The organism is Amphritea balenae, assembly GCF_003858655.1.
Lineage (GTDB): Bacteria > Pseudomonadota > Gammaproteobacteria > Pseudomonadales > Balneatricaceae > Amphritea > Amphritea balenae.
Genome location: NZ_RQXV01000013.1, coordinates 56,652 through 114,322 on the forward strand (window position 1 = coordinate 56,652; position 57,671 = coordinate 114,322).

Sequence of the window (57,671 nt, forward strand, 5' to 3'; positions counted from 1 at the left end):
TCATCCTGTTCTCGGTGACCGGAGTCGTGCGCTGGAATGAATCCGATGATCTGCTGACCGACGGCATGAAGATGATGGCAATGATCGGCTTTATTATGATCGCGGCGGGAGGTTTTGCTCAGGTGCTGCGTGAGACTGGAGAGATCGCAACGCTAGTCAGCAGCTCGGTAGAGATTATCGGTCAGAACAAAGCGCTGGCGGCGTTCCTTATGCTATTAGTAGGTTTGTTGATAACTATGGGCATCGGCTCATCGTTTTCGACTATCCCTATTATCGCTTCTATCTATGTGCCGTTGGCGATGGAGCTGGGCTTTACGCCGCTGGCTATCGTTGCCTTGGTGGGTACCGCTGCAGCGTTGGGTGATGCCGGTTCCCCTGCATCTGATTCAACCCTGGGGCCAACTTCGGGCCTCAATGTTGATGGTCAGCATAACCATATCTGGGATACCGTGGTACCGACTTTTGTTCATTACAATCTGCCGTTACTGGCGGCGGGTTGGGTCGCTGCGGTGATTCTCTAAGCTGTTATTTTGATAGGAAAAAATGCACTGAACACTCCCGCTAATTCGGGGTGTTCAGGCTAAGAAATGGAACAACAGCAGGCGTTGTTCCACAGGCTGATCGAAGCGGCGTTTAAAGCCTCTTAATGCTTAATCTTCAGCTTTGACTGTTAAATATCAATCAAAAATTTCGGGCTGTATCGGCTCCATTTCTAATATCAGATCCCGGTACCGCTGTGGTACAGCGGCTTTGCAATTCTTCTCATAGTCGACGCAGACCACTACCGCATCCCCTTCCGCTGCAACGGCATTATGTTCCGGGCTCCAGACCAGGTGTTCCATGGTAAAACGATCTTCTTCCAGACGCGTAATCCGGGTGGCTGAGATGACGTTGCCGGGAAAGGTTAGCGGGATACGGTAGCGGATCCGGCTGTCTCTTAAAATCGGGCCAATACTGCTTTCTTTCATCACGTCCAGATATTCACAGTTGCCGAAATAAGCCATTCGGGCACTTTCAAACCAGCGCAGATAAACCAGATTGTTTACGTGCTGAAAGGCATCCATTTCACCCCATGCAATGGGTATCTCCAGTTGTACCGGAAATCGTTCCAGAATCTCACTACCCATAATGGCCTCTTACCGTTTTTAAGTTCTACCCGGTCTATTAAGGATTAATATTAAGAATAAGTGAAATTTTTAATTATTATTCTTTCTATAAATCTAATTTATAGTTGTAATGAAAAGATATGATTTCTCAATCGGTATCGCTGATCTTAAGCTGTTATCTATCCAGTCGAAGTGGGATGTATAAGCAGCAGAATATGCGTAGCTCTTTTGACAATACCCAGGAGACAAGTTGATGGAAATTAGACAGATACGTTACTTTCTGGCGGTACAGGAAACCGGCAGCTTCACTAAAGCCGCTGAGAAAATGTTCGTCACTCAACCAGCACTGTCAGCCGCGGTTAAAAATCTGGAACAGGAGCTGGGGGTAGAGCTGCTCAGGCGTAGCCATAAACAGGTGACTCTGACGCCTGCCGGCCGTCGTTTCAGGGATCGTGCCTTTGCCATCCTGGCTGAATGTAATGCCGCTAAGAGTGAGCTGATGGCTGAGCAACATCCAAGACAGTTGCGTATCGGTGTGCTGGATACCCTGAATACGCCGCCGGTTAATCAGTTACTGCATGAATTTCATACCAGCTATCCGGAGATAGAATTGCACCTGCATTCGGGTAATAAGCTGGCGCTGGCGAATAAGATGGGGCAGAACAAAGTCGATCTGTTGTTAACTTCATTATCCGGGGAAGACAGCTCAGATACTAAACTGCCGTTATATCAGGAGCGCTTTCAGTTGATGGTGTCGCGTCAGCATGAGCTGGCTAACCGGACCTGTGTCAGGTTATCGGATCTGCATGGTCTGCCCTTCGTATTACGTAAAAATTGCGAAGTATTAAATGAAGGCAAGCGGGTTTTTTTGGCGGAGCAGGCACAGCCGCATATTACCTGTCGCACCGATAATGATTCATGGGCACTGACGATGGTGCGGAATAACCTGGCCGCCGCCATATTGGCCGAAACGGTAACCGAAGAAGGTACGGTGAGTATCCCCATTGTTGACTTTGGCTTAGTGCGAACAGTGGCCTGTGTCTGGCGTCAGCATTCGGATCAGGAGACGGTGCAAACCTTTACCGCCTTTGCTGCACAGGATAGCTGGCGTGGACTGGCAAAGGCCGTTTGAACGACTGTCTGAAAGGGAGCGTGATCGCTTGCCTGAGATGCTCAGGATATAGCAACCTGCTTATTGCAGCTTATCTACTGGGAGGCATGGACTCGATACGATCAAGCCGGAGTCTGCGTTGCTGCCCTTCACGATTATCTGCGATGAGAAATTCTTCGCCGCGGTGGATCTCAATATCCAGATAGCGTAGTTTCTCCCGATGTATATGACCGCTATCATCACGCCAGATCACCTCAGCTATCAGCTTACGCATGCAGGCAAGTTCGTATCCATCATGGAGTTCACACTGTATCGGCTTGTACTCGCTCATAGCACCACACTTGTTTTCCGTTTGCCTTACACCATAGCAGATAGCCACAGAGACGTGTTTTTGCGGTAGATCAGCCTGTGGGTCAGGTTACTAGCCGAGCATGAGTCGGGCTGTGGATCTGCGTTTTATCTTCAGTGGCCGTTTCACTGCTTTTTGGGTGTACTCATTCTGGTTATCCCTTCAGCCCGAAGCATGGCTACAATAGCAAAAGCTGTGCTGACAAAACGGTAACTAAAAAAGTGTTATCCGCTTATAGGAAACGTCTGGCGGTCAGGCTTTCTATGTGAAACAGGCTGCAAGAGACAAAGGATCAGGTATGGAATCTGAAACAATCGTTGTGTTATTGGCCGGGCTGGAGGCTGATACCGAAGCGAGCCTGCAAACCGCTTTGGCGGATCACCCGGTCACTATTCTGACGGCAGCAGGAATCGAGCAGGCCGTCGCTATTATCGGTGCTCAGGATGTGCATATTGTCGTGCTGGATCAGCGTCAGAGTGAGTCTGTTACGCTGGATCATTTGCAGCAGCTCAAGCAGATCAACCCGGAACTGGAAGGATTTCTGTTAACCACCGACTGCCAGTATGAGCCTGAAGGTCAGGTCGCGGCTGGTGGGCTGGTACATCACTATATTCAGTTCCCTTCAGATAACCAGATATTGGGTTACCGGATGCGTCAGGCGCTCAGGGTTGCCCGACTGAAGCAGGAGCTATCTGATCTGCGTTGCGATCTGCATCATGACCTGGATACCCAGCGCAGTACTTTTGCCCGTCAACAAAAGCGCCTTGTCAGCCGGGTGCAGATGAGTGAAGCGCAGGCGAAACAATCCCGCAAACAACTACAGCAGGCTAACGAGCAGCTATCCGGCGGCTATCGTCAGATGGTGCGCATGTTATCCAACCTGTCGCTGCGCCGGATGGGTCAGAAAGCCAGCGGTCAGAACCAGCACTTGAATCAGCTGGTGGCGTTGATGGCTGAAAACTGTGCTTTGGATGAGGCGGACCATAAGCACCTGACCATGGCCTGGATGCTACGTAATGTGGGTAAACTGAGCTTTAACGATTATCTTCTGGCGACACCTTATGTGCAACTGACTGCTGAAGAACAGCGTGAGTATCAGGGGCACCCTGACAATGCCTATGCCGCGATGGCGATTGTCCGGCCGATGGACAGGGCAGCAACTATCGTGCGCCAACATAAAGAGTATCTGGATGGCAGTGGCTACCCGCTGGGTCTCAAAGCGCTGCAGATTGAGCTGGCGGCGCAGATCCTGGCGGTGCTGAATGATTACACCGAGCTGACTGGTGGACGCTATCTGGAACGCCAGACAAGTACCGCCGAAGCGCTGGACTACCTGCGTAATAAAGCCGGAGAACGTTATAACCAGCAAGCCGTTGATGCGTTAGAGAAGGCGCTGACAGAGCTGGCACCTGTTACCGAACTGTATCAGGATCGCATAGTGACCAGTGTCGATCTGCAACCGGGTATGGTACTGACCCGCGACCTGATCAGTCAGGATGGTGTGCTGTTATTGGGGCACGGAGAAGAGCTGGATCAGGAAACCATTGACCGGATTCGTGACCTGGAATTTAATTTCGCTGAATTCTTCCAGCTGTTTATCGAGCAGCGTTAAGTACAGTTAATGACCGATACCGATTGGATTGAACGGGCGTACCAGGTATTTAATGGGGCCAGGCCCGATCATTTCACTGACTTCAGACATTGTGATGAGTGTGCTGAGCACGATCAGACGTTGATCGGCCATGATCGCGATAGTATTGGTCTGGATCAGCTTGGGCATCCGAGCTGGGATCCGCTCTGCTTCTGTTCCGCCGAAGGTAAACGTTATTACATGCCGGCGTTGATCCGTCTGACATTAAACAGCCTCTATGATGAGCCTTATCTTGATCAGTTTCTGTTTCATCTGGCGGACTTTGGTAATGATAATGCGCTGTTAGTTCTTTGTAATAGGCAGCAACGACAATTCATTACCGGTTTTCTCAGTTATCTGATTGATCAACATTCCGAGCAATTAGACAGGATAAATCTGGCCGATGAGCTTTTGACGGTTTATCAGATCTGGTCTGGCGATTAAACTAGCGGCATGAATGATTCCTCTTTTCGTCACCGGCTGAATCAGCTGGACCAACTGCTTTGTGATAGCGCTCATTTATGGCGCCCCCAGCCCTTCAAACAGCGTCGCCCCCAATGGTGTGAGGATTATCCACAGCTGACCGACTGGTTGCTGGGGCTAACTGAATCTGAACTGCAACGCTTGAATGATGATCCGGATAGGGCGTTGCAGCAGCTTTCAGGATACCTGCCGGCGCTGAAGGATTTAGCGGAGCTAATTGCGCTACCTGAACTGCCCGCACAGCAGTACGCAGCACCTGAAAACCGGTTTTTTAATGGTATGCCGGGTCGTAAACGCAGTCAGATAGAAGCGTTTGTCAGCCGTATTGGCGAAGTGAAATCACCTTTACTGGAGTGGTGCGGTGGTAAAGGCTATCTGGGTCGTTTGCTGGGTCGGAACTGGCGTAAACCCGTATTAACCCTGGAGTGGAATCCAACCCTTTGTCAGGCGGGGCAACAGCAGGCAGACAGACAATCTATAGCGCAACAGTTTCAGGTAACCGACGTATTAGCGCCGCACTTCTCCCCGTCTATTACCGGGCATCATGCGGTTGCCCTGCATGCCTGTGGTGAGCTGCACCGTCGCCTGCACCAACAGGTTATCGCGCAGCGCTCGCCGGCACTGGATATTGTGCCTTGCTGCTATGCCCTCGGGGTTGAGCAGCAATACCAGCCCCGCACTGAAGGGCTAAAGTTACAGTTATACCGGGATGATCTGCGCCTGGCGGTAACCGAAACAGTGACCGCCGGGCAGCGGGAGATTAAGCAGCGTGACCGGGAGATGGCCTGGAAGCTGGGCTACAGTGAATGGCGTTATACACAGCCGGGTGAAGCTGAGTACCGCACCTTTAAGCCGGTTAATAAGCGTTGGCTACAATCGGGTTTTAGCGGATTTTGTCATGAACTGGCCGAGCGTGACGGACTAACCCTGGGGGATTTTGATGCAAGCGGTTTTGAAGCGTTGGGCTGGCAGCGTCAGCGTGACATGATGCGGCTGCAGGTGCTGCGTCATGGCTTTCGTCGGGCGCTGGAACTTTGGCTGGTGCTGGACCTGAGCTGTGAACTGGAACGACAGGGCTATCAGGTGAGTCTGGGCACTTTCTGCTCACGTGACATGACCCCCAGGAATATAATGATCTCTGCCCGGTTAATGGAGCCCGCTAATGGAGTCAGATAAGCAGTTAATTGCCCGGGTTAAAGCCTGCACTATCTGTGCTGCGCATCTGACCGATGGTGTGCGGCCGGTACTGCAGTTCAGTTCAACGGCGCGTATTCTGATCGCAGGACAGGCTCCTGGACGTAAAGTCCATGATACCGGTATCCCTTTTAACGATCCCAGTGGTGATCGTTTAAGGCAGTGGATGGGGATCGATCGGCAGACGTTTTATGATGCGCAGCAGATAGCGATACTACCGATGGGGTTTTGTTTTCCGGGTACCGGTAAGTCCGGTGATCTGCCCCCGCGTAAAGAGTGTGCGCCCCAGTGGCGTCAGCTGCTGCTGGATCGTTTGCCTGAGCTAGAGTTGGTGTTAGTGATTGGTCAGTATGCACAGGCCTGGCATCTGTCTGAGAAAGGTTCTGTAACCGAGATAGTTTCTAACTGGCGGGATTATTGTCAGGGGGATCAGGTGTTGAAGCAGTTTCCTATGCCGCATCCTAGTCCGCGGAATAATATCTGGTTGAAGAGGAATCCCTGGTTTGAGGAGGAGCTGGTGCCGGTGTTGCAGGGGGAGGTTAAGCGGGTTTTATCCCTTTAGTTTTGGCCTTTTTACAGTTGTCGTAGTGATCCATTACTTTTTGTTCCGCTCTCGCTGAGCGCTTCTCGTAAACAGAGAGTGACTTTTGCGCGGCCAAAAGTCTTAACAATCTAAAGGCCGCCCCACTGCTGGGTCGGCTTCGCCGACTTCCCTGCGCGTTTCAGTTTCAAATGGGGTCTGCCCTCTCTTAGGCAAAGAAGCAGCCGCTTCGCGTCTTCAAACAGTCCTCGCCCTTTATCCATTTAAAACTTCCAATACCCAAAGGGCACGATGTGCTCGGCTGAACAGAAGGGGGATCTTTAGTCCGTGCCATTCTGCTGGATTCTGATTAATTGTCTGATTCTGTTCTTTGAGGCAGTATCAGGGATTGAGTTTGCTTGATTCAGTCTGGTTTGATTAGGAGAGTGTTATGTTGGAATTAAGACCAAACTGCGAGTGTTGTGATAAAGATCTGCCGCCGGAATCGACAGAAGCGGTTATCTGTACTTTTGAGTGTACCTTTTGTTCAGATTGTTCTGAGAATCTGTTGAGGCATGTTTGTCCTAATTGTTCGGGGAATCTTGTGCAGCGGCCTATTCGGCCGGAGGCTGCTTTGGTTAATAATCCGCCTTCTACTGAGAGGGTTCTTAAGGAAGGGGGCTGCTGAAGGCGCATCCTGCGCCGATTCATTGCTGTTTGCCGTAGTGACCCAATACTCCGTGTTTCGCCCTTTGGCGAGTCAAGACTTTTGCGCGGCCAAAAGTCTTAACAATCTAAAGGCCGCCCATGCTGCTGGGTCGGCTACGCCGACTTCCCTGCGCGTTTCATAAATCAATGGGTGCTGCGGAACTCGGCCAAAGTTCGGCCTCAAACAGTCCTCGCTTTATCCGTTTCTAAGCTGCAATGCTCGGCTGCACAGAAGGGGAAAGTTAGTCCGCGCCATTCTGCTGGTTCAGATCAATTGTCTGGAACTGATCTTTCAGGCACACTCAAGTAAATGGATACGTATAGCTATGCTATATAAATTGATCAATGAGCCTTCTCATTTTTAGTGGACGAGAATGTATTAGCTGTCTTTAGCTTTTCTCTTTTTACCGATGATACCTTGCAAGGTCCTGAAGCTTACAAGCTTGTCTACCTTGCATGGGCTCAATATTAAAGTTGTTAGACGGCACTAGGAGGGCCGGGAGATATGTCCGATCTAATTCAAGTTGTCGAGATTGTCTCGACCTTCATTTGGCCTGTGCTCGTTTTCGTTGTGATTCTCATGCTTCGCCGTTCACTAGAGCGTTTCATTAGGGCGTCCAAGAAGCGCACCGTTGGTGATCTTGAGATTAAATTCGACGAGCGACTAAGTGCGCTGAGTGAAGCGGTAGCTGATATCAGGGGGCCCGATCGGCATAAGCGACTTCTCGCAGAGAAGAGGGATCGACTTTTAAAAATTCCGAATGTGTCGTTCCACTTCGCAGATCGCGACCGGATCTCTAGTTTCTACAACGACTACTTTCGCGAGCCAACGGTTGACAGCTTGGTCCGTGAAATCGCCAGCGAAGTGTCAGGCGATGTCAGCGGTAAACTGCCGCAAGTGATTGAGGCAAAGGCCGGTGGGAAGGATCTGACAAAGTGGATCAGCACGATTCGGTTGCCAGAAACGTCACTTAATGGAATGTTTCTTCGATACCAGAGAGAAACGATCAAGAGTGATCAAGTCGAGCTAGGTATGGAGTTAAGCGAGGTTGAGCTCTCTGAACTGGAGGAGTTCGATAATTTGGTGGATAAGTTGAGTCAGCAGTTCTCGCTATCCGTGCTGCCTGAAGAGAGGGAAAAGACTGAGGTGGCACTTAAGGAAAGAGCTGCCGAACAAGCTTTGAGTACACTTGAGCGGGCGACCGGATGGGTACTAGTAGAGGGCTCGTTTCTGATCTCAGACGAAGGTAACGACTTCTACAAATGCATGTACACCCACCCTGTCAGTTCCTACACTGAGCAGTCCGGTCATGCTGTGCACGTTTCTTTTCTTTTGCCGAAGTCTAAGATTGAACCTTCCGTCGCCGGCAATTATCTCCAGTCTATTGGAGGCGAAGTTCCGCTCCATATTTACGGAGAAATTTGGCAGCCTCTGAACCGCAACCAGGGTCGTTGGGAGGTTCAAATCACTCCCCTTGCTGTGTATTAGGAATGCCATACCGTCTAACAATTACATCCAGCCGGCCCAAAAAGCTATCCTCGCTTTTAGGGCAGCTGATGTGAAGCGTTAGCTGTTCACCTTATGACACCCAAACTGATCAACAGACTGATAAAGCCGATAAATAGATATCGTTTTATTATTTTGGCCTCAACCATATTAGGTTGGGGAGTGCTCTGGTTCATATTTCTTGAACCATCAGGCATGAATACCAGTGTTTCTTTTGATGGTAAGCCTATAGGCTTTAAGTCCTCCATATTATTAATGTTCTGGATGACTGGAGTTTCGTTTGTTGTTTTTAGTTACCGAAACTTGAAAGAGCATCCTGGAAGAGAATCGAGCATCCTTAAAAAAACTGACTATTTACTAGCTAAAGGCTTTGAGTGGCATGGTTCAGTTTTTTTCACAATCTGGTTCATTGGGCTTATGCTAGGAACTTTAATTGTGACATTCAAATGGATCATAGAATAAGCGTCTAACAAGGCGCACAAGCAAGGACACGCTAACGCGTGCCTCTGCTTGAGGCGTTAAAGCCTACAAAGCAAACAACTACTCACCCATGGGCAAAGCCCATGAGAGGCAAGCGTAGCGATGCCAACATCTGAATAGGCCGCACTTAGGTGAGGTAGAAAACCATAACTGGAGCCTATTCAGATATAAACGAATAACGAACAACAAAAAAGAGAGCCATCAGGCTCTCTTTTCTTTTTTGCACTTCAGCTATTTCTAGCCGCGGTTGTTAGTGTAGCTCTTCGTATTTCTTTTGAATGGCTACCAGTGCCGGTTGTGCTTCGAGTGGTGCGTAGGCGATAGCCTGATCGAACAGGTCTTTATTCTCTTCGGAAAGACGCTCCTCTTCATCCATTGCAGATAGCTTCTGCATCGCTTCGATAAACTTTGGGTGCTGTTTTTTTGCAGGTTTCATAGGAACTACCTCCTCAGTGTGCAGTGTTAACTGCATCGTTTTCAGCAACTAGGTGCGATAGATGGTTTGAATAAGGTGAAAACCAAATTTAGTTTTCACCGGCCCGTGGATCTCTAATACTTTCTTTTTGAAGACGACATTGTCGAATGCTTTTACCATGGCGCCGGGGCGGATCTCGCCCAGTTCGCCGCCGCGTTTGGCTGAGTTACAGAGGGAATGCTTTTTTGCCAGCTTAGCAAAATCTTCCCCTTTGGCCAGTCGCTGCTTTAGTTTTTCAGCTTCTTCTTTTGTTTTTACCAGAATATGCCGTGCAGATGCTACAGCCATGTTACCCACTCCAGATATGCGCAGTATAACCTGTTTACAGAATTCTTACTTTAAAACGGCGACCTTTGATCTTGCCGTTAATTAAACGACCATGGGCTTTACGGGCCTGATCACGTTGTACTGCTACATAAGCAACAAAATCATAGATATCTATTTTACCGACTACGCTACCCTCAATTCCGGCTTCACCGGTCATGGCTCCAAGGATATCACCAGGGCGGATCTTATCTTTTCGACCACCGGCTATGCATAGAGTTCGCATGGCTGGCTTAGTCGGCTCTTCGGAGCTGATCTTCTTCAGGCTGCTAAGTGATTCTGTGTGCAGGCTGAGGCTCTGGTATTCGCTGATTGCTTCCAGTTTATAGTCTTCAGAGTCCCGGTAGATACTCAGGGCCAGACCTTCTTTGCCCGCCCGGCCAGTACGGCCAATACGGTGGATGTAGATCTCAGGGTCACGTGGCAGGTCGTAGTTGATAACCACTTCCAGATCATCAATATCAAGGCCCCGGGCCGCAACGTCGGTCGCGATCAGGATTGTGTTACTACGGTTGGAAAACTGTACTAATACCTGATCACGCTCACGCTGATCCAAGTCGCCATGCAGGGCGGCGGCAAAGTAGCCTTCATTACGCAGGTGGTCAGATACTTCACGACACTGGTCTTTAGTGTTGCAGAAGATAACCGCAGATTCCGGCTGATGGTGGCTTAGCAGGCGGGATAGTGCTTCGGGCTTCTTGGTCCGTTCTAACGGATAGAAGATCTGCTCAATCTGACTGGTGTTGTGTAGTGATTCAACCGTGACTTCGATCGGATCTGTTTGCAGGTCGGCACTCAGCTTTTGAATCCCTTCCGGGTAAGTCGCAGAGAACAGCAGCGTCTGACGTTTTTTTGGGGTGTAGTCGATGATGCCTTCGATCTGCTCATAGAAACCCATATCCAGCATGCGGTCGGCTTCATCCAGTACCACGGTAGTACAACGTTCCAGATGCAGTTTACCTTTACGAATCAGGTCCTGAATCCGTCCCGGCGTACCAACAATGATATGTGCGCCATGTTCTAGAGAACCGATTTGAGGACCGACAGGCTGCCCGCCGGACAGAGTGACGACCTTGATGTTGTTCTTAAAACGCGCCAGACGGCGAATCTCTTTTGCTACCTGAGTACTGAGCTCCCGGGTAGGACAAAGCACCAGTGCCTGAGTACCGAAGTCTCGCTGGTTGAGGTTCAGCAGCAGGCCAATAGCAAAAGCGGCGGTTTTACCGCTACCGGTTTTGGCTTTGGCGATCAGGTCTTTGCCTTCTAGCGCGAAGGGCAGGCTTTGAGCCTGAATCGGCGTCATCTCGTTATAGCCCAGATCAGACAGATTGCTGAGCATAGAAGTAGGCAGATTTAACGAGGAAAAAGAGGTATCGGTCACGGTGTACTCGGAGGTAAGAGTTGAATTGCCGCGATTATACCTGAAATGAGTAATGAACACCGGGGTAGCGGTTAAGTTTCTTTAAAGCTGAAGGGATAATAGCCGAAGTGTATTATCTGACTCGAATGGAAACAGGGTCTTTATTAGATACGGATCATCTATAAGTGACGTGTTGATTGATACCGCTTTGGGCTTCTAAGGATGCTGAGAGTGTTGCTAGTAACACGTGTAGTCATGGCTAGCTGATGACTCATCCTTTCGGGGATGATCTCTGCTAATTCGGATGAGTCGGCTTTGTTTCTATTACTGTTTTTACGAACACTACTGTTGCGACTTTGTTTGTCGCGATTGTCTTTTTTGCCAGCAACGATAGGGCAAAAACCTCTGCGGTTATTAGTGCTGTTCGGTATTTTTTGCTGCCAGCCTGTCTTTGCTTTCGCTCTGTTTTCGCCGGCTCCCGATGATCATCTCTACCAGCGTTGGCAGGCTCTGCTGGAAACCCCGGCGGGGCAATTAAATACAGCTGAAAAACTTCGTCTAGTGGATGAGTTTGTAAATCAGGTGACATATAGCCCGGATCGAATTGAACAGGGAATGACCGACTACTGGCTGTCACCGGATGAGTTTTTCCGGTTGGGACGAGGGGATTGTGAGGATTTCGCCATCGCTAAGTTCTTCGGTTTGCTGGCGTTGGGTGTACCGGAAGCTTCATTGAAGCTGGTTTATGGTCGTCTACCTGAAACAGGGCTGTATCATGTGTTATTGCAGTATCAACCGGACTCTGGTGCTGAACCTCTGTTACTGGATAACCTGACACTGACTCCCACAGTTGCCTCTAAACGCACGGATTTTAAGCCGTTGTATAGTTTCGATCGGAATTCTGTTTGGTTTATGGATGGCTGGCAGAGCAAGGTTCGTTCTTCTACTCCGTTGAATACAGGGCAGTGGCAGCGGGTTTTAAGTCAGCAATCAGCTGGCAGAGAGTGGCTGGCGTTACGCTAAGCCTATAACGTCAGTATTGCTGTTTTGGCAGTAATTCTACGGTTGGCAGCAAAATATCACTGATCTCACCATCCAGCTTAAGGCTGGATATATCATCGGCCCGGGTTTTACCCCGGGTAAGAGTGACAATGGGTTTGCCCATCTGTTGAGCCTGTTTGCAAAACCTGAAGCCGGAATAAACCATCAGTGATGAACCGATCACCAGTATGCCATCGGCTTGCTGTAGCTGATCTATGGCATCAAAGACCCGCTGTTTTGGTACGTTATCGCCGAAGAACACAACATTGGGTTTCAGTATGCCGCCACACAATTCGCAATCGGTGACCTGAAAACGATTAAAGTCGACACCCTCCAGGTCGGCATCGCCATCCGGTGCTGCGGCAGCAGTTAAACCTGCAAAGGCTGGATTCAGATCGGCCATCTGCTGGTGGATATGATTACGATCATAGTGTTGATCGCATTCCATGCAACGGACCTGATCAGAACGGCCATGCAGATCTATCACCTGCTGTTGGCCTGCTTGCTGATGTAAGCGATCAACATTCTGTGTGACCAGCTGCTGGCAGTAACCTTTCTGCTCCAGCTGCTGCAGACTATTATGAACCGCGTTGGGGCGGGCTTTAGCCATGAGTGGCCAGCCGATCAGGCTGCGGGCCCAGAAGCGTTGGCGGGCCAGAAGGCTGGTCATGAAGTCCCGGTGTTGTACCGGAGGGGAACGCTTCCACTGCCCATGCTTATCCCGATAATCGGGAATGCCTGAACTGGTACTGCAGCCTGCGCCGGTCAGTATAAACAGCTGTGGATGGTTGTGGATAAAGTCAATCAGGGGTTGCGACATTGCTTCAGTTTACTGCTTCTCTTTCTGAGGGACAAAGTCTGTTGGAAAAATAAAATGAACTGAGCTAACGTTTATGCTGGCTGAGTAGTTTGACCATGCTCAGGTAATAGCTTTCATGGATGAAAGTGATGGAACCTAAGACAAGGAATGTCTGTATGTTCACAAATGCTCCGATTTTTCTTCTTCTTATTAGTTTTTCTGTGTTTGTTCAGAGTGTTGAAAAAACCACAACTAAGTCTCCTGAAGACGCTTATCTGACATCTGATTCAGCTAGTCTAAGGCTGTCGCAGTGGCGTAATTTAATCCGCATGAAGCACCGTTTCCGTGCGGAAACAGATATCGTTGCTGTTGTTGATGATTTTATAAACAAGGCCAAATATCAGCCAGATGAACAGCGTCTCAATGGCCAGGACTATTGGGCAGCGCCAAAGGAGTTTGTCGCTGCAGGGCGGGGAGATTGTGAAGATTTTGCTATTGCTAAACTGTTTACCCTGCAAGCGATGGGAGTGCCCGTAAAACGGTTACGACTGGTTTTTACCCTGTTAAAGGGAGAGAAAACGCGTCATCTTGTCTTGTTGTATTCCCCTGAGGATGGATCAGAGCCCTGGGTATTGGATAACCTGACAACTAACATCAGGGTGGTAAGTCAGCGTACTGATCTGCAACCGGTCTTTAGTTTTACACCAAAGAAAATCTGGATGATGAAAGGCTGGCAGCAAACAGTGGAATTATCCAGGCCGTTAAATTTACCAAAATGGACGCGTATAACCCGTAACTGGCAGGCAAGGCTGGATGAATTTACCGGATAATTAGTACAAAAAACCGCGCAGTGCGCGGTTTTTTTATGCCCGGTATTATTAAATACCTGACTTATCCACCAAATTTGGCTTTGACTTCCAAGCGACGACGGTGCAGAACCGGCTCGGTGTAGCCGTTAGGCTGAACCCGGCCTTCAACACACAACTCTACAGCTGCCTGGAAGGCGATACTGTCGCTGAAGTTTGGCGCCATCGGACGGTACAGAGGATCATCAGCGTTCTGACGATCAACCACTGCGGCCATACGCTGCATCGTTTCCATTACCTGGGCTTCAGAGCAGATACCGTGGTGCAACCAGTTACAGATGTGCTGGCTGGAGATCCGCAGGGTTGCGCGGTCTTCCATCAGGCCTACATCATTAATATCCGGTACTTTAGAGCAACCTACGCCCTGATCAACCCAGCGTACAACGTAACCCAGGATACCCTGAGCATTGTTATCCAGCTCTTGCTGAATCTCTTCAGCGGACCAGTTAGTATCGGTGGCAACCGGTACGGTCAGAATGTCATCCAGATTAGCCCGGTCACGCAGCTTCAGCTCTTCCTGACGGGCGAATACATCAACCTTGTGGTAATGCAGTGCGTGCAGGGTCGCCGCTGTTGGTGATGGTACCCAGGCGGTGTTAGCACCGGACATCGGGTGGCCGATCTTAACGTCCAGCATGTTGGCCATCTGATCCGGAATTGGCCACATACCTTTACCGATCTGCGCGCGACCTTGCAGGCCACAGTTCAGACCGTTATCAACGTTCCAGTTTTCGTAAGCGCCGATCCAGGCGGCTGCTTTCATTTCGCCTTTGCGGATCATCGGGCCCGCTTCCATCGAGGTGTGGATCTCGTCGCCGGTACGGTCCAGGAAGCCGGTGTTGATAAATACAACACGGTCGCTGGCAGCACGGATACACTCTTTCAGGTTAACGGTAGTGCGGCGCTCTTCATCCATGATGCCCATTTTCAGGGTAAAGCGATCCAGACCCAGAGCATCTTCGATACGGCCGAACAGCTCGTTAGCAAATGCCACTTCTTCAGGACCATGCATCTTAGGCTTAACGATGTACATCGAGCCGGTTGTGGTATTGCTGAACTGACCGGTGCCTTTGATATCGTGAATAGAGATCAGGCTGGTAACCATACCATCGAGAATACCTTCAGGAATCTCGTTGCCATCTCTGTCCAGAATCGCATTATTGGTCATCAGATGGCCAACGTTACGAACGAACAGCAGGCTACGGCCTTTTACCGCAACTTCAGTACCGTCAACACCGGTATAGGTACGATCCGGGTTCATGCTACGGGTGAAGGTTTTGCCGGCTTTGGTCACTTGCTCAGTCAGGTCGCCTTTCATCAGGCCCAGCCAGTTACTGTAAGCAACCACTTTATCATCGCCATCAACGGCGGCGACTGAATCTTCACAGTCCATAATCGCGGTGAGTGCTGATTCCATGATCAGATCACTTACGCCGGCGGCATCGCTTGCGCCTGTAGGACTGCTACGGTCGACCTTAATTTCAAAGTGCAGGCCGTTGTGTATCAGCAGGATCTCAGATGGAGCGCTGGCTTCACCGTTAAATCCGACCAGTTGAGCTTCATTCTGCAGACCCGTCTCGGTGCCGTTTTTCAGGCTCACGATCAACTTGCCGTCGCGGATGCTGTAACCATCGGAGTCTTTGTGGCAGCCAGATGCCAGTGGAGCAGATTCATTCAGTACGTTACGGGCAAACTCAATAACTTTAGCGCCGCGTACCGGGTTATAACCAGCGGTCAGTTCGGCGCCGCCGTCCTGAGCGATTGCATCGGTACCATAGAGGGCGTCGTACAGACTACCCCAACGCGCATTGGCAGCGTTCAGGGCAAAGCGGGCATTCATAACAGGTACAACCAGCTGAGGGCCAGCCATGGTTGCCATTTCAGGATCTACATTGCTGGTAGTCGCGGCAAAGTCTTCGCCTTCCGGCAGCAGGTAACCTATCTCTTGCAGAAATGATTTATAAGCCGCGAAGTCGAATCCCTGATCGCGGTTAGCGCGATGCCAGGTATCGATCTGTTCTTGAATGGTGTCGCGTTTAGCCAGTAATTCCCGGTTTTTTGGCGCAAGGTCGTGGACGATGCCGTCCAGGCCTGCCCAGAATTGTTCCTGGCTAACGCCAGTACCTGGGATGACTTTATCGTTAACAAAGTTGTAAAGAACTTCTGCGACCTGCAAGCCGCCTGTCTGTACCCGTTGACTCATAATTTTACTGCCTCATTTAAACGTGTCCGGGTCTGATGCGAGGCTATCAGCCCAGTAATTTTTTGTATGCCGCATTACGGAAGCTCCTAACAGCAGTCGTAAGTGGCTTTTTCGTTCTTGTGCGTCGCAACAATATCTTAAATAGCGGGGGCTGTCGCCCCCGACCACGCCTAAAGTATGATGCTAGTCACCCGATCGGGGCAGCTATCGATTTCACATACTAAAAAATCCAGCTGTCAGGCTGAGTCAGCGGCTGTTGTTTGTCTAAAGCACTGAGACCTTTAACACAACGCACAATAAACCAGATCAGATTGAACAGCAGAATCAGGTAGCCAATCAGAATGAACATAGTTAACACGCCGATGAAAGCGTATAGCAGGCCCAGCCAGAAGGTTCGAATCTGCCATTGGTAATGGGTTTTCAACCAGTCGGGAGCATCTCCTTTATTCACATAGGCCATAATCAGGCCAACAATGCCTGTGACACCAATGACCAGACTCACCAGATAAAGGATGTAAACAATTTTGGCATTTCCTGTTTTGCCCTGCTGCGCTTCTGCGACTTGATTCATTAGCGTAAATCTCCATTTTGCTATGGCTTAGATTAAATCGGTGGTTATGAAATATTGGCCCGGATATTTTCCGGTAGCGGTACTGAGCGGCCGGAACTATGATCCATCCAGACGACTTTTGAATAACCTTCGCTGCAGAGCTGATCCGGTTGGTCGGTGGTACTCAGTTCATACCAGACCATAAAGCTGCTGCGGCCAATCTCACCAACATAGCTTTTGATGATGACCGTGGCCGGGTAAGTCACCGCACGCAGGAATGTACAGCCGACATTGATCACCACCGGATCGATACCATTGCCATCCATTGATGCGCCGATCTGCGCCAGAAACTGAACCCGCGCTTCTTCCAGGTAACGCATGTAGAGTGCGTTGTTAACATGGCCGTAGGCGTCCATATCGCCCCAGCGAACGGCTATTTCACACTGATGAAGCAGGCGGCGCGGCGCTGATTCCGGAGTGTCAGTCATTATTTGATTTCCTTATTGTTCTATTTAGAGCAACACAGATATTACTCTATTCAGCGGCCGGTTTGTCACCCTTCAGGTTCAGATCCAGTTGGGGGAACGCGATCTCTATCTGATTAGTGCGGAACAGGTTATCGATGGCGGTATGCAATTCATCGATAGTCTGGCTCCGGTTATCCATTGAATTAACATGGGCGCGCAGTTCAAAGTCCAGGGTGCTGGCACCGAACGCGAGGAACAGCGCGGTAGGGCTGGGGTCTTTCAGTACGTTACTGCTGCTTTCGGCGGCTTGTAACAGTAACTGCCGGACCTGATCGGTATCGCTGCCATAGGCGACGCCAACGTTGATAATGACCCGGGTAATAGCATCGGTCAGGGACCAGTTAACCAGTTGATCCGTAATAAAGGTTTTATTCGGAATAATGACCTCTTTACGATCCCAGTCGGTGATGGTTGTTGCCCGTATCTGAATCCGGCTAACGGTGCCGGTGACGCCACCGATAGTGACGGTATCCCCGATGCGGACCGGTTTCTCAAACAGAATGATAAGTCCTGAGACAAAGTTAGCGACGATCTCCTGTAACCCGAAACCAAGACCAACACCTAGGGCTGCGATCAGCCACTGTAGCTTGCCCCATTCGAGTCCGAGAAAGTTAAGAAAGCTGATCAGACCGGTGATGATCAGGCAGTATTTCAGCAGTGTGGATATGGCGAAACTGGTGCCTTGTGCCAGGGGCAGGTAGTTGAGGATCAGCAGCTCCAGTAAACCGGGCAGGTTACGGGCGGCGATCAGCGTAATAATCAGTGCAGTAAACGCAAACAGCATCTGTTTCAGGGAGATGCTGTCGATCACTTCACCTTCTGAACCCTGGCTGGTGGTAGACCAGAGGGTCACAGTATCGAGGATCTCCAGCGTGGGTAACGTCCAGCCCAGAGTGAGCCAGAGCAGGCTGATAAAGATCACTGCGATAGCCGTTTTTAGTAGCATAGTGCCCTGAGCTGAGATGGTTTTCAGGTCGACAAAATCTTCTTTTAAAAGCGGTTCATCTTTCTGTTCTTCGCGCGCTGAGACTATTTCAGCGCGGCGCGCTTTGACCCGGGCAAAATGAAGTTTACGTTCTTCGATTAACAACCAGCGCTGGCCTAGTTGGAAGAGCAGATAAACCAGAATGCCGATACAGACCAGAATAAAAAGCAGACCAATCAGAATGCTGGCAGAGAGCATGTAGCCCCATAGAATGAGTCCGATCATACAAAGATTGAACACTGTGATCAGACCGATCCAGCCACGAATATTGCTCCATATGCGTGGCTGATTACTGCTTTGCAATAACATCGGTCCGCTACGCCACAGGCTGAGCCAGAACAAGGTAAAGCCGATTGTCAGCAGGATCAGTACTAAGCGTCCCGGTCCGGCCCTGACCTGTTCCGAATCGACGGCGTCGAATATGAACAGCAGCATGATCAACGGCATGTTGGTCCAGAACAGTACCCGAATCCGGTGATATAACGTACTTATCAGCTGTTCGGGCATTTCAAACTGGCCCAGCAACAGACCATAGGGGGTTTGCATCCAGGCCCGCAGGCTGAGGTAAAGCCAGCTAAGGAAAGCGGTGATATAGAACAGGTTGCGTAGTTCCGGGTAAGGATCGCTGGTGGCAAATGCCAGGCCGGTCAGGTAAAGCAGCAGGGGCAACGGGATTACGCAGATGGGAACATAAAGTAAAGGTTTGAGGCTGTGCTTTATATTATCGCTGGAGACATTACCCAGCTGTTGGCACCAGTGTGGCTGCCGGGCAATAAGATAGCTTCGCAAGAGTATCGCAGGTAGCAGGACCAGCAGACAGAGTATCAGTGGCCAGGCCATCCGGGGCATTAATACCTGCCACTGGCGGTGCACTATTTCGGGTAACTGCTGATAGAGTTCTGCGGTGCCGGCTATCAGGTCGCTGAACCAAGAGCTACTGACCGGTAGCGAGCTGGGTAGCCAGAGCAGATGTTTATTGAACAGTGCCCGCGAACTTTCGATCTGGTCATTGGCTTGCTCCTGTACAGAGAGTAGCAGTGATAACTCATTGATCTGTTGCTGTTGCGCCGTGCGCAGTTCGGTAGTCAGGTTGAGCAGGTCCTGTTCTAACTGTTGTAGTTGTTGTTGCTGGTCAGCAGAGAGTGGTGCTTTGCTATCGCTGCTAGGTTCGCTGTCACGCTGATTCAGGTTTAGCTGACTCAGACGCAGCCTGTTCAGCTGGTTTCGGGTTGTTTCGGTATTCAGGGGTTTTGACAGTTGCTGAATATGGTGACGGATTTCAGAACCGAGGTAACCGATACTGAGCTCCAGCTGTAACTGAATAGCCCGGTAGCTTTGCTTAATAAGCAGGAGTTGTTGCTCCAGCGCTTTACGCTGCTGCAGGGTTTGTTCACGGTTAGTCAGGGTGCTGCGCAGTTGTTCAGAGACAGCCTGATTCCGAATGATAGCCTGCTGTAGTAACGGATGATCGGTGGCACTGGAAATTGCCGGTTGAAGCTCGCTGAGTGTCTTTTCTAATGCAGCCCGGTTCTGCTGCTGCAGTTGCTGTTCGCTACTGTTAATCCATTGCTGATACTGATCGATACTCAGCCTGGTGAGTCTTTGTTCAAGCTCGGCAAGTTCGCGGCTACCGGGTAAAGCCAGGATTTCCAGTTCGACCACTTCCAGCTGTGTTTGTTGCTCCCTGAACCGGCTTTGCTCCAACAGTATGCGGGCCTGCTGACGTCCGTTATCCGGGGAGAAGTCCGTGGTTGGCGGACCTGAGCTTAGCTTTTGTTGCAGATCGGCTTGTTGTTCCCTCATATCCAGGAGTTTCTGGTCGCTGCTTTGTAACTGTTGTTGCAGTTCGTCCTGCTGCTTTTGTAGGTTAATGAGCTCGGCTTTATTTTGTACTAGTACCTGTTCCAGCTCGGTGGCTGGTAAGCGGGAAATGTCGGGCAGGGGTTTCAGTGGTTGTTTGGCGATTGTTTTGGTCTTTTTGAGCAGGCCTGGCTGTTGTTCAATCTGTTGGCGTAGTTTATCCGCCTGACGCTTATGCTGTTGTGCCTGTTGCAGGTGCTGCAGTGCCTGTTGATAAGTCTCTTTAACCGGGTTGCTGATGTCCGGATCGAACTGATCGATCTGGCTCTGGACTCTTTGTAATTCTGTCTCCAGATCGGCCCTGAGTATCGGACTGAGCAGAAGCAGTAATAACAGGGGTAACAGTAAACGCATTGAGTATCGATCCCGCAGGCTGTCGTTAACTATTTGAATTTTAATATAGCTACATAAGATACCCTGACAAGGAATATGTTCCCGATCTGACCTAAATTATATAGAGACAGGTTACTGTGTTAGCCGCTCAGGTGTTGTACAGTCATCTGATCAGAGGATGAAAGGAGCCGATTATGCAGATGCTGAATGCTGAATTATTACGCAGTGGTCTGCCGGCTTTTGAACAGGCCAGGCTTAGTGGATCTGATGAGCTGTTAAGAGAATATCTGGCGTGTTATGGCTTGCGCCTTATTCTGGATGCAGGACATCGACTGGAAGCTTGCCAACAGAATGTACTGGGGCAGGCGCTATTTGTGCAGCATTATAGAACCCGGCTGACAGCGAGAGGTACGGTTGTTGTCCTGCATGGTTATTTTGATCACAGCGGCTTATACAAGCATCTGATCTCATACTTGCTGGAAACCGGTTGGGATGTGCTGATCTATGATCTGCCCGGTCACGGCTTGTCTGAAGGCAGAGCTCTGTCTATCGATGCGTTTACCTCCTACGCACGGCAATTAACGGAACTGATACAAAGTCGGGCTGAACAATTGACCGGGCCCTGGGTAATGTTAGGCCAGAGTACCGGCGCAGCTATCGTTATAGAGCAGCAGCTCAGGTTTGGATATCGTGAATGGCCGGTGAAAGCGCAGGTGTTGCTGGCGCCTTTGGTTCGTCCTTGTGGCTGGCAGGATATAGTGAAGAAATACCGTTGGTTACGTTTTCTTATCCGCTCTGTGCCACGTACTTATGGCGCCAGTTCCGGTGATCAGAAGTTTCTCGACTTTATTCGCTATAAAGATCCGCTACAGCATCACCGGATTCCCGTTAAATGGATCGGAGCGATGTTGCGTTGGGTCGAGTCTGTGGAGCAGATGTCTGGCTTGCCGACCCGGCCGCTTTGTATTCAGGGAGTAGAAGATGAAACGGTAGAGTGGCGCCATAATCTGGGAGTGCTGGGGCGATTATATCCGGGGCTGGATATTCATCTGTTGCAGAAGGCGCGACATCATCTGGTCTGTGAAGAGGCCGGGATAAGGTTGCAGGTATTCCAGATGATAGATGAGCATCTGAACAGAGAGCTCAGACAATAAAAAAGGCAGCCTGGGCTGCCTTTTTTTATTTTCGACTAATAATCAGAACAGACGACGAGCACGGATAGTGCCGTTAACCTGCTTCAGCTTACCCAGTGCAACTTCAGAGCTGCCAGCATCAACATCGATAACTACGTAGCCAACTTTTTCGTTAGTTTGCAGGTACTGACCAACAATGTTTATATTGTTCTCAGAGAACAGGTTGTTGATCGCACTCAGTACGCCCGGTACGTTCTCGTGAACGTGCAGCAGACGGTGAACATTAGCGTGTTCTGGCAGTGCTACTTCAGGGAAGTTCACAGACGTAATGGAAGAGCCGTTGTCACTGTACTTGATCAGTTTTTCAGCCACTTCATAACCGATGTTTTCCTGTGCTTCCATAGTGGAGCCACCTACGTGCGGTGTCAGGATAACGTTATCGAATTCACGCAACGGAGAGAAAAACTCATCGTTGTTAGTACGTGGTTCAACCGGGAATACATCGATCGCCGCGCCTAGTAAGCGTTGCTCAGCCAGTGCGCTACATAGAGCATCAATATCAACAACAGTACCGCGGGCAGCGTTAAGGAAAATAGAACCCTGTTTCATCTCTGCAAACTGAGCCGGGCCCATCATATCTTTAGTAGCGGCTGTTTCCGGAACATGCAGGGAAACAATATCACAAGTGTTTAACAGCTCTTTTAGTGAGCCCATCTGAGTTGCGTTACCCAGTGGCAGTTTAGTGACTACATCGTAAAAGTAGACGTGCATGCCCAGGGATTCAGCGATAACGCTCAGCTGAGTACCGATGCTGCCGTAACCGACAATACCGAGCTTCTTGCCACGGATCTCGTAAGAGTCTTTGGCTGATTTCTGCCACTCACCACGGTGTGCCTTAGCATTCTTTTCAGCCACGCCACGCAGCAACAGAATAGCTTCAGCAATAACCAGTTCAGCTACTGAACGGGTATTAGAATAAGGTGCGTTAAATACGGCTACGCCGCGCATGGTTGCTGCTTCAAGGTTAACCTGATTGGTACCGATGCAGAAACAACCGACAGCAACCAGTTTCTTAGCTGCGTCGAATACAGCCGGAGTAAGCTGAGTACGGGAGCGAAGACCGATAAAGTGAACATCTTTCACTCGCTCAATCAGCTCTTCTTCCGGTAGTGAGCCGGTCAGATACTCGATGTTGGTATAGCCGTGCGCATTCAGCGTATCAAGAGCTGACTGGTGCACGCCCTCCAGCAGCAGAATTTTGATCTTGCTTTTGTCCAGAGAGGTATTTTGGCTCATTGTATGGAACTCTTTTTTATATGGTGACTATCCCGTGTGTGGCAGGATACCACCGGATTAACCGGTAAAAGAAAGCGCGCTATGTTAACACAGTGTTCGTTGAAAAGGGGGAGCCTAAAGAGGGGATCTGGTGGATTTTTATTCAACTGAATATGAATCCGAATCAATTAATAGCCAGTGATGTTGATTCTGGTTCATTAAAAGCGTCGTCGATGAATACCGATATCTACTCAGGCTGTACAGCGGTTAGCCAGAAATCCAGATCTTAGCCTGAGCAGATTCAAGAAAAGGCTACGCAGTGCGATAGTTGTTGCATCATTGACGGCAGTCAATGCGAGGTAAGCTCAGCCAGCAATGTTCCATTGCGCCAGCTGAGTAACACCGACATCTGTTCAGGCCTCACAACGGTTAGCCAGAAATCCGGATCTTAGCCTGAGCAGATTCAAGAAAAGGCTACGCAGTGCGATAGTTGTTGCATCATTGACGGCAGTCAATGCGAGGTAAGCTCAGCCAGCAATGTTTCATTGCGCCAGCTGAGCAACACCGACATCTGTTCAGGCCGTAAATGGTTAGCCAGAAATCCGGATCTTAGCCTAAGCAGATTCAAGAAAAGGCTACGCAGTGCGATAGTTGTTGCATCATTGGCGGCAGCCAATGCGAGGTAAGCTCAGCCAGCAATGTTTCATTGCGCCAGCTGAGCAACACCGACATCTGTTCAGGCCGTAAAATGGTAAGCCAGAAATCAAGCCTTGAGCCTGAGCAGAGAATAAAAAAGCTAGCTGTAGTAGCACAGGTATGCAGCAGGCTGAGCTACCTTAACCTGGAACTTCTGGTTAGCAGCGACATTGAATTCAGTTCCGGCCACAAAAGATTGCCATTCATCGCTACCTGGAAGTTTAACAACCAGTTCACCGCTAACAACTTTCATCAGCTCATCTTCAGAGGTACCAAATTCGTAGTCACCGGCAGCCATCACGCCCGAAGTTACTTTGCCTTCGCTGTTTTCAAAAGCGATAGATTTAACAGCACCATCAAAATATTCGTTTACAGTCAGCATATTATTTTCCTGTCTTGGCTGGAGTGGTTGTACCAACACCTAAGGCCGTAATTTGGGAGCGCTATATTAGTCAGCTTTGTGGGATTTGTCACTTGTTCGCCGCAGATGGAGCATGTTCAAGCAGGTAGTCAACAAACACCTGATTGGCTCGGGACAGATAACTGTCGTTACGCCAGGCGATACAAAGATCAAAGATAACCGGCTCTTCAAAAGGAATGCCTAATAGGTCACCGGCATCAGCAATTGCCCGGTCCAGCAAGGCTGAGATACCAAATCCCTGGCGTACAAATGCCTGTATCAAAGGGATAAGGTTGGTCTCAAAATTAATCTTTGGTGTGACCTGATACTGTCTGGCAAGCTGGTCAGTTACTTTTCGGTGAAAGAAACCCTCTTTAAAGAGCACCAGTTCTTCGTCGAGAAATTCTCTGAAGTGGATACTTTTCCGGTTGGCTAGCGGGTGGTCCGGGCTGAGGCAGACCAGCATCTGTTCCTGTATCAGCTTAATCATTTTCAGACTGTCCCGCGAACCTGTATCTACCACGATACCGATATCGAGTTCTCCCTGTTCGATTCGCTCTTGGATATACGAGGTGCCGCCCTCGACTACTGAAAGCTGTAGTCCGGGAAAGCTATGTCGAAAGCCCATCAGTAGTTCAGGTAGATGGTAGGAGCCCAGCATACTGGGGATGCCAACTCGTACAACTCCCCGGTTCAGTCCGGTCAGCTCTTTCATCTCCAGTTGGGCATCGGCAGTAGCCTGGAGAATCTTGTCCGCATGATGAAGTAATCGCTGACCTTCATCCGTCAGGCTTATTTTACGATCATGGCGATGGAACAGTTGTAGATCCAGCTGCTGTTCGAGTCTTTTAATCGACATACTGACGGCGGGTTGAGCCATATGTAGTGCTTCTGCAGCGCGGGTAAAGCTGGCTTCCCGAGCGACGGTCTGAAAATAACGTAGAGTTCTGATATCCATATTAATCATCACAAATACTTATAAGTATGATCATTATTATATATTTCTGTGATTAAGTCGTTGTTGTTACGCTGCACTGTATAAGTGGAGGCTGAGCAATGATTGAGGTGGGAACTAAGCAATTCTGGCGAGCTACGGCGGCGCTTTGTGTCGGCTCGTTTATGATCTTCGCTAATGTGTACGTGACTCAGCCAGTGCTGCCGATGTTGCAGCATGAATTTGGTCTGACAACGCTGGAAGTCAGCTGGTCGTTTACGTTGACCACTCTTACCTTAGGTCTTTCTCTACTGTTTTATGGCCCGTTATCTGATGTGGTGGGACGACGCGGTCTGATGCTAGGCAGTATGCTGGGGGTCTGCCTTTGCACATTCATGCTGTCCCGGGTAGAGAGTTTTTCTGCGTTGCTATTTCTACGTGCAGTACAAGGTGTTTTCTTAGCTGGTTTACCTGCCATTGCAATTGCTTATATGGGTGATGAGTACTCCCGGCGAGGGATGTTGTTAGCTGTTGGTTTTTATATTAGTGGTAATACTCTGGGGGGGATTTCTGGACGGCTGATAGGTGGTTTCGTTGGTGAATGGCTGGGTTGGTCTGATCTGTTTCTGGTGATGGGGGCGCTTAGTACGTTATGTCTGATGGTTTTCTGGTGGCTATTGCCGTCATCACAACGGTTTGAGTCTCAGCCTCTGCATCTGCTGACAATGCTGCGCTATCTGGCAGGGCATTTAAGGAATTACCGGTTAATGCTGGTGTATCTGATAGGTGGGCTGAATTTCTTTATTTTTATCAATCAGTACAGCTACATCACTTTTGTGCTATCTGCGGAACCATTTAATCTGACCCCAGCCTGGTTGGGATTGCTGTTCCTGACCTATCTGACCGGGACCGTGGGTTCTGCTATATCGGGCAAAGTGGCGCAACGTTTTGGCCAGTTAACTTGTATCACGGCCGGCATTCTTATTTTGATAGTCGGCAGTTTGTTAACGCTTAATGATAGATTATCCGTCATTATCCTGGGCTTTTTTATCAATAGTTTTGGTTTTTTCTTCGCCCATTCCAGTGCTAGTAGCTGGGTTAGTCATCAGGCTACTTCTGCCCGGGCTAGTGCCTCCTCTCTATATCTTATGTTCTATTACTTAGGCGCGAGTGCCGGTGGCTTTTACCTTGATCCTTTTTGGCACTGGCAGGGCTGGCAGGGGGTTGTTCTGGGTTCGCTAATTGTATTGGTATTTACCTTACTGCTAACCCTGGCGTTGAGCTGGTTAAGATCCCAGCGTATGATCAGACCTCTCTGAGGAAGGTGTGAACAAGTCCCTTACGCCTCTGGCTTTTAGAGAGATTGAAGATCAAGGCAACAATTACAGACATACTGGTTGTACGTCGAAAATTGTTAACGCTGAGATTCGAAATCTCTGAAAGCCCCCTTTTTTTAAAAAGAAGAGGGGGGGCGGACTCTAGCACGGCCAACTGCTTTGTCAGACAGTTTGAAAAGGTCCAGACATTTCACTGCACTATCTTTCGCGCATTTGGCCGTGCTATAGCCCGCAGAGAAAATAATGGACATATTCACACCTTCCCTAATATATCCGGCCAGGAGTTGAGTCTATGCAGTATAAACATCGGTATGTTGATGGCACCGAAGCAGATCTGCCTGTGGGTAAGGTCGTCTGTGTCGGGCGCAACTTTGCTGACCATGCGGCTGAGTTGAATAACCCGGTACCGACAACGCCGATGCTATTTATGAAGCCTGCAACGGCAATCGTACCTTTGGCTGAGCCTTTTGAAGTACCAATGGACTATGGCACCGTCCATTTCGAAACTGAGATGGCGATACTGATTGGTCAGCCCCTTAAAAATGCCAATAAACACGAGATTGAAGATGCAATTGTGGGTGTGGGCCTGGGTTTGGATCTGACGTTACGTGACTTGCAGAGTAAACTGAAAGAGCGGGGACATCCATGGGAAAAATCGAAAGCATTTGATGGTTCCTGCCCACTCTCTGTGTTTGTTGAACCTGCGGCAATGGGTGATCTGCAGGATCAGCAGATTCGTTTGACGGTGAACGGGGAGTTACGTCAAAACGGTAACAGCAGCTTTATGTTGAATAAGATTTTCCCTTTGATCGCTTATATGAGCCATTATTTTACCCTGCAGCCGGGTGATGTTGTGCTAACCGGCACGCCCGCAGGTGTAGGTGCCGTCAATCCCGGTGATCAGTTGTTAGTCGAGCTGGGGGATGTTCTGCGTATTGAAACTCAGGTTATTTAAGTCAGCGTATTAATAAGCTGTTTGAACGGCGATGTTTTAGCGAAAGATAAGCTTAGAAAATAAGGAATGATGTCTGATGTTATGGGTTAAAGCTTTTCATATTCTGGCGATGACCAGCTGGATGGCGGGGATCTTTTATCTACCGCGTATTTTCGTGCACTACGTTGAAGGTGCTGAGGCGGGTCAGGACGTTAGCCGGCTCGCGATTATGGCCGGTAAGTTGTATGGCTTTATGTCGCTAATGGCGCTGTTTACTCTGGGTTTAGGGTTTTGGTTGTGGTTAGGCTATGGTTTTTCCGGCGCATGGCTACATGCTAAATTATTATTTGTCGGGCTACTGATCGGCTATCACTTCTGGTGTTTTTCCTATCTGAAAAAGCTACGTGCGGGCACATTGGATAACAGTGGTCGTTACTTCCGTTACTTCAACGAATTGCCGTTGATGATCTTCATCCCGATTTTGATTCTGGTAGTGGTTAAGCCCTTTTATTAACTGGCATAGTCAGGCTTAGTTTCAAGAGAGCCTGAAGAGGGTATGAGCTTGGATAAGACTAGCAGGCATTAATACCTGATTGAGCTTAATGCTTTGAACTTAGTGCTTTGAGTTTAATGCTTTGAATTTAAAATTAGCGGGCTTGCAGTCGTTCAATTCGGGCGGCGATACGGTCGGTTTCCTGACGTAGCTCGGCAACCTGATTTGAGAACTGGCTCACTTCAGGTTGGCTGGGTAGCAGTTGTACCTCTTCTTTCAGATACTCTTCCAGATTCATCATCAGGCTGTTGCCGGTGTTCAGATAAAACTCAGCTTTCCAGCGCAGATAGCGGGCCAGTTCATGGGCCGGCAGGTCGCCGATCAGTTGGGCCAGGATCGCTTCCCAGTCCAGTGCGGCATCGATCATAATCTGGCTGAAACGGGTTGCCAGGGCGCTATCCCCGGTGACGCTGATACTTTTGCCAAACATCGCATCACTGCTTTCCTGACTGCTCAGCAGACGAAGAAAGTCGGCAGCACTGCCGCTGAGGGTGACATCGGCATCTTCACGGCAGAGCATGTCGATTTGTAAGCCCTGACTGGAGGGCTGAATTGACAGGGCGGCAGCGGGAGAACTGAGCTGTATAGCGATGACCTTGCCATCCAGCCGGGTCAGACGATCAATAACTTCCGGGTTCAGCAACAGAAGCTTATTAACTGAAGCTTCTGTCAGTGTCAGCAGGGTGGCATTGATCGTTTCCATGCTCATAAACAGGGGCTCATCTTTAAGGTTTGATACCTGTATGCAGGGCTACGATGCCACCGGTCATATTCTGGTATTTACACTGCACCAGACCCGCTTCAGTCATCATGTTTTTCAGGGTTTCCTGATCAGGATGCATGCGGATAGACTCAGCCAGATAACGATAGCTCTCTTCATCACCGGCGATCAGTTTGCCGATCTTAGGCAACAGGCTGAAAGAGTAGAAGTCGTAAGCTTTAGTCAGCACCGGATTATCGGTTTTAGAGAACTCGAGTACCATTACTTTGCCGCCAGGCTTCAGGACCCGGGCCATAGATGCCAGTGCGCGGTCTTTGTGCGTTACGTTACGCAGGCCAAAGGCGATGGTGATGCAATCGAAAGTATTGTCCGGAAATGGCAGCTCTTCAGCGTTTGCCTGAACAAATTCGACGTTACCGGTAATGCCACGATCCAGTAACCGGTCACGGCCGACTTTAAGCATTGAATCATTGATATCGGCCAGAACCACTTTACCATCAGGACCGACCAGGCGGGAAAAACGCATGGTCAGGTCGCCGGTACCACCGGCAATATCCAGTACCTTATGACCACGACGAACGCCGCTCTGCTCAATTGTCAGGCGCTTCCAGATACGGTGTACACCACCGGACATCAGGTCGTTCATTACATCATATTTGCTGGCTACCGAGTGGAATACGTCGGCTACTTTCGCCTGCTTTTCCTCTACGTTAACCTGCTCGTAGCCGAAATGGGTTTTGTCCTGAGAGTCTTTCTGGTCAGTCATGGGAAACCTGTTTAGTGCATAATTTGCGTTGCCGCATTCTACCCTTGCGACAGCCACTTGTCTTTAATCAATCTCAAGCAGGGGCTATTACCCCTAGCCCTTAGCAATCATATTGCCGTGACGAGTCTCACCTGCTTCAGCCAGCGCTTCGAGATAACGATTCCAATACTGGTCGTGATTATGGCAGAGGTCGTACAGATATTCCCAGGTGTACAGGCCACTGTCATGACCGTCATCAAAGATTATCTTCAATGCATAGTTCCCGCTGGCTTCAACGCCTTTAATACCAACCAGTTGCTTACCCGTTTGCAATACGCCGTTGCCACGCCCATGGCCGCGAACTTCAGCTGAAGGAGAATGGACGCGGAGGAACTCGGCCGTTAGCTCGTAGCCTTCCTGATCACTGTATACGAACTCCAGTGTGCGGGACTTAGCGTGAAGCTTGATATCGATCGGCAGCTTTTTAGTCATTGTTCAAAACTCCGCTGACAGGGTAGGTAACTACCCTGCCAGCCTGAACCTGTTAGAGGATGTAGTGACTCAGATCTTCGTCCTGACTTAGTTCAGCCAGATACTGATCGACATAAGCCCGGTCAACACTGATGCTCTGACCTTCTTTATCCGATGCTGTGAAAGAGATCTCTTCCAGCAGGCGTTCCATCATTGTATGCAGGCGACGGGCACCGATGTTTTCAGTTTTTTCATTCACCTGAAAAGCAAGTTCGGCGATGCGGTCGATACCTTCCTGAATGAACTCAACAGTCACTCCTTCGGTTGCCAGCAGCGCGCGATACTGTTCAGTAAGAGAAGCGCTGGGCTCGGTCAGAATGCGGCGGAAGTCATCCGGTGTCAGGGCATTAAGCTCAACCCGGATCGGCAGACGGCCCTGCAGCTCAGGAATCAGGTCTGAAGGTTTAGCAAGATGGAATGCACCGGATGCGATAAACAGTATGTGATCGGTTTTGATCATGCCGTACTTAGTCGTCACAGTGCTGCCTTCGATTAAAGGCAGCAGGTCACGTTGCACACCTTCGCGTGAAACATCGGCGCCGGTGCCTTCGCGTTTGCAGACTTTATCGATCTCATCGAGGAACACGATACCGTTCTGTTCGACGGAATCGATAGCCATCTGCTTCAGATCGTCATCATTGACCATTTTGGCAGCTTCTTCATCGATTGACTGCTTCAGTGCTTCCTTTACTTTAATTCGGCGACTCTTGCTTGGCGTGTTACCCATGTTGGAGAACATGCTCTGCAGCTGATTGGTCATCTCTTCCATGCCCGGAGGTGCCATGATCTCAACGCCCATCTGAGGCTGGCTCAACTCGATATCGATCTCTTTGTCGTCCAGTTTACCTTCGCGCAGTTGCTTACGAAGTAGCTGACGGGTAGCGCTGTCAGGCTTTTGCTCTGGCTGTTCATCGAAGCTGGTCGGGCGGGCCGGTGGTAGCAATGCATCCAGAATACGCTCTTCTGCGGCATCTTCAGCACGGAAGCGGACTTTGGTCATCTCCTGCTCACGTAGCATCTTGATCGCCAGATCCATCAGATCACGGATAATCGTTTCAACATCGCGGCCAACGTAACCCACTTCGGTAAATTTAGTGGCTTCGATCTTGATGAAAGGCGCGTTAGCCAGTTTAGCCAGGCGGCGGGCAATTTCGGTTTTACCAACACCGGTCGGTCCGATCATCAGAATATTTTTTGGCGATACCTCAGCACGCAGCTCTTCATCCAGCTGCATACGACGCCAGCGGTTACGCAGGGCGATAGCAACGGAGCGTTTGGCATCATCCTGGCCGACAATATGGCGGTCCAGTTCGGAAACAATTTCGCGGGGGGTCATGTTAGACATCAGTACTCTCTCAAAATGGGGCTCAGGCTTCTGCTACGGTGGACTGTAGCTGTTCAATGGTCAGATTCGCGTTGGTGAAAACACAGATATCTGCGGCGATCTGGAGGCTTTTTTCAACAATCTCATGGGCGCTAAGCTCGCTGTTAGCAACCAGTGCACGAGCGGCTGCCAGGGCATAGTTGCCTCCGGAGCCAATTGCGATGACGCCATCTTCAGGTTCGATGATATCGCCGCTGCCTGAGATCAGATAAGTCTTCTCATTGTTGGCAACCAGCATCAGCGCTTCCAGTTTTCTCAATACCCGATCACCGCGCCACTCTCTGGCGAGGCTGACGACAGCGTTAAAAATATTGCCCTGATGTTTTTCCAGTTGCTGTTCAAACAGATCCAGCAGAGTGATGGCGTCGGCAGTACTACCGGCAAAACCGGTTATAACGTCATGTTTAGCCAGGCGGCGTACTTTGCGGGCAGTGCCCTTCATTACCGTATTACCAAGTGAAACCTGACCGTCACCACCGACAACGACCTGATCGTTGCGGCGTACTGAAACAATAGTAGTCATGGGTAAAATATCCCGAATCTGTTTACGTCATTTACGATGAGTATAGATATGGGAGCTGAGCGGATTATTTCAAGGTGCTGTGAATAAGATGAATGTGAGAGTTCAGTCGATTCGCTTAACAAGAGGCTGAATATTCATACGCACCAGACGGTCCTGTGCTTTATTCAGCATGGAGCGGTTGTCAAACGGGCCGGTACGCACCTGATGCCAGATAGTGCCGTTACTATTGGTCACTTTACGGGTTTGTACATTAGGTAAGCCTTCCAGAATCAACCTTGCCCGCATTCGTTCCGCATCGCTGCCGCTTTGGAATGAGCCGGCCTGCAGAATATAGGTGTGTTTAGACTGGGCGTCTTTAGGCGTTGACTTATAAGGCTCGACATTGGTCGTGTCGACCTGGCTGTTGGGGAGCATCTTATAAAATTCAAACCGTTCTGACTGATCGACAACCGGTGGGCCAGAGTCAGATGGATCTGATTGTTTTGTCTGTTTGGCTGTAGAAGCGGTGGCTGGCGCCGGCTTTTTCACCTGAGCGGGTTTGGCGGCGGGCTTGTTAACCGGTTCAGATTTTCGTGTGGCCGATGGCTGTTGTTTTGCGGTCTGTTCAGCCTGAGAGCTATTAGTTTGAGAATCATCAGGTTTAACCGATGTGAGCTGCCACAGGGCGTAGCCAAATCCAACCAGAAATAGCAGGCTGAATATGACTCTTATTAACGGGAAAGGTTTTTTTGCCGGTTTAGCTGGCGCGCTTTTGCGTCGCGGAGCCCGGCTTGCTGCGGCTCCACTATTGCGTTTTTTTGCGTAATCTTTGCGCGCCATAGTGTCGCTCCGCTTACATCAGTTCCGGAGCGCTAACACCTAGCAGATCCAGTCCGTTAGCCAGTACCTGACGTACCGCGACAGCAAGGGTCAGACGAGCGTTACGCAGATCGGTGTCTTCGACCAGCGTTTTTTCTGAGTTGTAGAAGGTATGGAAGTCGCTGGCCAGTTCATACAGGTAGTTTGCAACCTGATTAGGTGCGCGATTAGCAGCAGCCCGCTTAACAATTTCCGGATAACGTCCCAGATTAACAACTAGACGCTTTTCAGCTTCAAGCTCTAAGTGCCCCAATGCATCGATACCTATTGTTTCATCCCATTGCAGATCGTTTTCTGCCAGCTTACGGAAGATGGAGCAGACCCGGGCGTGGGCATACTGAATGTAATAAACCGGATTGTCGGCAGACTCCGAGCGGGCCAGATCTATATCAAAGTTCAGGTGGCTGTCGGATTTACGCGCTGCGAGGAAGTAGCGGGTTGCATCCTGTCCTACTTCGTCAATCAGATCGCGCAGAGTCAGGTAGCTACCGGCACGCTTAGAAATTTTAACTTCTTCACCTCCGCGCATAACCGTAACCATTTGGTGCAGAACGTAATCAGGCCAGCCCTTGGGAATCTCTGCCTGAAGTGCTTGCAGGCCAGCACGAACCCGGGTGATCGTGCTGTGATGATCGGCACCCTGTTCATTAATAACGGTATCGAAACCGCGCTGCCATTTGTCCAGGTGGTAAGCAACATCCGGAACGAAATAAGTGTAGCCACCGTCGGTTTTACGCATAACCCGGTCTTTGTCATCGCCAAAGTCGGTGGTGCGCAGCCATAGAGCGCCGCCATCTTCGTAGGTGAAGCCATTATCGATCAGTGTTTTGACTGCTGCTTCAACCTTGCCTTCGGTGTATAGCGAAGACTCTAAGAAGTAAACGTCGAAATTAACACCGAATGCTTTCAGATCGAGATCCTGCTCGTGACGCAGATAGGCCACGGCGAAGTGACGAATACCGTCCAGATCGTCGGCATCTTTAGTGCCGGTGAAGCTCTGATCAGCAGACTTAACAGTATCGCCACGCATGAAACTTTCGGCCAGCTCGACAATGTAATCGCCGCGGTAGCCATCGGCAGGCCAGCTTTCATGATCCGGGTTCAGGCCTTTGCAACGCGCCTGAACGGAGAGCGCCAGGTTGTTAATCTGCTGACCAGCGTCGTTGTAATAAAATTCACGGGTGACATCCCAGCCGTTGGCATCCATCAGGCGGCAAAGGCAGTCGCCGACAGCGGCGCCACGTCCGTGACCAATATGTAGTGGTCCGGTAGGGTTGGCGGATACAAACTCCACCTGCACTTTACGGCCTGCACCGTCACTGTTACGGCCATAGTTGTGCTTTTCTTGCAGAATAACTTTGATCAGATTGCCGGTCGATGCGTCGCTGACGAAAAAATTGATAAAGCCGGGGCCGGCAATCTCGGTTTTTTCAACATTGTCTGAAGCTGGCAATGCCGCACATATCTTTTGCGACAGTTCCCGCGGGTTGGTGCGGGCTGCTTTAGCCAGCGTCAGTGCGATATTGGAGGCAAAGTCCCCGTGAGACTTGTCGCGGGTATTCTCTACCATGATTTTGGGCTGAGTGTCGGCCGGCAGCGTGCCGTCCTCAATCAGTGTGGTCAGGGCAGTATTAATCAGATCCGCAATATGTTGTTTCATGCTCAATGGGTACCGGCTTAAATTCAGGGACACAGGGGATGCTGTGTTTATGCTGTCTAAAAAGACCGCGTATTATCCCTTTTCGCAGGCCCTTTGTTAACCCCTGCAACAGCTATATTTGCTGTCTCAGAACATATCGACGGGATCAACATCGATAGACCAGCGTACCTTACGGGATTCAGGGTCTGCGTCGATGATTCGGGTAAGACTCTGTAATTGCAGGTGCAGGGCTTTACGGTTAGCGCTTTGTAATACCAGTTGAGCACGGAACTGGCCGGCCCGTTTCTCCATTGGGGATGGCAGGGGGCCAAGCCATTGAATGCCATCAGGTTGCAGAATATCTTCTTGTAGCATATTGCGAAGATTAGCTAAAAAACGTTCAGCCCTACCCTGATGATTCGCTTCCGCACGAAGCATAGCGCAGTGAATCAAGGGGGGGAGTTGTGCGCCATGACGTTGATTAAGTTCCTGATCAGCAAAGGCTTCATAGCCTTCATTGACCAGACTGTTGATAACCGGGTGATCCGCATGATGGGTTTGCATCACCACTTTGCCGGGATGTTCAGCTCGTCCGGCTCTGCCTGCAACCTGAAGAATTAACTGGGCGGTACGTTCCATGCCGCGAAAGTCAGCGCTGAATAAACCACTGTCTGCGTTGAGAATGGCAACCAGCGTTACTTTAGGGAAGTGGTGACCTTTGGCTAGCATCTGGGTGCCGACCAGGATACAGGGGTTACCCTGATGTACGCGATCCATAATCTGTTGCATCGCGTGCTTGCGCTGTGTGGTGTCACGATCGACCCGGATAATCGGAAATTTGGGGAAAAGTTTTTTAAGTGCTTCTTCGGTGCGTTCAGTACCCGCACCTACCGGCTTGAGTTCAGTGCTACCGCAACTATCGCACTGTGTCGGTACCGGACGCTGACTGTCGCAGTGGTGGCAGTGCAGATGAAATGGCTTTCGATGCAACGTCATATGAGCATCGCAGCGCCGACAATCGGCCAGCCAGCCACAATCGTGACACATCAGTGTAGGGGCAAAGCCTCGGCGATTAAGGAAAATCAGAACCTGTGTGCCCTGTTCCAGATGGCTGCGGATCTGTTGCAACAGGGGTGTTGAAAGCCCATCTTGCAAGGGTAACTGTTTGATATCTAATAGCTCAAACTGAGGAGGGCGGGCATTACCGGCGCGCTGGTTGAGCTTAAGCCAGTTGTAGCGTCCCTGCTTAGCGTTATGCAGGCTTTCTATAGAGGGAGTGGCGGTGCCCATGACTACTGGGATTTTTTCATAATTAGCGCGCATGACCGCGAGATCACGTGCTGAATAGCGAAAGCCTTCCTGCTGCTTAAAGGACGTATCATGTTCTTCATCAATAAAAATAACACCGGGATGCAGCATCGGCGTAAATATAGCGGAGCGGGTGCCGATAATAATGCGGGCGATACCTTCTTTGGCCTGTAGCCAGGCATCCAGTCGCTGTCGGTCGGTGAGGTTAGAGTGCAGCACGACCACTTGTAGATTAAAGCGTGCTTTGAAACGCGCAACAGTCTGTGGCGTCAAACCAATCTCGGGGACCAGTATCAGTGCCTGTTTACCTGCTCTGATGAAGTGTTCAATGGCTTGCAGATAGACTTCAGTTTTACCTGACCCGGTGACGCCCTGTAGCAGGTGGGCGGCGAATCCTGACTTGTCGATGATGCTATCAACTGCCTTTTGTTGCTCCTGATTCAGTGTCAGTGGGGCTTCATGCAGAGGATTGTTGTTGTGCGACTGATGGTCCGGCTTATGAATAAATGATTCTGCTAACTGTTTCTCTTCAAGCTTTTTAAGCAGCGGAGTTTGTCCGCCTTCGGCTCTGATCGCATCGGTGCTGATGCCCTGTGGGTGATCCAGTAATAACTGTAGTAATTCGCGTTGACGGGCAGCTGAGCGGCCTAATGCATCAATAGATGCATCTTTAGCTGCCCGCCACAGGTGTTGGTGAGCGTATTCACAGGGCTCTCCTTTACGAAGCAGAACAGGAAGTGCCTGACTCAGGGCATCGCCGAGAGGGTGTTGGTAATAATTTCCCGCCCAGCGGGCCAGTTTGAGTAGTGTTTCAGGTAACGGTGGTTGCTGGTCGAGAATGCTTATGGCTGGTTTGAGTTTATTAACCGGAACCTCAGTTGTTTCAGTTACTTCAAGAAGAATGCCTGTGACTTCTCGACGGCCAAAAGGTACCAGAACCCGCACTCCAGGTTTTAATTCTGTCAGATCGCATTGAGCCGGGGGGAGGTAGTCAAACAGACGTCTCAATGGTGAGGGAATGGCCAGACGCAGGTAAGGCATAAAAGGTGTTGTCTCCGTAGCTGAGGCGACAGTGTATGTGTTTTTTAAAGCGCTGTTAACCGGGGTGTGTGAAAAGCTTGATGCGATAGTGATCTGTGCGTATAATGCGCGGCCTTAATCCCATAAGGCTTGTATAAGCCTGCATGCGGTGCCCGGCAGAAGATCGGGTGGCGGCATACAAAAACTGAGGTTCTCATGAAAAAAGATATCCATCCTAAGTACGAAGAGATCAGTGCAACCTGTTCTTGCGGTAACGTAGTTAAGACTCGCTCAACTCTGTGCAACGATATGCACATCGATGTATGCAGCGCTTGTCACCCTTTCTACACTGGTAAGCAGAAAGATGCGACTACCGGTGGCCGTGTTGATCGCTTCAACAAGCGTTTCGGTGCACGCGGTCTTAAGAAGTAAGAGAATTTCACATTGTGATATAGAAAAAGGCACTCATTTGAGTGCCTTTTTTGTTTCTGATCAATACAGGCTGATTTTTATTAAACTTTGGCATAACTAGTGAGATCGCCTGTTTTGTAGGGATTGCTCTTTTGTAAATTCTGTTTAGTCCGTCGAAAGTAGTAGAAAATGCACTGTATATCGGGCTTTTGTCAGGCTTTTGGGCTGTTTGCTGTGTTGAGGGACTGCTTGCTTTTCTATATGATGCCAAGTCCCAAATTTTTATAACTATGTTGGAACCGCGACCATGTCTGAAGATATGAAACAAGCTGCACTCGATTATCACGAGTTTCCTCGCCCAGGTAAAATCAGTGTTGAGCTGAGTACTTCTGCTGCGTCCGCCCGTGATCTGGCGCTGGCGTATAGCCCGGGTGTTGCTGAGCCTGTACGTGCTATTGCAGAGAATCCTGAAGAAGCATACCGTTACACTGCAAAAGGTAACCTGGTAGCTGTTATTTCTAATGGTAGTGCTATTCTGGGTCTGGGCGACCTGGGTCCTCTGGCTTCTAAGCCGGTAATGGAAGGTAAATCCCTGCTGTTTAAGAAATTCGCAGGTGTAGATTCTATTGATATCGAAGTTGATTCTGAAAGCCCGCAGGCGCTGATCGATACCGTTGCCCGTATCGCTGATACATTCGGTGGTATTAACCTGGAAGACATTAAAGCACCTGAGTGTTTTGAAGTTGAGCGCGCCCTGATTGAACGTTGTAATATCCCTGTATTCCATGATGATCAGCACGGTACTGCGATTGTAACAGCAGCAGGCATGATCAATGCGCTGGAAATTGCTGGCAAGAAGCTGGAAGATGCGTCTATCGTTTGTCTGGGTGCCGGTGCTGCTGCACACGCCTGCATGACGTTGCTGGTAAATATGGGTGCTAAGGTTGAAAACATCTATATGATCGACCGTACCGGTGTTATCCACTCAGGTCGTGATAACCTGACGCCTCAGAAGGCTGCATTTGCTTCTGAAACGGATAAGCGCACTCTGGATGATGCGATTGATGGCGCCGATGTGTTTGTTGGACTGTCTGGTCCTAACCTGCTGTCTGCTGATCAGTTAAGCAAGATGGCTGCGAACCCTGTTGTATTTGCCTGTGCAAACCCGGATCCAGAGATTCGTCCCGAACTGGCTCACGAAACTCGTGATGACGTGATCATGGCGACTGGTCGTTCTGATTTCCCTAACCAGGTAAATAACGTACTGGGTTTCCCTTTCATCTTCCGTGGCGCACTGGACGTTCGTGCTTCTGCTATCAATGAAGAGATGAAGGCCGCTGCAGTACTGGCGCTGGCCGAGCTGGCTAAACAGCCTGTTCCTCAGGATGTTCTTGATGCGTACGAACTGGATTCTCTGGAATTCGGTCGTGAATACATTATTCCTAAGCCAACTGATGAGCGTCTGCTGGGTGCGGTTTCTGGTGCAGTTGCGCAAGCAGCAATTGATACTGGTGTTGCACGTTTGCCATTGCCGGCTCATTACCCGCTGACTACGGTTGATGCGTTGCTGAAGTAAGCTTCAGTAGGTAATAAAAAAACCCGGCTATGCCGGGTTTTTTTGTGTCTGAGATAATTTCAACTGGCGTTTTAGTCTGCTGTCGTATTACCGGGTAAGAAAATCCGGCCAGTTGACTAGGATCGGCTGTATTGCTTCATTGGTCATTTAATACGGTTAGTCTGTTACTGAGGCGGGTTGCTATAAGTAATAAAAAAGCCCGGCGATTGCCGGGCTTGTTTTAGTCAGGTTGTTTGGATAAGCAGATCAGAATATTTCATCGGTCTGACTGCTGCCGGCAGTATTCGTGTGTGCCGGGTTAGGGGCTATATCTGTGGGTGCGCTGTCTTCCGGGAATACCTCAAACAGAGCGTTTTCCTGACCTGGGTAAGCCAGAAGGCCGGTTTTAGGATCGATACGCACACTGGTCATGCCATCAGGTTGCGCTGCAGGGAGATCAGGGCTGTCGCTTAGAGCGACTTTCATAAAGTCGATCCAGATAGGGAGTGCTGCAGTGCCGCCGAACTCTCTTCGCCCCAGTGTTGATGGCTGATCAAAGCCAACCCAGGCGGTTGCGACTACATCGCTGTTAAAGCCTGAAAACCATGCATCTTTCTGATCATTGGTTGTGCCCGTCTTGCCTGCAATATCGGTTCGTTTAAGCGCCAGGGCTCTACGGCCGGTACCGCGGGTAATAACGTCTTGCATGATGTTGTAGATCATAAAGGCGGTATGTGGCTGCATGGTTCTTTCAGCTAATGGAAGGGTGGTTATCTGCTGGCCGGATACTGGCTGTAAGTTAGTGCTTACTTCGGCAGGCTCTTCCTTCGATTCTTCCGCTGCCTGATCAGATTCTAATGGGATCGATAGCGCGTCAGAGTCTGTTTCAGGCTGTATCTGTAGAGCAGTCAGGTTGCTAGGGATTTCTGATGCATCAGGGCTGTATACACAGTCAGAGCACACTGTCATTGGCTGGGCCTGGTATAGAGTATTGCCTTCGGAGTCTTCGATTCTGTCAATAAAGAACGGGTTAACTTTAAATCCCTGATTGGCGAGTCCGGCGTAGCCTGTGACCAGTTCTAGTGGCGTTACATCAGCGCTACCCAAAGAGAGTGACAGGTTATTCGGTAGGCGGGTTTTATCAAAGCCAAACCGGGTCAGAAATTCCGTTGCGGTATCTATACCGATAGAGCGTAGGATTCTGATTGAAACCAGGTTGCGGGATTTGTATAGGGCTTCCCGCAGACGTGTTGGGCCATAAAATTTCTTACTGTAGTTTTCTGGGCGCCAGTTGGATTCCAGGTTGGTGTCATGAAACACCACCGGAGCATCGTTAATAAGGGTTGCGGGTGTATAGCCCTGTTCTAGCGCTGAAGCGTAGATAAATGGTTTCAGGTTTGAGCCGGGTTGTCTTTGTGCCTGGGTCGCCCGGTTGAACTTGTTATGATTGAAGTTAAAACCACCGACTAGCGCTTTGATCGCACCGTTATCGGGTGACAGAGCTGTAAATGCGCCCTGCACTTTAGGTATCTGCGATAAACGCCAGTTTTCATTAGCCGTTAAGCGAACCCGAATCAGATCGCCGGGACTAAAGATATCGGCCGTTTGCTTAGGCTTTTTGCCCGTTCGGTTAGGGCCTTTAAATTCCTGGGCCCAGTTCATCTCTTCCCAGGCAAGGCTGGTAACACCTATGCCTTTAATATAAACGCTGGCTTGTTGCTTTTCAGTTTCCAGAACAATTGCGGGAGACAGGGAGCCATAGGTGCGCTGTTGTTTGAGGGATTTAACAATGCTTTCCTGGCTAAGATCTGTCACTGCTGCTTTTTGTTCGGGGCCAAAATAGCCGTGGCGTTCTGTGTAAGCCAGTAAGCCATCTTCAACGGCTTTATTTGCGGCGGTCTGCATTTCGCTATTCAGGGTTGTGTAAACTCTCAAACCATCGGAGTAAAGCCTGTCATCGAAATATTGATAGAGTTCATTACGTACCATTTCTGCCACGTATGGGGCGTAAAGGTCTATCTGGGTACCGTGATACTCAGCGGTAACCGGCGAGGTTCTGGCGGTTTCGTAATCTTCATCATTAATGAAGCTCAGGCTGTGCATCCGCTTCAGAATCCAGTTGCGTCGCTCCAGTGCCCGGCTTGGATTGGTAATCGGATTATAAGCTGAGGGTGCTTTAGGTAAGCCGGCAATCATTGCGTGTTGCGCCAGGCTTAGCTGATCGATGTTCATGCCATAGTAGATGTTGGCGGCTGCTTGAATGCCGTAGGAGCGATGGCCCAGATAGATCTTGTTTATGTAGAGTTCAAGAATCTCCTCTTTGCTCAGCTCTTGCTCTATCTGCAGAGAAAGCAGAATCTCATTAAACTTACGTAAAAAGGAGCGTTCCCGGGTAAGAAAGAAGTTTTTAGCCACCTGCATGGTGATGGTGCTACCGCCACTTTGTATGTGGCCGGTGCTGGCCAGTTGAAAGGCGGCCCGGGCCAGTCCTTTTATATCAATGCCGATGTGATTAAAGAAATTCCGGTCTTCTGCGGCCAGCAATGCATTAATAAAATTGTCCGGAATTTGTTCAAATTGAATAGGCGTGCGGCGTTTTTCGCCAAATTCAGAGATAAGCTGATTATCTTCCGAATAGATTCGCAGAGGCGTTTGCAGCTTAACTACCTTAAGGGTCTGCACATCAGGAAGCTTGGGTGCAAGATAGTAATACGCGCCAGCCAGGGCTATGCCGCCGAGGAGACAGCCCAAGATGGTGAGTTTAAGGCCAAGCTTAAGTAACGATGTCAGTAGTTTCATGCTAGGTTATTTAAAGTTAATGTTTTCATTGCCGAGTTATTATATCTGTAAGAAAGTGTTAGCCACTAGTGAAACAGTGGTTTAATTTTTGTTAAATCCGCGCTAGAGTCATTGGCGGCGGATTCTGCGGGATATTTTAAGGACAATTTACTGTGCTCAGCTTTCTTAGCAAACAGGAAAAAGGATGGGTCGGAATCGATATCGGTTCATCTTCGGTTAAAATGGTGGCGCTTTCTAAACGGGGGGGCAGTCTTAAGCTGGACTCTTATGCCGTGGTGCCTCTGCCCTCTACTGCGGTTATCGAAAGTAGTATTCAGGATGCCGCTCAGGTTTCTGAAGCAATTGAGCGTGGTATTAAACTTTGCGGAGGCAGTCTGACGACTTCTGTTGCCGCGGTTCCCTCTTCGGCGGTTATCTCTAAGACCGTTCAGTTAAGTAACGCTTTTACCGAGTTTGAACTTGAAGATCAGGTTAAGCTTGAAGCTGACCGTTTTATTCCCTATCCCCTGAATGAAGTCGCACTGGATTTTGAAGTTCTGGGCCCGGTTACGGGAAATACAGAACTGAATAATATTCTGTTGGTTGCTTGTCGGCGTGATGATGTCGAGATGCGCGAAGATGCGATCAACGGAGCAGGGCTGAAATGCGAAGTGATCGATGTAGATCGGTTTGGTACTGAACGGGTTTTTCCGATGATACATTCAGAGCTTGATCAGGAGCAGCTGGTTGGTTTTGTTGATATTGGTGCCTCCACTCTGACATTGAATGTATTTAAGAACGGTGAAATTGTTTATAACCGTGAACAGGCATTTGGCGGAAATGATCTGAGTAACGCGATTCATCAGCAGTCGGGCCTGAAAGCAGGAGAGGTTGAGAATCTGTTGAGGACGGGGGAACTGTCAGATGAACTTAAGCAGTCGCTGGTATTGCCGTTTCGTAGCACTGTATCTCAGCAAGTGTCTCGTGCGCTGCAATTTTTTTATTCATCCGGCCCTCATAATGAACTGAATAAGCTGTATTTACTGGGCGGCACTTCGGCGATAGAGGGGCTTTCTGAACAGATGGCTGCTGAAGTTGGTTTGTCTGTTGAGGTGGCAAATCCGTTTGCCGGAATGGAACGGGATGCGAAGATCAATGCTGATCGATTAGCTCAGGACGCACCAACGCTGGCGAAAGCCTGTGGTTTAGCGTTGCGTAGCTTTGAACACTAGGATGCGACTATGGCAAAGATTAATTTAAGGGCCTGGCGCGAAGAACTGGCGGCAGAGAGACAGAAGCAGTTTGTGGTCAATATTGTTGCTGCAGCTTTTTTAGCTGCAGTTGTAGTGTTTTTGATCGGTTTCTATTTCGATATGCAAACAGATCGTCAAAAGGCGCGTAATGGTTATCTGCGTGCTGAGATTGCTCAGCTGGATGCGCAACTGGTACAGATAAAAGAGTTAAAAGAAAAGCGTAAGAGACTGTTGAACCGTTTGAATGCGATACAGGAGCTGCAGGGCACCCGGTCGCTGATTGTCAGAAGTTTTGATGAGATGGTGCGGGTATTGCCGGATGGCGTCCATTATCAATCTCTAAAGCGACAAGGCAGTGTGATCTCTCTAGCAGGGCTGGCGTCAAAAAGTGATGACGTATCTGATCTTATGCGCAGTGTTTACGCCAGTATCTGGTTTGGTGAGCCAAACCTTTCAAAAGTTGCCAATGACAGTGGTATGAAAAAATTTGATCTGGCTGTTCCGGTATTGAAACCCTCGCTGGAAGAGGTGAACTGATTATGGCAATGGACGCATTAAAAAATAGCTTCAAAGGCTTTGATGCCGATGACCTTGATCTGAGTACTGCTGGTAACTGGCCGATAGGCGTTAAAGTAATAGCTTATTTGCTGGTGTTCGGAATAGTTATTGGCTTAGGTGTCTATTTCTATACCACGGATAAAGAGAAAGCATTGCAGCGGGAAATCTCGCAGGAGACTGGCCTGAAGTCTCAAATTACAATTAAAACGACTCAGGTAGCGAGTCTGGCGCAGCTTAGACGGCAGATGGAAGATGTATCGGATCGCTTTGCTGAACTGTTAAAACAGTTACCGACAGAGAAAGAGGTGCCGGGGCTGCTGGAGGATATTACCGAAATTGGCCGTTCCAGCGGTTTGGATATTCAACTGATCTCTCTGGCGGCAGAGAAGAAAAATGAAATTTTCATTGAGTTGCCGATTAATATCAAGGTGAACGGGACCTATCATCAAATGGGTCAGTTCGTTAGTGGTGTAGCAGCAATTCCACGAATTGTAACTCTGCATGACTATAGTATTGTGCCAGCTGAAGGGCAGCTGGGTATGACAATCAGCGCGAAGACGTATCGTTATGATGACACTAAATAGACTGTTTCCGGTTGCGTTGTTGGCCAGCCTTTTTCTGGGTGGCTGTGTCTGGATTGATGACACAAATGATCTGCGCAATTTTGTGGCTAAAGAAAAACAGAAAAAAACTGCCAGTATAAAACCGCTGCCTGAATTTAAGCCTTATCATAGCTTTGTCTATGAAGGGGCCAGTATGCGTAGTCCTTTTAAGCCTCTGGTTGCTATTGTGGTGCTTGATCCAGAGGATGATACTAATGCCGCAAATAATGGCATTAAGCCCGATCAGGATAGAGCAAAAGATTATCTGGAAACCTTTTCGCTGGATAACCTTAAAATGGTAGGCAGTATAAATATGAGTGCCGACGGCTCCCGTTGGGCTTTGATTAAAGATAATGCCGGTGAAGTGCATCGCGTATCGAGTGGTGACTATATGGGTACCGATTATGGCGAGATAACGACCATAAACAGCGATAGTGTCGAACTGGTAGAGATTGTTTCAAATGGTCGGGGTGGTTGGATGAAGCGCCCCCGTAGCGTGGTGATGGATTGATGATGATGGTGATTACTGTGAATAAATATATTCAGGCGGGAAGGCTGGCTTATTCCATGGTCGCTAAATTTGCGAGCCTGGTCATCAGTTTGTGCTTGTTGTCATGGACCGTTTCAGCTGCGGATGCGACGCTGAATGAGGCCTCTTTTGTTGCGCTGCCGGATAATAAGCTTGAAATTCGTTTTGATTTTGACGCGCCACCATCAATTCCCAAATCATATATGACCGATAGCCCTGCACGGCTTGTATTGGATATGTGGGGTGTTGAAAATGCACAGGATGTACGTCAGTTAAGTGTTGAAAGCGGTAATGTTGAAACACTCAACTTTGCTCAGGTGGCAGGTCGTTTGCGAGTTGTTGTTAATCTGTATGAGGCCTCCTCTTTTGATACCAGGGCTGATGGTAATAGTCTGTTTCTGACGGTGGGTGATCGCAGAGCGGTTAAGCAAAGTGGAGCTAAGCAACCTGTCGCTACAGCGACTGCAGCAAAAAATGAACCTGTTGCAACACAGAAACCCGCTCAGGTTTCTGATAAAACCCGGGTACAAGGAGTCGATTTTGAACGCACGGCTGAAGGTGCCGGGCGCGTGGTTGTATCTTTATCCGATGATCGTGCTGGTGTAGACGTTATTGAGGAAGGCAATAATATTGTTGTTAACCTGTTAGGTGTTGATCTGTCAGCCAGTATGCAGAACCGGATTGATGTGCAGGATTTTGCCACGCCGGTTATGTTTATTGATTCCATGGCCAGCGGTGAAAATAGTTCAATACTGATTAAACCAACCGCAGAGCCTTATGATTACATGGTTTATCAGACTAACAATCAGTTGTTTGTTGATCTGAAGCCTATCACTCGTGCTGAGCAGGAAGCGATTGAAGAAGAGCGTTTCCCGTATCAGGGTGAGCGAATCGATCTTGATTTTCAGAATGTTGAAGTGCGTTCAGTGCTACAGATTCTCGCAGAAGTAGCCGAGATGAACCTGGTTGTGAGTGAGAATGTGAATGGTAATATCACTTTACGACTAAAAAATGTTCCCTGGGATCAGGCGCTGGATCTGATACTCAATACCCATAAGCTTGATAAGCGTGAGATGGGTAACGTGATGTTGATCGGTACGGCAGACGAGATTGCGGAGCGTGAGCGAGTTGAGCTGGAAAGTTCTAAGCAGGTTGAAGAGCTGGCGCCGTTGCGTACAGAGTTTATTCAGGTCGATTTCCGCAAGTCTTCTGATATGATGGCGCGTCTGAATGAGGCGAAGCTGGTATCTGAACGGGGCTTTATCCTGGCAGACGATGAAACCAATGTGTTGATGGTTCGTGAAACAGCCAAGCGGATGGAAGAGATACGCAGCACGTTGCGTCGTTTTGATACAGAAGTTGCGCAGGTGTTGATCGAAGCGCGCTTAGTCACTGCAAATACTGATGTCTCTAAAGATCTGGGTATTAAGTGGGGGCTGGGCTATGGCGATGCAGGTACCAACTCAATCTCTATCGGTAGTACTATTTCCGATGTCTCTTCGCCGGGTAGTGTGCCTAGCGGCTTGATGGTTGATCTGGGGGCGGCGGTTACCAGTCCTGCATCGGTAGCAGTAGGTATAGCATCCAGTAGTACTTTGTTACAACTGGAACTGTCAGCACTGGAGACCGATGGTCGGGTTGAAGTCATCTCACAACCTAAGATAGTAACAACCAACGGTAAAGCTGCGATGATACAGTCGGGTCAGGAGATCCCTTATCAGACAGTGGAAGATGGTGAGGTCAGTGTTGCATTTAAAGATGTTGTACTCTCACTGGATGTGACGCCACGGATTAATCCGGGTGATCGGATTGCGATGGATCTGATTATTAAGAAAGATTCGGTTGGTGACCTTCTGCCGAATGGCGAAATCAGTATTATAAATAATGAGCTGGAAACATCTGTCGTTGTGCCTGATGGCCAAACGATTGTTCTGGGTGGTGTTTTTGAAAATGAAACCCGCGATGTGGTCAATAAAACACCATTGCTGGGTGATCTTCCTGTGCTGGGGCATCTGTTTCGTAACAGCCAGACAAAAAACAGTAAATCAGAGTTGCTTATCTTTATCACACCTAAACTGGTACGGGAATCGTTATCCAGTCAGTAAGGCTAGCGTAATTTGAATATATTTCTTGTAGGCCCTATGGGAGCTGGAAAAAGCACCATAGGGCGTCTTCTTTCTCAGGAGCTTAAACTGAACTTTGTCGACTCCGATAAAGTAATTGAGGAGCGTGCCGGCGCGGATATCCCCTGGATCTTTGATGTGGAAGGGGAAGATGGTTTTCGTAACCGGGAAGCGAATATGATTGATCTTCTGAGTGCAGAAGATGGTCAGGTACTGGCGACCGGCGGCGGGGCTGTTCTGCGTCCTGAAAACCGCTCAAATCTGCAGGGGCGGGGTACAGTGGTTTACCTCAAAGCGTCTGTTGAACAGCAGTTAGAGCGAACGGCGCGGGATAAAAACAGGCCTTTGTTGCAAACGCCTGATCCCAAGGCTGTGCTAACAGAGCTGATGGAGCTTCGGCATCCTCTCTATGTGCAGGTGGCGGATATCGTTGTTGAAACCGATCGGCGCAACCCTAAAGCGGTTGTTGCTGATATAATTGCAGACCTTCGTGAAAAGCAGATAGTTAAATAGAGAATACCTCCTCATCATGCAAACTCTTAATGTTGACCTGGGCGAACGATCCTATCCGATCTTTATCGGAACCAATCTTTTTAGTGCGGATAATCTGAAACCTTACATTAAGGGTAATCAGGTGCTTATCGTCAGTAATGAAACGGTGGCACCACTGTATCTTCAACAGATCAGGGATATCTTACCTGCAGTGCAGGTCGATGAGGTTATTCTTCCTGACGGTGAACAGTATAAAACGCTGGAGCAGCTGAATGCGGTTTATGATCAGTTGTTACAACAACGTCATAATCGCACTACGACTCTGATCGCTTTAGGCGGAGGAGTGGTTGGTGATATGACAGGGTTTGCGGCAGCCAGCTATCAACGTGGTGTCAATTTTATTCAGATTCCAACCACGTTGCTTTCCCAGGTAGATTCATCTGTCGGTGGTAAAACCGGCGTCAATCATCCGTTGGGTAAGAATATGATCGGCGCATTTCATCAGCCGCAGGTTGTGCTTGCCAGTGTTGATGTCCTGTCCACATTACCTGACAGAGAACTGTCAGCCGGACTGGCTGAAGTGATTAAATACGGGCTGATCTATGATGCTGAGTTTCTTGATTGGTTAGAAGCAAATATGAGTGGTCTGGTTGGGCGTGATACCGGGCTGCTAACCCAGGCGATCTATCGCTCCTGTGAAATTAAAGCCGAAGTGGTTGCGCAGGATGAGAAAGAGTCAGGTATACGGGCGCTGCTCAATCTCGGTCATACCTTTGGTCATGCTATAGAGTCTTGTCAGGGCTATGGCAACTGGCTGCATGGCGAGGCCGTCGCAGCAGGAACCGCAATGGCTGCCGACTTGTCCAGGCGGTTAGGGTGGCTTTCAGACGCCGATTACAGCCGCACTATCCGTATTCTGGAAGCGGCGCAGTTACCGGTTGATGCGCCTAAGGGCATGACAGCGAAGCAGTTTATGGATCTGATGGCGGTTGATAAAAAGGTCATTGATGGTCAGCTCCGGCTGATTTTACTGCGTTCATTGGGTCAGGCTGTTGTTACTGATCAGTTTGATCCGGATTTACTTCAGCAAACACTAGATCAGTTTTGCGCTTAAAGGGGGTTGATGATGGCTGAAAAAAATGGAAATCAGGCCCTGGCTGAAGCATTTTCTAATGCGGCAGAGCGCAAGAGTTTCTTTTTTGAGCCATCTTCCCGGCTACAGCTTGTCGAAAAGCTGGAGCACCTGAATCGTTTCAGTGATTTTCTGCTGCTGGTCATCGGGCCGGATGGTGCGGGCAAATCAACCCTGTTACAACGTTTAAGGGATTCTGAGCCAGACCGTACTATCAGAGTCTGCCATATCGACGGAGCGGTTAATACCAGCCTTACTGCGATGCTTAAGGCGTTGAGTGAGCAGCTGAGTCCGCAAATTATTACTGATACTGATGATCAGCAGATACTGAATGGTATCTATGATTTTGTTCAGGTGATGGCTGCTGAGCACATTCAATGGATAATTATTGCTGATAACGCTGAATTACTGGATGTCGGTGCGCTTAAGCTTCTGTTACAGATGCTGAGTGATGCTCAGGGCTTGCCGCTTAAGCCACATTTGCTAATGGCGGGAACCGATCTTCTGAATAGCCGCTTACAGCAGATTGAGGAATTCTCTCTACTGGAAGCCCAGGTACATAAGTTAGAGCTGCAACGCTTCACTGCAGAGGAGGCGCATAGCTATCTTGCACAACGATACAGTGCAGCACAATCGCTAACAGAAAAGCAGTTAACCGCAGTGTATGAGGCATCTTCCGGCTATCCGGGATCCCTCAATCAGCAGGTAGAGCAGTTCTTTCGTTCAGGCAATGTTAGCCGCACCCGCACTGAACCCGGAATGCCACGCAATTATCTGGTAGGTATAGCGACGGTTATGTTGTTAGTGCTGAGCGTTGCCCTGTGGCAGTTCTGGCCCGGTACTGTTGCCACCGACAACGACAGAACGCAGGTTCAGTTGCAGGTGCCTGTAGAGAAAGAATCGGTTGTTCCTGCTGATACGGCGGCTCCGGTCGATGAAGTCGCTATTGCTAGTACTCAGGCCAATGCGAACACCGAAGCCCAAACGGTTGTGCTGAATAAGCCCGCCACTTATACCCCTGGGCAAGATAGCCAGCTAAAGCAGGATGCTGAGGTTGTAATATCTAAACCTGCGGTAATCGCTGAGACAACTATTGCGACGGTAGAAGCAGCCCAGCCACCGATAGCTCCTGTTGTTGAGCAGATCAGTGTTAAAGAATCTGTAGTTGAAAAGCCGGTAGTGGAAGAGATACGGGTAGATGCTGCCGCTGAGACTAAAACTCAGCCGACTGTCGCGACTTCAACTATTGCTCCAGCTACTATTTCGGCTAAAGAATCTATTGCGACTAAGGCTGCGCCTGTTTCTGTGGCCTCAGCACCCCTCAGTGCGGCAGAAAAAGCGCTGCTTAGCTGGGCTGATACCAGTTATACGCTGCAGATGCTTGGTGCGGGCGCACGCCAGAGTGCAGAAAAATTTATTAACGCTCAGGCTCAGCCGCAAAAATTTTATCTGTTTCAAACAGAGTATAAAAATAAACCCTGGTTCGTCGTTGTATATGGTCAGTATAAAGATCGTGCAGCGGCCGCTGCGGCCAGTAAATCTCTACCTTCGGGCTTAGTCAGGTTGAAGCCCTGGGCGCGTTCAATTCAGGGGATTCAGGCGGACCTGGCTGCCAGAAAATAAAATATTTTTGTATAGCGTTCTGAAACAAAAATATCTTCTGCGTTGCTTATAATTTGTCCTTCCTACCCTCGCTGTGTAAAATACCTGTCCCTTTTTCCCCGTATTCGCAACTGCGGCCGGAAATTGAAGGCGGTAATATACTGATAAATAAGAACTTTTTGGTGGGATTCGTTTATGAGCAAAGGTCTGTATCGCCCTGGTGAGTTCAAGGACAACTGTGGTTTTGGTTTAATGGCCCATATGCAAGGGGAGCCAAGTCACGACTTATTGTTGAAGGCGATTGAAGCACTTGCATGTATGACTCACCGTGGTGGGATCGCGGCAGACGGTAAGACCGGCGATGGCTGCGGATTGTTAATGCAAAAGCCTGATGCGTTTCTGCGAGCGGCTGCGAAAAGCGAGCTGGGTGTTGAATTAGGAGAAAACTATGCCGTGGGCATGGTGTTTCTGTCTAAAGAGCCAGCGCTGGCGGATGCGGCGCGTGAAACTCTGAATAAAGAACTGGCGGCTCAGGGACTGAATGTTGTTGGCTGGCGTGTTGTGCCAACTGATGAAAGCTGTCTGGGTCCAATAGCAAAAGATACTCTGCCACAAATTGAGCAGGTATTTGTAACGACTGATAAGTCGGAGCGGGAGTTTACAGTTAGCCTGTATACCGCTCGTCGTAAGGCAGAGAATGCGTTGTCCAGCGACGCGGACTTCTATATTTGTAGTCTGTCTGACAAAGTTATTTCCTATAAGGGTCTGACGATGCCGGTAGATCTGCCGGTATTCTATCAAGACCTGAGTGATGAGACGCTGGCAACAGCTATCTGTACTTATCACCAGCGTTTCTCAACCAATACTGCGCCACGCTGGCCATTGGCTCAGCCGTTCCGCTTGTTGGCGCACAACGGTGAGATCAATACCATCGAAGGTAACCGTAACTGGTCCCGTGCCCGCTCTAGTAAGTTTGTTACTGAGCAGCTGCCGAATGTTGACGAGTTGCAGCCAATTGTTAATACCACCGGATCTGATTCTTCCAGTATGGATAACATGCTGGAATTCCTGCTGACCGGTGGTATGGGCCTGTACCGTGCTGCACGTATGATCGTGCCGCCAGCCTGGCAGAACGTTGATACTATGGATGCTGAGCTACGCGCATTCTATGACTACAACTCTATGCATATGGAGCCGTGGGATGGTCCTGCCGGCATGGTAATGACCGATGGTCGTTATGCCGTTTGTATGCTCGATAGAAACGGTCTGCGTCCTTCCCGTTGGGTAATGACCAAAGATGGTTATATCTGTACTGCATCTGAAATTGGTGTGTTCGCATACAAGCCCGAAGATATCGTATCTCAGGGCCGTGTAGGTCCGGGTCAGATTCTGTCTATTGATACTCAGACCGGTGAAGTGCTCCACACTGCCGATGTTGATGAACGCCTGAAGAAAGCTCAGCCATATAAGCAGTGGATGCGTGAAAACGCGCTGCCGCTTGAGCAGACCATGAATCTGACTGAAGAGTCTCAGTCTTTCTGTGATATGACCCCTGAAGAGGTCAAAACACACATGAAGATGTTCCAGGTGACCTTCGAAGAACGTGATCAGGTGTTGCGTCCATTGGGTGAAACCGCGATGGAAGCAGTTGGCTCCATGGGTGATGATAAGCCGATGGCAGTGCTGTCGTCTAAGGTCCGTTCTGTTTATGACTATTTCCGTCAGCAGTTTGCTCAGGTAACTAACCCACCGATCGATCCGCTGCGTGAAGCGATCGTTATGTCGCTGGAAACCTGTGTCGGCGGCGAGCGAAATGTATTTGAAGAAACGCCAGAACATGCCCGTCGGGTTATTCTGACTACGCCGGTATTGTCGGCCAGTAAATTCCTGCGTTTGAAGAACAATACTGAGGCAGGCTTTGAAGTTGCTACCATTCAGCTGAACTACGATCCGGCTGAGATGGATCTTAAAGCTGCGATTCAGAATATTGCTGATCAGGCTGAACAGCTGGTGCGGGATGGTAAGGTTATTATTATCCTGTCGGACTTTGCGATCGAGCAGGGTAAGTTGCCTGTTCACGCATCGATGGCGACCGGTGCGGTTCACCATCACCTGATCAATAAAGGGCTGCGTGCCGACGCCAACATTATTGTTGAGTCCGGAACTGTACGTGACCCTCATCACTTTGCAGTACTGTTTGGTTTTGGTGCAACAGCGGTATATCCATACCTGGCGTATCGTGTGCTGACAGATCTTTGTGCGACTGGTGAGTTGCAGATGGACTGGCTGGACAGCCATGAGAACTACCGTAAAGGGATCAATAAAGGCCTGATGAAGATCCTGTCGAAGATGGGTATCTCAACGGTTGCCTCTTATCGTGGTGCACAACTGTTTGAAGCGGTAGGTATGAGCTCGGAAGTGGTTGATCTGTGCTTTACCGGTGTTGCCAGTCGTATCGAAGGTGCAGACTTTAGCGATTTCCAGAAAGATCAGCTGAGCCTGTCTGAAGAAGCCTGGGTTGCACGTAAAAAGATCCAACAGGGTGGCTTGCTGAAGTATGTTCACGGTGGTGAATACCATGCTTACAACCCGGACGTGATCCGTACTATCCACACTGCGGTGCGTAGTGGTGAAAGTAACGATTACCAGCAATATGCTGATCTGGTTAATAAGCGTGGCGTAGCGACTATTCGTGATCTGATGGCGCTGTCGAAAAATACTAAGTCTGTCGCGCTAAGCGAAGTTGAGCCGGTTGAGAACATCTTTAAGCGTTTTGACTCAGCGGCGATGTCATTGGGTGCTTTGTCACCAGAGGCACATGAGTGTCTGGCAATGGCGATGAACGAGCTGGGTGGTCGTTCTAACTCCGGTGAGGGTGGTGAAGATCCAGCCCGTCATGGTACGAATAAGCGCTCTAAGATTAAGCAGGTTGCTTCCGGTCGTTTCGGTGTAACCCCGGAATACCTGATCAATGCTGATGTCATGCAGATCAAGGTCGCTCAGGGTGCTAAGCCGGGCGAAGGTGGTCAGCTACCTGGTGGTAAGGTTAACAGCCTGATCGCACGTCTGCGTTATTCTGTACCGGGTGTGACACTGATCTCGCCACCGCCGCATCATGATATTTACTCTATTGAAGATCTGGCGCAGCTGATTTTCGACCTGAAGCAGGTTAACCCTGCAGGTCTGGTATCCGTGAAGCTGGTATCCCGTCCGGGTGTTGGCACCATCGCTTGCGGTGTGGCTAAAGCCTATGCGGATCTGATTACGATTTCCGGTTATGACGGTGGTACAGCAGCTAGTCCGCTGACTTCGGTTCACTATGCCGGCTCGCCATGGGAGCTGGGTCTGGCTGATGCACACCAGTCTCTACGTGGAAACCATCTGCGAGGTAAGATTCGTCTGCAGACAGACGGTGGCCTGAAAACCGGTCTGGATGTGGTTAAAGCCGCTATCCTGGGCGCAGAAAGCTTCGGTTTCGGTACTATGCCGATGGTTGCTGTAGGTTGTAAGTACCTGCGTATTTGTCACCTTAATAACTGTGCTACCGGTGTTGCTACTCAGAACGATGTTCTGCGTGATAAGCATTATCGCGGTACGGTAGAGATGGTTAAGAATTACTTCCGTTTCGTCGCTGAAGAGACCCGTCAGTGGATGGCCTCTGTTGGTGTACGTAGTATGGAAGAGTTGGTGGGTCGCGTTGATCTGCTGGAACTATTGGACGGTACGACAGCCAAGCATGCCAAGCTGGATCTGTCGCCGCTGATATCTGATGCAGGTATCCCGGCTGAGTATCCTCAGACTTGTCAGGTCGACCAGAACGATCCTTACGATCTGGCTGAGCTGAACACTAAGATGGCTGAATTAGCGCAGCAGGCGATTGATGATAAGTCGGGTGCTGAGTTTGAGCTGGTTATCACTAACTGTGACCGTTCTGTCGGTGCCCGTACCTCGGGTGCAATTGCGAAGGTTCATGGCAATCTGGGCATGAGCGACAAGCCTATCCGCTTTAACTTTACCGGTCATGCCGGGCAAAGTTTTGGTGTGTGGAATGCCGGTGGTCAGGAGCTTTATCTTAAAGGTGATGCAAATGATTACGTCGGTAAAGGCATGGCCGGCGGTAAAATCGTTATCAGTCAGCCTGATGCAGTGACCTTTGCCAGCAACGAAACGGCGATTATCGGCAACACCTGTCTGTATGGTGCTACCGGCGGTAAGTTGTACGCAGCAGGCTGTGCCGGTGAGCGTTTTGCAGTACGAAACTCTGGCTGTCATGCGGTGATTGAAGGTGCTGGCGACCATTGTTGTGAGTATATGACCGGTGGTCTGATCACAGTGTTGGGCGAAACTGGCTATAACTTCGGTGCGGGTATGACCGGCGGTTTTGCTTACGTGCTGGATATGGATAACACCTTTGTTGATAAGTATAACCATGAGCTGGTGGAGATCCACCGTGTGGCACCACAGCATATGGAAGAATACAAAAACCACCTGCGCTCTGTGATCATCGGTTTCGTTAGTGAAACCGGTAGTGAATGGGGTAATCAGATTGTTGATAACTTCGATGACTATATTGGTCGTTTCTGGCTGGTTAAGCCTAAAGCAGCCAGTCTGGGAGCATTGTTGACGGATATGCGTTCGCGTCCGGAGTAAAACAGTGTCATCGGGTTTACAGGTATTAAGTGAAAGCTGTGTCTGCCTACGGGCAGACACCATTAGACGGGGTGGGAAATGTCTGAACGTCTGAGTAATGATTTTCAGTTTCTGGAAGTAGAACGCCAGGGACCAGGTAAGATAGATGCAAACGTGCGAAAGCAGGAGTTTGCTGAGATTTATGAGCCGTTCAAGGCGGATGATGCGTCGACACAAGCACATCGCTGCCTTGAATGTGGTAACCCGTACTGCGAATGGAAGTGCCCGGTGCACAACTATATTCCGAACTGGCTGAAGCTAGTGTCGGAAGGCAATATCATTGAAGCGGCTGAGTTGAGTCATCAGACTAACTCTCTGCCTGAGGTGTGTGGTCGTGTATGCCCGCAGGATCGCCTTTGTGAAGGTGCCTGTACACTGAATGATGAGTTCGGTGCCGTGACGATTGGTTCGGTAGAAAAACATATCACCGATACCGCCTTTGCTATGGGCTGGCGTCCGGATATGAGCAAAGTAACAGCGACCGATAAGAAAGTGGCTGTTATTGGTGCGGGCCCTGCGGGTCTGGCTGCTGCAGATATTCTGGTACGTAACGGTGTTAAGCCGGTGGTATTTGATTCTCATCCTGAGATCGGCGGTTTGCTGACATTCGGTATTCCTGAATTCAAGCTGGATAAAGACGTCATGGTGCGTCGCCGCGAAGTGTTCACTGAGATGGGAGTAGAATTCCGTCTGAACACCGAAGTAGGTAAAGATATTCAGATGCAGGAGCTGCTCGATCAGTACGATGCGGTGTTCCTGGGAATGGGTACATACAATTATATGAAGGGCGGCTTTCCGGGTGAAGATCTGGATGGCGTGTATGATGCGTTGCCTTTCCTTATCTCAAACGTTAACCGTTGTCTGGGCTTCGAGAAAGATGCCGCAGATTATATCGGTGTTGAAGGTAAGAGCGTGGTGGTCCTGGGTGGTGGTGACACTGCGATGGATTGTAACCGTACTTCGATTCGTCAGGGTGCCCAGAATGTAATCTGTGCTTACCGTCGCGATGAAGCCAATATGCCTGGTTCGAAACGTGAAGTAGAGAATGCCCGTGAAGAGGGTGTGCAATTCATGTTTAACCGTCAGCCTGTTGAGGTTGTAGGCGAAGCGGGTAAAGTAACCGGCGTTAAGGTGGTGACTACCCGTATGGGTGAGCCGGATGAAAACGGTCGTCGTCGTCCGGAAGTCGTGGAAGGAAGTGAAGAGGTACTTGCTGCAGATGCAGTACTGGTTGCTTTTGGTTTCCGTCCAAGCCCTGCACCATGGTTTGCAGATTTTGGTATTGAGCTGGAGCAGGATGGCCGGATTAAGACCTCTGCTGATGAGCAATACGCATTCCAGACCAGTAACGACAAAGTCTTTGCTGGTGGTGATATGGTGCGTGGTTCTGATCTGGTGGTTACTGCTATCGATGAAGGTCGTAAGGCTGCAGAAGGTATTCTCGATTACCTGAAGCTGTAATCAGGATAATATGCTACGAAAAGGTCGCTTTATGCGACCTTTTTTGTGACCTGATACAGCAGCAGAAAGGTAGAAAAACCTGTAGAATGCGCACAGTTTTTGAATTTGAGTTGGGAAAGAGTAATGGCTGAACTGAAGAATGATCGTTTCCTGCGTGCGCTGATGCGTGAACCAGTTGATGTTACACCGGTATGGATGATGCGTCAGGCGGGCCGTTATCTGCCAGAATATCGCGCAACCCGTTCCCAGGCAGGAGATTTCCTGAGCCTGTGTAAGAACCGGGATCTGGCTTGTGAAGTCACGATTCAGCCGCTGGAACGCTATGATCTTGATGCTGCGATTCTGTTCTCCGATATTCTGACTATTCCTGATGCGATGGGTCTGGGTCTGTATTTCGAAGTAGGTGAAGGGCCGAAGTTTAAGAAAGTTATTCGTACCGAAGCCGATGTCGATGCCCTGCCTGTACCTGAGTCTGCATCTGATCTTGATTACGTGATGAATGCAGTGAAGACCATCCGTAGTGAACTGAATGGTCGTGTGCCTCTGATCGGTTTCTCCGGTAGCCCATGGACGCTGGCAACCTATATGGTTGAAGGTGGCTCCAGCAAAGATTTCCGCCATATTAAACAGATGATGTATGCGACTCCTGAAGTCTTGCATGAACTGCTTCGTAAGCTGGCAGAGTCGGTTACCGATTACCTGAATGAGCAGATCCGTAGTGGTGCTCAGGCGGTACAGATTTTTGATACCTGGGGCGGTGCGTTAAGTGGTCCTATGTATCAGGAGTTCTCTCTGAAATACATGCAGCAGATTGCTAACGGTCTGATCCGTGAAAATGAAGGCCGTAAAGTGCCGGTTATCATGTTTACCAAGAATGGTGGGCAGTGGCTGGAAGCGATGGCTGAAGCCGGCGCTGATGCACTGGGGCTGGACTGGACCACCAACATTGATGATGCCCGTGCCCGGGTAGGTGACAAGGTTGCACTGCAGGGTAATATGGATCCTTCAGTGTTATACGGTACGCCAGAGCGGATTCGCGCTGAAGTGGCCGATATTCTGGCTCGCTACGGTAGTGGCCCAGGGCATATCTTCAACCTGGGTCATGGTATCCATCAGTTTGTTGATCCGGCACAGCCTAAAATTTTTGTTGATGCGGTGCATGAACTTAGTGCCCAGTATCACGTCTAACAATCTGATTATAAAGAGGGCATACAAGCCCTCTTTTCATATCTGGCCCTGATAACTATCGGATTAACCAGTAGCCTGGATGCAGTGAAATTTGCAGTTCTGTGGAAATTTGATAAAAATAGGGGTATATACCTATACAGAGTCAGATGCTGGTTCAGGTTATAGGCAGAAATTAACTCAATTGTGTACAGACACCTTCAATGAAAAGACTGACAGAATTATTAGAAAGTAACCGCCAGTGGGCGGAAAAGATTAACCAGGAAGACCCAGAATTTTTTGAAACTCTGGCGCAACAACAGGCGCCTGAATATCTGTGGATAGGTTGCTCCGATAGCCGGGTACCGGCCAATGAGATCGTGAATATGATGCCGGGTGAGCTCTTTGTTCACCGTAACGTGTCTAACCTTGTTGTGCATACCGATATGAACTGCCTTTCAGTTATTCAGTATGCCGTTGAGGTGCTTAAAGTTAAGCATATTATGGTGGTGGGCCACTACGGCTGTGGTGGTGTTAAAGCGGCCATAGAAAGCACCCCTCATGGTCTGATTGATAACTGGTTACGGCATATCCGTAATGTGTATAACAAGCATCGCGATCTGCTATCTGCCTGGGATCACTCTCATCAGCAGCTTGATCGCCTGTGTGAGCTGAATGTAATTGAGCAGGCCTATAACGTTTGTGAAACAACGGTTGTGCAGGGTGCCTGGGCGCAAGGGCAGGAAGTAGCAGTGCATGGCTGGATCTATGGTTTGAATGATGGTCTGGTGAATGATCTTGAGTTCAATGCATGCAGTCAGAGCGATGTGGACGAACAGTATCAGTTGGCGATAAGAAAGATCGAGATACTGCGTGAACTGGCGCAGGCATCTGAGAAAGGTCACAATGCCCGAGGCTTA

At 49.4% G+C, this 57,671-nt stretch carries 51 protein-coding genes (2 of these 51 cut by a window edge); 29 read left to right on the forward strand and 22 right to left on the reverse strand.

Annotated elements, in window-relative coordinates; translation table 11 throughout:
* A protein-coding gene (locus tag EHS89_RS18535) for a Na+/H+ antiporter family protein (RefSeq protein ID WP_124927664.1) crosses the window boundary here: on the forward strand, positions 1-521 show its 3' end. It extends 802 nt beyond the left edge of the window; the window shows 521 of its 1,323 coding nt (coding positions 803-1,323); its start codon lies off the left edge, out of view; it ends in the stop codon at positions 519-521.
* A gap of 156 nt (positions 522-677) precedes the next feature.
* Here the strand turns inward: EHS89_RS18535 and EHS89_RS18540 are convergent, their stop codons facing one another.
* Complete coding sequence (locus EHS89_RS18540) at positions 678-1,127, reverse strand: acyl-CoA thioesterase (protein WP_124927665.1); 450 nt, start codon at positions 1,125-1,127, stop codon at positions 678-680.
* Positions 1,128-1,359: 232 nt separating this feature from the next.
* Here EHS89_RS18540 and EHS89_RS18545 point away from each other — a divergent pair, with 232 nt between their 5' ends.
* Complete coding sequence (locus EHS89_RS18545; RefSeq protein WP_124927666.1) at positions 1,360-2,238, forward strand: LysR family transcriptional regulator; 879 nt, start codon at positions 1,360-1,362, stop codon at positions 2,236-2,238.
* A 70-nt stretch (positions 2,239-2,308) separates the two neighbouring features.
* Here EHS89_RS18545 and EHS89_RS18550 read toward each other — a convergent pair whose 3' ends face one another.
* Entirely contained in the window at positions 2,309-2,548 is a 240-nt protein-coding gene (locus EHS89_RS18550) for a Rho-binding antiterminator (protein ID WP_124927667.1), read from the reverse strand.
* 316 nt (positions 2,549-2,864) lie between these two features.
* Here EHS89_RS18550 and EHS89_RS18555 point away from each other — a divergent pair, with 316 nt between their 5' ends.
* The 7 genes from EHS89_RS18555 (at position 2,865) to EHS89_RS18585 (ending at position 9,070) form a co-directional block, all read left to right on the forward strand.
* Positions 2,865-4,178 (forward strand): HD domain-containing phosphohydrolase, encoded by a 1,314-nt coding sequence (locus tag EHS89_RS18555; protein ID WP_124927668.1) that lies wholly within the window; start codon positions 2,865-2,867, stop codon positions 4,176-4,178.
* A 9-nt stretch (positions 4,179-4,187) separates the two neighbouring features.
* The gene (locus EHS89_RS18560) at positions 4,188-4,640 is read left to right on the forward strand and encodes a hypothetical protein (RefSeq protein WP_124927669.1); all 453 of its coding nucleotides are present in this window, start codon (positions 4,188-4,190) and stop codon (positions 4,638-4,640) included.
* A gap of 9 nt (positions 4,641-4,649) precedes the next feature.
* The gene (locus EHS89_RS18565) at positions 4,650-5,855 is read left to right on the forward strand and encodes a methyltransferase (RefSeq protein WP_124927670.1); all 1,206 of its coding nucleotides are present in this window, start codon (positions 4,650-4,652) and stop codon (positions 5,853-5,855) included.
* Positions 5,842-6,435, forward strand: coding sequence for a uracil-DNA glycosylase family protein (locus tag EHS89_RS18570; RefSeq protein WP_124927671.1), 594 nt, complete (start codon positions 5,842-5,844; stop codon positions 6,433-6,435). The genes EHS89_RS18565 and EHS89_RS18570 overlap by 14 nt, the downstream gene beginning before the upstream one ends.
* 409 nt (positions 6,436-6,844) lie before the next feature.
* Positions 6,845-7,081, forward strand: a complete 237-nt coding sequence (locus EHS89_RS18575) for a DUF1272 domain-containing protein (protein WP_124927672.1) — start codon at positions 6,845-6,847, stop codon at positions 7,079-7,081.
* A gap of 525 nt (positions 7,082-7,606) precedes the next feature.
* Complete coding sequence (locus EHS89_RS18580) at positions 7,607-8,590, forward strand: hypothetical protein (RefSeq protein ID WP_124927673.1); 984 nt, start codon at positions 7,607-7,609, stop codon at positions 8,588-8,590.
* A gap of 93 nt (positions 8,591-8,683) precedes the next feature.
* The gene (locus EHS89_RS18585) at positions 8,684-9,070 is read left to right on the forward strand and encodes a hypothetical protein (RefSeq protein ID WP_124927674.1); all 387 of its coding nucleotides are present in this window, start codon (positions 8,684-8,686) and stop codon (positions 9,068-9,070) included.
* Between the two features lie 268 nt (positions 9,071-9,338).
* Here EHS89_RS18585 and EHS89_RS18590 read toward each other — a convergent pair whose 3' ends face one another.
* The 3 genes from EHS89_RS18590 to dbpA are packed head-to-tail and all read right to left on the reverse strand — an operon-like array spanning position 9,339 to position 11,268.
* Positions 9,339-9,524, reverse strand: a complete 186-nt coding sequence (locus tag EHS89_RS18590) for a hypothetical protein (RefSeq protein WP_124927675.1) — start codon at positions 9,522-9,524, stop codon at positions 9,339-9,341.
* A 48-nt stretch (positions 9,525-9,572) separates the two neighbouring features.
* Positions 9,573-9,851 (reverse strand): peptidylprolyl isomerase, encoded by a 279-nt coding sequence (locus tag EHS89_RS18595; RefSeq protein ID WP_124927676.1) that lies wholly within the window; start codon positions 9,849-9,851, stop codon positions 9,573-9,575.
* Between the two features lie 34 nt (positions 9,852-9,885).
* Positions 9,886-11,268: an ATP-dependent RNA helicase DbpA gene (gene dbpA, locus EHS89_RS18600; RefSeq protein ID WP_124927677.1), complete on the reverse strand. Its 1,383-nt coding sequence runs from the start codon at positions 11,266-11,268 to the stop codon at positions 9,886-9,888.
* Between the two features lie 357 nt (positions 11,269-11,625).
* Here dbpA and EHS89_RS18605 point away from each other — a divergent pair, with 357 nt between their 5' ends.
* The gene (locus EHS89_RS18605) at positions 11,626-12,270 is read left to right on the forward strand and encodes a transglutaminase-like cysteine peptidase (RefSeq protein WP_170167550.1); all 645 of its coding nucleotides are present in this window, start codon (positions 11,626-11,628) and stop codon (positions 12,268-12,270) included.
* 10 nt (positions 12,271-12,280) lie between these two features.
* Here EHS89_RS18605 and EHS89_RS18610 read toward each other — a convergent pair whose 3' ends face one another.
* Positions 12,281-13,108, reverse strand: a complete 828-nt coding sequence (locus tag EHS89_RS18610; protein WP_124927679.1) for an NAD-dependent protein deacetylase — start codon at positions 13,106-13,108, stop codon at positions 12,281-12,283.
* 155 nt (positions 13,109-13,263) lie between these two features.
* Between EHS89_RS18610 and EHS89_RS18615 the strand changes: the two genes are divergently transcribed.
* The gene (locus EHS89_RS18615) at positions 13,264-13,917 is read left to right on the forward strand and encodes a transglutaminase-like cysteine peptidase (protein WP_170167551.1); all 654 of its coding nucleotides are present in this window, start codon (positions 13,264-13,266) and stop codon (positions 13,915-13,917) included.
* A 61-nt stretch (positions 13,918-13,978) separates the two neighbouring features.
* Here the strand turns inward: EHS89_RS18615 and EHS89_RS18620 are convergent, their stop codons facing one another.
* From EHS89_RS18620 to EHS89_RS18635, 4 genes are all read right to left on the reverse strand, one after another.
* The gene (locus EHS89_RS18620; protein WP_124927681.1) at positions 13,979-16,156 is read right to left on the reverse strand and encodes a malate synthase G; all 2,178 of its coding nucleotides are present in this window, start codon (positions 16,154-16,156) and stop codon (positions 13,979-13,981) included.
* A 220-nt stretch (positions 16,157-16,376) separates the two neighbouring features.
* Positions 16,377-16,727, reverse strand: a complete 351-nt coding sequence (locus EHS89_RS18625; RefSeq protein WP_124927682.1) for a DUF4870 family protein — start codon at positions 16,725-16,727, stop codon at positions 16,377-16,379.
* Between the two features lie 44 nt (positions 16,728-16,771).
* Positions 16,772-17,194 (reverse strand): acyl-CoA thioesterase, encoded by a 423-nt coding sequence (locus EHS89_RS18630; protein WP_124927683.1) that lies wholly within the window; start codon positions 17,192-17,194, stop codon positions 16,772-16,774.
* 46 nt (positions 17,195-17,240) lie between these two features.
* A complete protein-coding gene (locus EHS89_RS18635) occupies positions 17,241-20,432 on the reverse strand; it encodes a mechanosensitive ion channel domain-containing protein (RefSeq protein ID WP_124927684.1) in 3,192 nt (1,063 codons plus the stop codon).
* 173 nt (positions 20,433-20,605) lie between these two features.
* On the opposite strand from EHS89_RS18635, the gene EHS89_RS18640 reads away from it, so the two are divergent.
* Positions 20,606-21,565 (forward strand): alpha/beta hydrolase, encoded by a 960-nt coding sequence (locus EHS89_RS18640; protein ID WP_124927685.1) that lies wholly within the window; start codon positions 20,606-20,608, stop codon positions 21,563-21,565.
* 42 nt (positions 21,566-21,607) lie between these two features.
* Here EHS89_RS18640 and serA read toward each other — a convergent pair whose 3' ends face one another.
* From serA to EHS89_RS18655, 3 genes are all read right to left on the reverse strand, one after another.
* Positions 21,608-22,840: a phosphoglycerate dehydrogenase gene (gene serA / locus EHS89_RS18645; protein ID WP_124927686.1), complete on the reverse strand. Its 1,233-nt coding sequence runs from the start codon at positions 22,838-22,840 to the stop codon at positions 21,608-21,610.
* A 775-nt stretch (positions 22,841-23,615) separates the two neighbouring features.
* Positions 23,616-23,897 (reverse strand): pyrimidine/purine nucleoside phosphorylase, encoded by a 282-nt coding sequence (gene ppnP, locus EHS89_RS18650; protein ID WP_124927687.1) that lies wholly within the window; start codon positions 23,895-23,897, stop codon positions 23,616-23,618.
* 88 nt (positions 23,898-23,985) lie between these two features.
* Positions 23,986-24,873: a LysR family transcriptional regulator gene (locus tag EHS89_RS18655; RefSeq protein ID WP_124927688.1), complete on the reverse strand. Its 888-nt coding sequence runs from the start codon at positions 24,871-24,873 to the stop codon at positions 23,986-23,988.
* Positions 24,874-24,971: 98 nt separating this feature from the next.
* On the opposite strand from EHS89_RS18655, the gene EHS89_RS18660 reads away from it, so the two are divergent.
* The 3 genes from EHS89_RS18660 to EHS89_RS18670 all read left to right on the forward strand — a co-directional run bounded on the left by EHS89_RS18660 (position 24,972) and on the right by EHS89_RS18670 (position 27,634).
* Positions 24,972-26,168 (forward strand): MFS transporter, encoded by a 1,197-nt coding sequence (locus EHS89_RS18660; RefSeq protein WP_124927689.1) that lies wholly within the window; start codon positions 24,972-24,974, stop codon positions 26,166-26,168.
* 310 nt (positions 26,169-26,478) lie between these two features.
* Complete coding sequence (locus EHS89_RS18665) at positions 26,479-27,141, forward strand: fumarylacetoacetate hydrolase family protein (protein WP_124927690.1); 663 nt, start codon at positions 26,479-26,481, stop codon at positions 27,139-27,141.
* A 76-nt stretch (positions 27,142-27,217) separates the two neighbouring features.
* Positions 27,218-27,634 carry a CopD family protein gene (locus EHS89_RS18670; protein WP_124927691.1) on the forward strand — a complete coding sequence of 139 codons (417 nt, stop codon included), beginning with the start codon at positions 27,218-27,220 and terminating at the stop codon, positions 27,632-27,634.
* Between the two features lie 133 nt (positions 27,635-27,767).
* On the opposite strand, the gene EHS89_RS18675 is transcribed toward EHS89_RS18670, so the two are convergent.
* The 8 genes from EHS89_RS18675 to EHS89_RS18710 all read right to left on the reverse strand — a co-directional run bounded on the left by EHS89_RS18675 (position 27,768) and on the right by EHS89_RS18710 (position 36,423).
* Positions 27,768-28,382, reverse strand: coding sequence for a ubiquinone biosynthesis accessory factor UbiJ (locus EHS89_RS18675; RefSeq protein ID WP_229753583.1), 615 nt, complete (start codon positions 28,380-28,382; stop codon positions 27,768-27,770).
* A gap of 16 nt (positions 28,383-28,398) precedes the next feature.
* On the reverse strand, positions 28,399-29,160 hold the full coding sequence (gene ubiE, locus EHS89_RS18680) for a bifunctional demethylmenaquinone methyltransferase/2-methoxy-6-polyprenyl-1,4-benzoquinol methylase UbiE (RefSeq protein ID WP_124927692.1): 762 nt from the start codon (positions 29,158-29,160) through the stop codon (positions 28,399-28,401).
* A 93-nt stretch (positions 29,161-29,253) separates the two neighbouring features.
* Entirely contained in the window at positions 29,254-29,631 is a 378-nt protein-coding gene (locus EHS89_RS18685) for a gamma-butyrobetaine hydroxylase family protein (RefSeq protein WP_124927693.1), read from the reverse strand.
* A 52-nt stretch (positions 29,632-29,683) separates the two neighbouring features.
* Complete coding sequence (gene hslU / locus EHS89_RS18690) at positions 29,684-31,015, reverse strand: ATP-dependent protease ATPase subunit HslU (RefSeq protein ID WP_124927694.1); 1,332 nt, start codon at positions 31,013-31,015, stop codon at positions 29,684-29,686.
* Between the two features lie 22 nt (positions 31,016-31,037).
* A complete protein-coding gene (gene hslV / locus EHS89_RS18695) occupies positions 31,038-31,577 on the reverse strand; it encodes an ATP-dependent protease subunit HslV (RefSeq protein ID WP_124927695.1) in 540 nt (179 codons plus the stop codon).
* A 102-nt stretch (positions 31,578-31,679) separates the two neighbouring features.
* Positions 31,680-32,396: an SPOR domain-containing protein gene (locus tag EHS89_RS18700; RefSeq protein WP_124927696.1), complete on the reverse strand. Its 717-nt coding sequence runs from the start codon at positions 32,394-32,396 to the stop codon at positions 31,680-31,682.
* A gap of 13 nt (positions 32,397-32,409) precedes the next feature.
* Positions 32,410-34,095 (reverse strand): arginine--tRNA ligase, encoded by a 1,686-nt coding sequence (gene argS, locus EHS89_RS18705; RefSeq protein WP_124927697.1) that lies wholly within the window; start codon positions 34,093-34,095, stop codon positions 32,410-32,412.
* Positions 34,096-34,221: 126 nt separating this feature from the next.
* Positions 34,222-36,423, reverse strand: a complete 2,202-nt coding sequence (locus EHS89_RS18710; RefSeq protein ID WP_124927698.1) for a primosomal protein N' — start codon at positions 36,421-36,423, stop codon at positions 34,222-34,224.
* 195 nt (positions 36,424-36,618) lie between these two features.
* On the opposite strand from EHS89_RS18710, the gene rpmE reads away from it, so the two are divergent.
* A complete protein-coding gene (gene rpmE / locus EHS89_RS18715; RefSeq protein ID WP_124927699.1) occupies positions 36,619-36,834 on the forward strand; it encodes a 50S ribosomal protein L31 in 216 nt (71 codons plus the stop codon).
* Positions 36,835-37,120: 286 nt separating this feature from the next.
* Positions 37,121-38,389: a malic enzyme-like NAD(P)-binding protein gene (locus EHS89_RS18720; protein WP_124927700.1), complete on the forward strand. Its 1,269-nt coding sequence runs from the start codon at positions 37,121-37,123 to the stop codon at positions 38,387-38,389.
* 246 nt (positions 38,390-38,635) lie between these two features.
* Here EHS89_RS18720 and EHS89_RS18725 read toward each other — a convergent pair whose 3' ends face one another.
* Positions 38,636-41,167: a penicillin-binding protein 1A gene (locus EHS89_RS18725; protein ID WP_124927701.1), complete on the reverse strand. Its 2,532-nt coding sequence runs from the start codon at positions 41,165-41,167 to the stop codon at positions 38,636-38,638.
* 152 nt (positions 41,168-41,319) lie between these two features.
* On the opposite strand from EHS89_RS18725, the gene pilM reads away from it, so the two are divergent.
* The 12 genes from pilM to can all read left to right on the forward strand — a co-directional run.
* Positions 41,320-42,378, forward strand: a complete 1,059-nt coding sequence (pilM, locus tag EHS89_RS18730; protein ID WP_124927702.1) for a type IV pilus assembly protein PilM — start codon at positions 41,320-41,322, stop codon at positions 42,376-42,378.
* 9 nt (positions 42,379-42,387) lie between these two features.
* Positions 42,388-42,936: a PilN domain-containing protein gene (locus EHS89_RS18735; RefSeq protein ID WP_124927703.1), complete on the forward strand. Its 549-nt coding sequence runs from the start codon at positions 42,388-42,390 to the stop codon at positions 42,934-42,936.
* 2 nt (positions 42,937-42,938) lie between these two features.
* Positions 42,939-43,541 (forward strand): type IV pilus inner membrane component PilO, encoded by a 603-nt coding sequence (locus EHS89_RS18740; protein ID WP_124927704.1) that lies wholly within the window; start codon positions 42,939-42,941, stop codon positions 43,539-43,541.
* On the forward strand, positions 43,525-44,070 hold the full coding sequence (locus EHS89_RS18745; protein WP_124927705.1) for a pilus assembly protein PilP: 546 nt from the start codon (positions 43,525-43,527) through the stop codon (positions 44,068-44,070). Before EHS89_RS18740 ends, EHS89_RS18745 begins: the two co-directional genes overlap by 17 nt.
* The gene (locus EHS89_RS18750) at positions 44,070-46,193 is read left to right on the forward strand and encodes a type IV pilus secretin PilQ (RefSeq protein ID WP_229753584.1); all 2,124 of its coding nucleotides are present in this window, start codon (positions 44,070-44,072) and stop codon (positions 46,191-46,193) included. Before EHS89_RS18745 ends, EHS89_RS18750 begins: the two co-directional genes overlap by 1 nt.
* 12 nt (positions 46,194-46,205) lie before the next feature.
* A complete protein-coding gene (aroK, locus tag EHS89_RS18755; protein WP_276330368.1) occupies positions 46,206-46,724 on the forward strand; it encodes a shikimate kinase AroK in 519 nt (172 codons plus the stop codon).
* 16 nt (positions 46,725-46,740) lie between these two features.
* The gene (gene aroB / locus EHS89_RS18760) at positions 46,741-47,817 is read left to right on the forward strand and encodes a 3-dehydroquinate synthase (protein WP_124927706.1); all 1,077 of its coding nucleotides are present in this window, start codon (positions 46,741-46,743) and stop codon (positions 47,815-47,817) included.
* A 9-nt stretch (positions 47,818-47,826) separates the two neighbouring features.
* The gene (locus EHS89_RS18765) at positions 47,827-49,458 is read left to right on the forward strand and encodes an AAA family ATPase (protein ID WP_124927707.1); all 1,632 of its coding nucleotides are present in this window, start codon (positions 47,827-47,829) and stop codon (positions 49,456-49,458) included.
* Between the two features lie 174 nt (positions 49,459-49,632).
* Entirely contained in the window at positions 49,633-54,087 is a 4,455-nt protein-coding gene (gltB, locus tag EHS89_RS18770) for a glutamate synthase large subunit (protein ID WP_124927708.1), read from the forward strand.
* Between the two features lie 78 nt (positions 54,088-54,165).
* Entirely contained in the window at positions 54,166-55,587 is a 1,422-nt protein-coding gene (locus EHS89_RS18775; RefSeq protein ID WP_124927709.1) for an FAD-dependent oxidoreductase, read from the forward strand.
* Positions 55,588-55,710: 123 nt separating this feature from the next.
* The gene (hemE, locus tag EHS89_RS18780) at positions 55,711-56,775 is read left to right on the forward strand and encodes a uroporphyrinogen decarboxylase (protein WP_124927710.1); all 1,065 of its coding nucleotides are present in this window, start codon (positions 55,711-55,713) and stop codon (positions 56,773-56,775) included.
* A 200-nt stretch (positions 56,776-56,975) separates the two neighbouring features.
* Positions 56,976-57,671 carry the 5' portion of a carbonate dehydratase gene (gene can / locus EHS89_RS18785; protein ID WP_124927711.1) on the forward strand. 30 nt of this gene lie beyond the right edge of the window, so 696 of the gene's 726 nt are visible here — the first part of the coding sequence; its start codon is at positions 56,976-56,978; its stop codon lies beyond the right edge, outside the window.

What these genes read in the sequence shown, in the direction of transcription:
- EHS89_RS18540 (WP_124927665.1), bottom strand. Translation starts at nt 1,127, where the DNA reads ATGGGTAGTGAGATTCTGGAACGATTTCCGGTACAACTGGAGATACCC.
- EHS89_RS18545 (WP_124927666.1), top strand. Translation starts at nt 1,360, where the DNA reads ATGGAAATTAGACAGATACGTTACTTTCTGGCGGTACAGGAAACCGGC.
- EHS89_RS18550 (WP_124927667.1), bottom strand. Translation starts at nt 2,548, where the DNA reads ATGAGCGAGTACAAGCCGATACAGTGTGAACTCCATGATGGATACGAA.
- EHS89_RS18555 (WP_124927668.1), top strand. Translation starts at nt 2,865, where the DNA reads ATGGAATCTGAAACAATCGTTGTGTTATTGGCCGGGCTGGAGGCTGAT.
- EHS89_RS18560 (WP_124927669.1), top strand. Translation starts at nt 4,188, where the DNA reads ATGACCGATACCGATTGGATTGAACGGGCGTACCAGGTATTTAATGGG.
- EHS89_RS18565 (WP_124927670.1), top strand. Translation starts at nt 4,650, where the DNA reads ATGAATGATTCCTCTTTTCGTCACCGGCTGAATCAGCTGGACCAACTG.
- EHS89_RS18570 (WP_124927671.1), top strand. Translation starts at nt 5,842, where the DNA reads ATGGAGTCAGATAAGCAGTTAATTGCCCGGGTTAAAGCCTGCACTATC.
- EHS89_RS18575 (WP_124927672.1), top strand. Translation starts at nt 6,845, where the DNA reads ATGTTGGAATTAAGACCAAACTGCGAGTGTTGTGATAAAGATCTGCCG.
- EHS89_RS18580 (WP_124927673.1), top strand. Translation starts at nt 7,607, where the DNA reads ATGTCCGATCTAATTCAAGTTGTCGAGATTGTCTCGACCTTCATTTGG.
- EHS89_RS18585 (WP_124927674.1), top strand. Translation starts at nt 8,684, where the DNA reads ATGACACCCAAACTGATCAACAGACTGATAAAGCCGATAAATAGATAT.
- EHS89_RS18590 (WP_124927675.1), bottom strand. Translation starts at nt 9,524, where the DNA reads ATGAAACCTGCAAAAAAACAGCACCCAAAGTTTATCGAAGCGATGCAG.
- EHS89_RS18595 (WP_124927676.1), bottom strand. Translation starts at nt 9,851, where the DNA reads ATGGCTGTAGCATCTGCACGGCATATTCTGGTAAAAACAAAAGAAGAA.
- EHS89_RS18610 (WP_124927679.1), bottom strand. Translation starts at nt 13,108, where the DNA reads ATGTCGCAACCCCTGATTGACTTTATCCACAACCATCCACAGCTGTTT.
- EHS89_RS18615 (WP_170167551.1), top strand. Translation starts at nt 13,264, where the DNA reads ATGTTCACAAATGCTCCGATTTTTCTTCTTCTTATTAGTTTTTCTGTG.
- EHS89_RS18620 (WP_124927681.1), bottom strand. Translation starts at nt 16,156, where the DNA reads ATGAGTCAACGGGTACAGACAGGCGGCTTGCAGGTCGCAGAAGTTCTT.
- EHS89_RS18625 (WP_124927682.1), bottom strand. Translation starts at nt 16,727, where the DNA reads ATGAATCAAGTCGCAGAAGCGCAGCAGGGCAAAACAGGAAATGCCAAA.
- EHS89_RS18630 (WP_124927683.1), bottom strand. Translation starts at nt 17,194, where the DNA reads ATGACTGACACTCCGGAATCAGCGCCGCGCCGCCTGCTTCATCAGTGT.
- EHS89_RS18635 (WP_124927684.1), bottom strand. Translation starts at nt 20,432, where the DNA reads ATGCGTTTACTGTTACCCCTGTTATTACTGCTTCTGCTCAGTCCGATA.
- EHS89_RS18640 (WP_124927685.1), top strand. Translation starts at nt 20,606, where the DNA reads ATGCAGATGCTGAATGCTGAATTATTACGCAGTGGTCTGCCGGCTTTT.
- serA (WP_124927686.1), bottom strand. Translation starts at nt 22,840, where the DNA reads ATGAGCCAAAATACCTCTCTGGACAAAAGCAAGATCAAAATTCTGCTG.
- ppnP (WP_124927687.1), bottom strand. Translation starts at nt 23,897, where the DNA reads ATGCTGACTGTAAACGAATATTTTGATGGTGCTGTTAAATCTATCGCT.
- EHS89_RS18655 (WP_124927688.1), bottom strand. Translation starts at nt 24,873, where the DNA reads ATGGATATCAGAACTCTACGTTATTTTCAGACCGTCGCTCGGGAAGCC.
- EHS89_RS18660 (WP_124927689.1), top strand. Translation starts at nt 24,972, where the DNA reads ATGATTGAGGTGGGAACTAAGCAATTCTGGCGAGCTACGGCGGCGCTT.
- EHS89_RS18665 (WP_124927690.1), top strand. Translation starts at nt 26,479, where the DNA reads ATGCAGTATAAACATCGGTATGTTGATGGCACCGAAGCAGATCTGCCT.
- EHS89_RS18670 (WP_124927691.1), top strand. Translation starts at nt 27,218, where the DNA reads ATGTTATGGGTTAAAGCTTTTCATATTCTGGCGATGACCAGCTGGATG.
- EHS89_RS18675 (WP_229753583.1), bottom strand. Translation starts at nt 28,382, where the DNA reads ATGAGCATGGAAACGATCAATGCCACCCTGCTGACACTGACAGAAGCT.
- ubiE (WP_124927692.1), bottom strand. Translation starts at nt 29,160, where the DNA reads ATGACTGACCAGAAAGACTCTCAGGACAAAACCCATTTCGGCTACGAG.
- EHS89_RS18685 (WP_124927693.1), bottom strand. Translation starts at nt 29,631, where the DNA reads ATGACTAAAAAGCTGCCGATCGATATCAAGCTTCACGCTAAGTCCCGC.
- hslU (WP_124927694.1), bottom strand. Translation starts at nt 31,015, where the DNA reads ATGTCTAACATGACCCCCCGCGAAATTGTTTCCGAACTGGACCGCCAT.
- hslV (WP_124927695.1), bottom strand. Translation starts at nt 31,577, where the DNA reads ATGACTACTATTGTTTCAGTACGCCGCAACGATCAGGTCGTTGTCGGT.
- EHS89_RS18700 (WP_124927696.1), bottom strand. Translation starts at nt 32,396, where the DNA reads ATGGCGCGCAAAGATTACGCAAAAAAACGCAATAGTGGAGCCGCAGCA.
- argS (WP_124927697.1), bottom strand. Translation starts at nt 34,095, where the DNA reads ATGAAACAACATATTGCGGATCTGATTAATACTGCCCTGACCACACTG.
- EHS89_RS18710 (WP_124927698.1), bottom strand. Translation starts at nt 36,423, where the DNA reads ATGCCTTACCTGCGTCTGGCCATTCCCTCACCATTGAGACGTCTGTTT.
- rpmE (WP_124927699.1), top strand. Translation starts at nt 36,619, where the DNA reads ATGAAAAAAGATATCCATCCTAAGTACGAAGAGATCAGTGCAACCTGT.
- EHS89_RS18720 (WP_124927700.1), top strand. Translation starts at nt 37,121, where the DNA reads ATGTCTGAAGATATGAAACAAGCTGCACTCGATTATCACGAGTTTCCT.
- EHS89_RS18725 (WP_124927701.1), bottom strand. Translation starts at nt 41,167, where the DNA reads ATGAAACTACTGACATCGTTACTTAAGCTTGGCCTTAAACTCACCATC.
- EHS89_RS18735 (WP_124927703.1), top strand. Translation starts at nt 42,388, where the DNA reads ATGGCAAAGATTAATTTAAGGGCCTGGCGCGAAGAACTGGCGGCAGAG.
- EHS89_RS18740 (WP_124927704.1), top strand. Translation starts at nt 42,939, where the DNA reads ATGGCAATGGACGCATTAAAAAATAGCTTCAAAGGCTTTGATGCCGAT.
- EHS89_RS18745 (WP_124927705.1), top strand. Translation starts at nt 43,525, where the DNA reads ATGATGACACTAAATAGACTGTTTCCGGTTGCGTTGTTGGCCAGCCTT.
- EHS89_RS18750 (WP_229753584.1), top strand. Translation starts at nt 44,070, where the DNA reads ATGATGATGGTGATTACTGTGAATAAATATATTCAGGCGGGAAGGCTG.
- aroB (WP_124927706.1), top strand. Translation starts at nt 46,741, where the DNA reads ATGCAAACTCTTAATGTTGACCTGGGCGAACGATCCTATCCGATCTTT.
- EHS89_RS18765 (WP_124927707.1), top strand. Translation starts at nt 47,827, where the DNA reads ATGATGGCTGAAAAAAATGGAAATCAGGCCCTGGCTGAAGCATTTTCT.
- gltB (WP_124927708.1), top strand. Translation starts at nt 49,633, where the DNA reads ATGAGCAAAGGTCTGTATCGCCCTGGTGAGTTCAAGGACAACTGTGGT.
- EHS89_RS18775 (WP_124927709.1), top strand. Translation starts at nt 54,166, where the DNA reads ATGTCTGAACGTCTGAGTAATGATTTTCAGTTTCTGGAAGTAGAACGC.
- hemE (WP_124927710.1), top strand. Translation starts at nt 55,711, where the DNA reads ATGGCTGAACTGAAGAATGATCGTTTCCTGCGTGCGCTGATGCGTGAA.